Origin of the sequence: Micromonospora sp. WMMD956, from assembly GCF_029626125.1 — a bacterium.
Lineage (GTDB): Bacteria > Actinomycetota > Actinomycetes > Mycobacteriales > Micromonosporaceae > Micromonospora > Micromonospora carbonacea.
The window spans coordinates 4877649-4935319 of record NZ_JARUBI010000005.1 but is presented as its reverse complement, the minus strand read 5'-3'; the positions used below and the strand labels follow the sequence as shown (position 1 = coordinate 4935319).

The window sequence follows — 57671 nt, the reverse complement described above, 5'->3', positions numbered from 1 at the left end:
TGGTCGCCGCGCAGCGGCCCGGCACCGGCCTGGGCGAGGTGCCCGCCGATCCGGTCGACCAGCCGGCGGATCTCCACGTGCCCCCGGCTCATCGGCGAGGTCGCCTCGTCGCTGCCGAGCGGACCGGCCAGCGCCGGGTAGAGCTGCCGCTCCTCGGCGGCCTCGTGCGGCAGCACCCGCCCGGTGAGCCGCCCGTGCACCGCGCGCAGGGCCGGTAGGCAGTCGGGCGAGTCGGGGTGCGTGGCGACCAGGTCGGCGGTGTCGCGCAGGGCGGCGAGCACGTCGCGGATCGCGGCGTGCTCGCCGGCGTACCGGTCGAGCAGTTCCCGGGTGTCCGGCGGGACGTCCCGGCGGCGCAGCCCGCCGCCGAGGGCCCGCAGCGCGTTGAGGATCACCACGACGTCGATGCCCTCCTGGAGGAACGCCCCGGCCACCGGCGGCAGCCTCCCGGCGGCGGCGACCAGCATCGCCGCCACGGCCAGCGCCATCCCGACGACGGCGCTCTGGGTGGCGATGCGGCGGGCGTACCGGGCGATCTCCACGGCGTCGGCGAGCCGGTCGAGCCGGTCGACGGTGAGCACCGCGTCGGCGACGTCGGCGGAGGCGGTCGCCCCGGTCGCGCCCATCGCCACCCCGACGTCGGCCTCCGCCAGGGCGGGGGCGTCGTTCACCCCGTCGCCGACCATCACGGTCACGGCCCGGCGGGACTCCTCGCGGACCCGGGCGGTCTTCTCCTGCGGCGTGCACCGGGCCAGCACGTCGTCGACGCCGACGGCCTGCGCGACCTGGTCGGCGGTGCCGGGCCGGTCCCCGGTCACCATGACCAGCCGGGTCAGCCCCGCCTCGCGCAGCCGCCGCACGGTGCGGCGGGCGTCCGGACGCACCGGGTCCTCCAGCAGGATCGCCCCGAGCGGCTCCCGCTCGTCGCTGACCCAGACGGCCGACCGGCCGGCCAGTTCGGCGCGCTCGGCGGCCCGGGCCGCCCACTGCGGCAGTTCCCCGCCGAGCTGGCCGACCCGCACCAGCCGCCCGTCGACCCGGCCGGTGACGCCGCGCCCCGGTTCCTCGGTGACGTCGGTCGGGTCGGCCAGCGCCAGGCCCCGCTCCCGGGCCTGCCGGACCAGGGCCGCGGCCAGCACGTGCGGGGAGAGCTGCTCCACGGAGGCGGCCAGCCGCAGCACCTCGTCCCGGTCGCCGCCGGGGGCGACCACCGTCTCGGCGGCCCGGGGCCGGCCGGCGGTGAGCGTGCCGGTCTTGTCGACCAGCAGGGTCCGGGCCCGGCCCAGCGCCTCCAGCGAGCCGCCGTCGCGCACCAGCACCCCCCGCCGGGCCACCCGGGACAGCCCGGAGACGATCGCGATGGGGGTGGCCAGCAGCAGCGGACAGGGGGTGGCCACCACCAGCACCGCCACGGCCCGCACGAACTCGCCGGAGAGCCACCAGCCCAGCCCGGCCAGCACCAGCGTGAACGGCACGAACGCCGCCGCGTACCGGTCGGCCATCCGCACCATCGGGGCCTTGCGCGCGGTGGCCTCCTCGGCGAGCCGGACGATCCCCGCGTACGTGCTGGCCGCCGCGCTCCTCGTCGCCCGCAGCCCGAACCCGGCCCCGGCGTTGGCCACGCCGCTGGCCACCTGCTCGCCGGCCGCCCGCTGCACGAGCCGGGACTCGCCGGTGACGACCGACTCGTCGAGGGTGGCGGGCTCCTCGACCGTCCCGTCGACGGGCACCACGTCGCCGGGGCCGACGACGAGCCGGTCGCCGGCCGCGACCCGGTCCAGCGGGACCGTCTCGATGCCGCCGCCGGGGACCCGCCGCCGCGCGGTGCGCGGGGCCCGTTCCAGCAGGGCGCGCAGGTCGCGGGTCGCCCTGCGCTGGGCGTACGCCTCCAGCGCGCGCCCGGTGGCGAGCATCAGCGCGATCACCGCGCCGGCCAGGTACTCCCCGACGACGAGCGCGCCGGCCAGCGCGAGGACTGCGATGACGTCCACCCCGAACTGCCGCCGCCACAGTTGACGCAGCATGGACCAGGCCGCCGGGGCCAGCGCGGCCACGGTCGCCGCCGCCCACAGCCAGTCCGCCCAGGTGCGGCGGCCGGCGAGCCACAGCCCCGCCCCGGCCAGCACGGCCAGCGTCAGCGCGGCCAGCGGCGCCCACTGGAGCCCGCGCGCCCAGCGCTGCCGCACCGGCCGCCGCGGTACGCACTCCCGCGCCTCGGTGCCCACCTGCGGATCCTCTCAACGGGCGGGGTCGGCGAGGCGGCCAACGACCGAATCGCGCCCGCCACCTGTCATGATCGTTGGAGGCGAACGACCTGGGCGCGACGGGACCTGCGTACCGTGCGTCCGGGGGTGCCGGTGCCGCAGGATGGAGCGGCAACCCCGCCCGGGGCACCGCGCGGTGGGGCACGATGGGCTGAGACGAAAGGTCGTGACGATGAGCCACGAGACGCCGGCGACGGACCGCCCGCTGACCACCGCGCTCGCGGAGGCCGCCGCGACGGCCGGCCACGCGCCCTCGGTGCACAACACGCAGCCGTGGCGCTGGCGGGTGCTGCCCGACGCGTTGGAGCTGCGCGTGGTGCGGGACCGTCAGCTCGCCGCCACCGACCCGGAGGGCCGGCTGCTGGCGGTGAGCTGCGGCGCGGCGCTGCACCACGCCCGGGTGGCCCTCGCCGCCGAGGGCTGGGCGTTCGTGGTGGAGCGGCTGCCCGACCCGGGCGACGCGGAGCTGCTGGCCCGGATCGGCGACCTCAAGCGCGTCGAGGCCGACCCCGACGCCATGCGGGTGGTGCAGTGCATGCAGGTGCGGCACACCGACCGCCGGCCGGTCAGCGACGAGCCGGTGCCGACGGCCGCGCTCGGCGACATCGCCGCGGCGGTCTCCGCCGAGGGCGCGCGGCTCCAGGTGCTCAACTTCGATCAGGTGATGGAGCTGGCCGCCGCGGCCTCGCACGCCGGGTCGGTGGAGGCGGAGGATTCGCAGCTGCGCGAGGAGCTGGACTACTGGACGAGCCGGGCGGGCACCGGCACGGGCCTGCCGCCGGAGGTGCTGCCCGAGCAGGCGCAGCAGACCACCGTGCCGGGCCGGGACTTCGGCCGCCCGGGCACCCTGCCGATCGGGGCGGGCCACGACCGGGCGGCGGCCTACGGGGTGCTCTTCGGCGACGAGGACGAGCCGGACAGCTGGCTGCGGGCCGGCGAGGCGCTGTCGGCGGGGTGGCTGACGGCGACCCGGCTGGGCGTGTCGATGGTGCCGCTGTCGGGCGTCGTCGAGGTGGAGGGCACCCGGCAGACCCTGCGGCAGGTGCTCGCCGGCCTCGGGTACCCGTACCTCGTGCTGCGGATGGGGATCGCGGACCCGGAGCACGCCGGTCCGCCGCACACCCCCCGGCTGCCCGCGGAGCAGATCGTCGACACGTCGGCGGTGCGCGGGCCGGGTGCGTGACCCGGCAGCCGGGACGGGTGGGCGAGGCTGGGCCGGTGCGTCCGCCGGGCGATAACATCGCCGGGTGAACGCACCGAACCCGAGGCACGAGCCGGTCGCGCCGTCGCTGGGGTTGAGCCCGCTGTCCCGGGTCCGCCTCGACGAGCTGCTCCAGGAGATGCTGGACCGGGTCGGCGAGGTGGTCACCAGCCGGGAGCGGCTGCGGGCCCTGCTCGACGCGGTGGTCGGCATCGGCACCGACCTCGACCTGCGCAGCACGCTGCAACGGATCGTGGCGGCGGCGTGCGAGCTGGTCGGCGCGAAGTACGGCGCCCTCGGGGTGATCGGCCCCGACCGGCTGCTGCACGACTTCATCACCCACGGCATCGACGCCGAGCTGCACGCGAAGATCGGCGACCTGCCGCACGGCCGCGGCGTGCTCGGCCTGCTCATCGACGAGCCCCGCCCGGTGCGGATGCCCGACATCACCAAGCATCCCAAGTCGTACGGTTTCCCGCCGCACCACCCGCCGATGCACAGCTTCCTCGGGGTGCCGGTGCGCATCCGCGAGCAGGTCTTCGGCAACCTCTACCTGGCCGAGAAGCAGGGCGCGCCCGAGTTCACCGAGGACGACGAGGAGATCGTGGTGGCGTTGGCCGCCGCGGCCGGCGTCGCGATCGAGAACGCCCGGCTCTACGCGCTGGCCCACCGCCGGGAACGCTGGCTGGCGGCCACCGCCGAGATCACCTCGGTGCTGCTGGGCGAGGTGCGGCGCACCGACGCGCTGGCGCTGGTGGCCCGGCGGGCCCGGGAGGTCGCCGAGGCGGAGCTGGCCGTGGTGCTGCTCTACGACGAGGACGCCGGCCAGTTCACCGTCGAGGTGGTCGACGGCGTCGACGCGCCGGGCGGGGCCGACGGGTCCACCCGGGGGCTGGTCGGCGCGCTGCTGCCCGCCGGCGAGACCAGCTTCGCCGAGTCGGTCACCGACCGGCGGCACACGCTGGTGGAGAGCCTGGCCGAGGCCGCGCCGTGGCCGACGCCGGTGACCGCCGGGCCGGCGGTGGTCTCCCCGCTGGCCGCCGCCGACACGCTGCACGGGGTCCTGGTGATCGCCTACCCGCCGGACCGGGGCGGGGCCACCGACGACGACGTGGCGCTGCTGGGCAGCTTCGCCGGGCAGGCGGCGCTGGCCATGGAGCGGGCCCGGGGGCAGGAGGAGCGGGAGCTGCTGGTGGTCCTGGAGGACCGCGAGCGCATCGCCCGGGACCTGCACGACGTGGTGATCCAGCGGCTGTTCGCCACCGGCCTGCAACTACAGAGCGGCGCGATGAACGCCCGCCCCGAGGTGGCCAAGCGGATCAACGCGGCCGTCGACGACCTCGACGCCACCATCCGGGACATCCGGCGCACGATCTTCGAGCTGCGCACCCCGATGAGCGCGGCGCTGCGCACCGAGATCCGCGAGGCCGTCGACCTGGCCGCCGAGTCGCTGGGCTTCCGGCCGTCGCTGGAGCTGACCGGCCCGATCGACAGCGCCGTGCCCGAGCCGGTCCGCCCCGACCTCACGGCCGTGCTCCGCGAGGCGCTGTCCAACGCCGTACGCCACGCCGAGGCGAGCCGGGTCGCGGTGGGCGTGCGGGTGGAGGGCGGCTGGGTCACGGTCACGGTCGCCGACGACGGCCGGGGCTGCGACCCGGCCGCCGCGCGGGGCGGCCTGGTCAACCTGCGCGAGCGCGCCGAACGCCACGGCGGCGACTTCGAGGTGCGCCCGGTGACCCCGCACGGCACCGAGCTGCGCTGGACGGCCCCGCTGCGCGACGACTGACCCGGCGCGACGACCGGCCCGACGGGTGCCGGCGGCCGGTCAGTGCGCCTTGCCGAGCAGGCGGGTCGCCAGCACGGCCGCCTGGGTGCGCCGTTCCAGGCCCAGCTTGGCGAGCACGCTGGAGACGTAGTTCTTCACCGTCTTCTCGGCGAGGAACATCTTGCCGGCGATCTCCCGGTTGGTCAGGCCCTCCGCGACGTACTCCAGGATGCGCCGCTCCTGCTCGGTGAGGGTCTTCAGCTCGCGGGGCTGCTCCACGCCGCTGCGGATGCGCTCCAGCACGCGGGTCGTGATCGCCGGGTCGAGCAGGGACTGGCCGGCGGCGACCCGGCGCACCGCGTCGACCAGGTCGGTGCCCCGGATCTGCTTGAGCACGTAGCCCGACGCGCCGGCCATGATCGCCGCGAACAGCGCCTCGTCGTCCTCGTACGAGGTGAGGATCAGGCCCTTGATCGACGAGTCGACGGCGCGGATGTCGCGGCACACGTCGATGCCGTTGCCGTCGGGCAGCCGGGCGTCGAGAATCGCCACGTCGGGCCGCAGCGCGGGGATGCGGCGGGCCGCCTCCTGGGCGGAGCCCGACTCCCCCACCACCTCGATGTCGCCGCTGTTGGTGAGCAGGTCGGCAAGGCCACGACGGACGACCTCGTGGTCGTCGAGCAGGAACACCCGGATCATCCCTCGTTTCTACCCCCTCGGGCCGGTGCCCGCACGGGCCGAAGGTCCCTACCGCCCCCGCGCCGCGCCGGGCTGGGGGTCCCGGCGCAGACGGGACGTCCGGCCCTGCCCGCCGACCGCCGTGTTCACGCACCGTGGAGGTGGACCAGACGGGGCGGCACGACTGCCACGGGAGGGATCATGATGGAGACCGGATTCACCGTCGGGCAGCTCAGGGCCGCCGCAGCCGACGCCGTGCGCGCCCCGTCGCTGCACAACAGCCAGCCGTGGCGGTTCCGGCTGCGCGACGGCGGCATCGAGGTGCTGCTGGACCGCGAGCGCCGCCTGCCGGCGACCGACCCGAGCGGCTGGGGCGCCCGGCTCGCCTGCGGGGCGGCCCTGTTCAACCTGCGGCTGTCGCTGGCCGTGGCGGGCACCCCGGCGACGGTGCGGCTGCGCCCGTACCCGGCGGAGCCCGACGTGCTGGCCCGGTTGATTCCGGACGTGCCGCGCCGGCCCTCCCCGGCCGAGCAGATGCTGTACGGCGTCATCCCGCACCGGTTCAGCAACCGGGCCCCGTTCTGGCCCGACCCGGTGCCGGCCGACGTGCGGTGGCGGCTCGGCGAGGCGGCCCGCGCCGAGCAGGGCTGGCTGGAGCTAGTGATCGGGGTCAGCGCGGTCAACGCGTTCGCCGAGGTCGCCCGCAGCGCCAACCGGGTCCTGGAACGCGACCCCGCCTACCGGGCGGAGCTGGCCGAGTGGGTGCGCAGCGCGCCCGCGCCCGACGGGGTGCCGGCCGCCGCCGGCGGGCCGCTGGGCGAGCCGCAGGACCTGCTGCCCAGCCGCAGCTTCAGCGGGCGCAGCCGCGCGCCGGGGCGCGACTTCGAGCCGGAGCCGCTGGTGGCGGTGCTCGGCACCGCCGGCAACACCACCACCGATCAGGTCGTGGCCGGGCAGGCCCTGCAACGGGTGCTGCTCACCGCCACCGACGCCGGGCTGGGCGTGTCGATGATGTCCCAGCCGATCGAGGTGCCGGGGGCGCGGGAGGCCCTGCGGCTGTCCCTGGGCCGGTTCGGCACCCCGCAGATGGTGATGCGGATCGGCTACGGCCAGCCCGGCTCGCCGACCCCCCGCCGCAGCGTCGACGAGGTGCTGGACGTGCCGGTCGTCCGGGCCTGAGGCGGGGGTCGCCGGGGGCGTGCGCCGCCCGCCGGCGACCCCCACCCCCGGCTGGGCCGGCGGTGGTACGGTGCCGGCCGATGGCCAGCTTCGCGATACTCGGGCCGCTCGAGGTGACCGTGGCCGGGCGGACGGTCACCCCGCGCAGCGGCAGGCAGCGGGCGCTGCTGGCCGTCCTGCTGGTCAACGCCGGCCGGGACACCGGGCTGGCGCAGATCCTCGGCGCGCTGTGGGGCGACGCGCCGCCCGACACGGCCATCGGGCAGGTGCAGACGCTGATCTGGCGGCTGCGCCGGGTGCTCGGCGACGACGCCATCGTCACCCGCCCCGGCGGCTACCGGCTCACCGTCGCCGACGCCGACCTCGACGCACGGGTGTTCGCCGCCGGCGCGGCCGAGGCCGCCGCGCTGGCCCGGTCGGGCCGGGCGGCCGAGGCGGCCCGCCGCTACGGCGAGGCGCTGGCCCTGTGGCGCGGCCCGGTCCTGGCCGACGTGCGCCTGCCGGGCGACCCGCACGCCGCCGGGTTCCCCGCCGCCGTGGCGGAGCTCACCGAGCTGCGCCTGGCCGTGGAGCGCGACCGGGTGGACGTCGAGTTCGCCCTCGGCCGGCACGCCGAGCTCATCCCCGCCCTGCACCGGATGGTCGACGCCGAGCCGCTGCGGGAGGAGCTGCGGGAACGGCTGATGCTCGCGCTGCACCGCACCGGCCGGCGGGCCGAGGCGCTGGAGACGTACCGGCGGGGCCGGGCGGCGACCGTGGCGGAGCTGGGCCTGGAACCCGGTCGGGGGCTGCGGGAGCTGCACCGGCGCATCCTCGACGGCGACCCCCTGCTGGACGCCGCCGAACCCGCCCCGGCGCCGCCGCCGACCGCGCCCCCGGCGGCCCAGTTGCCGATGGACGCCGCCGACTTCGTCGGCCGGCACGACCTCGCGTCCCGGCTGGCCGCCCTGCTGGCCGCGCCGCCGGCCGACGGCCCCGCCGCGGACGCCGGGCAGCCGGCCGCGCCGCCCGTCGTGGTGGTGTCCGGCGCGGCCGGCAGCGGCAAGACGACCCTCGCGGTCCACGTCGCGCACCTGGTGCGGGACCGGTTCGGCGACGGGCAGCTCTTCGTCGACCTGCGCGGCGGCGGCGAGCCGCACGACCCGTCGACCGTGCTGGGCCGGTTCCTGCACGCGCTCGGCGAGGATCCCCGGGCGGTGCCGGCCGACACCGACGAGCGGGCGGCGCTGTTCCGGGCCCGCACGGCCGGGCGACGGCTGCTCGTGGTGCTGGACAACGCCGCCGGGGAGAACCAGCTCCGGCCGCTGCTGCCGGCCGAGCCGGGCTGCGCGGTGCTGGTGACCGCCCGTCGCCGGCTCACCGCGCTGCCCGGCGCGCACCACGTCGACCTCGGCGTGTTCGCCGCCGACGAGGCCGTGGACCTGCTGCGGCACGCGATCGGCGACGGCCGGGTCGCCGCCGAGCACGCCGACTGCCTGCGGGTCGCCGAACGCTGCGGATACCTGCCGCTGGCCATCCGGATCGCCGGGGCGCGGCTGGCCGCCCGGCCGCACTGGCCGGTGGCGAAGCTGGCCGGGCAGCTCGCCGACGAGCGGGCCCGCCTCGACGTGCTGCGCACCGGGGACCTGGCGGTGCGCTCCAGCCTCGCCACCAGCTACCACGAGCTGGACCCGACCGAGCGGCGGCTGCTGCGGCTGCTCGGCGGGGTGGACCTGCCCCGGGTGCCGGGCTGGGCGGCCGCCGCGCTGCTGGACCGCTCGCCGACCGAGGGCGAGGAGCTGACCGAGCGGCTCGTCGAGGCCCGCCTGGTGGACGCCGACGGCGGCGGCTACCGGCTGCACGACCTGGTCCGGGCGTACGCGCGGGAGCTGCTGGACGCCGACGGCGCGCCCGGTGAGCGGACGGCGGCGCTGGGGCGGCTCACCGGCGGGTGGCTGACGCTGGCCGACGAGGCGTACCGGCGTACCGGCGGGGGTTTCCGGCGGGGGGTGGCCGGCGCCGCCCCGCGCTGGTCGCGGTGGACGGCGGCCGAACGCGACGCCCTGCTCGGCGACCCGGTGGCCTGGTTCGAGGCGTCCCGGGGCATGCTGGTCGGGACGGTGCGGCGGGCCGCGGCCGCCGGGCTGGTCGAGCCGGCGTGGAACCTCGCCAACACCCTGGGCCGGCTGTTCGAGCTGCGCGAGCACCTCGACGACTGGGCCGGCGCGACGACGGCGGCCCTGGACGCCTGCGTGGCCGCCGACGCCGACGCGGGCCGGGCCTGGCTGCTGCGGTCCCTCGGCGAGCGGCACCTCAACCTCGACCGCCTCGACGACGCGCTGGCCTGCTTCGACGCGGCGCTGGCCCGGTTCGAGCGGCTCGGCGAGCGCAGGGGGCAGGCGCTGGCGCTGCGCGCGGCGGGCACCGCCTACCGGCTCCAGCGGCGCGACGCCGAGGCGATGGCCGCGCTGAGCCGGGCGAAGGCGATCACGGTGGAGCTCGGCGACCGGGCCGGCCAGGCGCAGGTGCTGTTCGGCGTCGGCGCGGCGCACCGGGTGGCCGGGCGGCCCGGGCCCGCGGAGGCGGCGTTCCGGCAGGCGCTGGCGATCTTCGGGGAGCTGGGCGACCGGTTCGGGGAGGCGTACACGTCGACGAGCCTGGCCCTGGTGCTCGGCGGGCGCGGCGCGGACGCCGACGCCGAGGCGCTGCTGGCGCGGGCCCTCGGGCTGTGCCGGGAGCTGGGCTACCGGCGGGGCGAGGCGATCTCCCTGGGGCACCTGGGCGAGCTGCATCTGCGTACGGGCGCGCACGAGCGGGCGGTGGCCGAGCTGACGGAGGCGGTCGCCGGGGCCCGGGAGGTCGGCGACGGCATCGGCGAGCTGATCGCGCTGCGCCGCCTCGGCGCGGCGTACCTGGCGTTGGGCCGGTTGCCGGCGGCCCGGTCGGCGCTGCGCTACTGCCTCGCCCTGTGCCGCGAGCACGGTGAGGACGGCGAACGGGAGCGGGCGCTGCGCCTGCTCGGCGAGGTGCGGGCGGGGTGAGAGCCGCCGGGCGGGGCCGGCTGCTGCTGCTCCCGCTGCTCGCAGCGCTCGTGCGAGTGGGGTGAGAGCGGGCTGAGAGGGCCGGGGACCATCCACCGGGGAGGGTGGACGGCGGGCGCGTGTCGTGCCCACCGGACCTGGGGAGGCTCCAATGACCGACCGTTCCATCCCCGCCGGGGACCGCCCGGGGCTGTCCCGGCGCGGCTTCCTCGGCGGCGTCGGGGCGTCCGCCGCCGCGCTGACCGTCGGCGGCGTCCTCGGCGACGCCCGGCCCGCCTCGGCCGCCTACTACATGAAGTGGGGTGCCGTCGTCTCGCCCGGCGACGCCAGCAACAACATCGACTTCAGCCGCAAGGTCGACATCCTGCGCCGGATGCGCCCGCAGACCGCCCGGATCTCGATGTTCTGGGGCGACCCGTACAACCGGCGGTTCAGCGACTCGCAGCTCGACGCGCTGCGCGGCACCGGGCTCACCGAGATGATCATCCAGTCGTCGGAGGACCCCGACCCGAACCTGGCCCGCCACCAGCTCAGCCTGCTGCTGCCCTACATCGACGCGCACCCGAACACCCTGTTCGTGTGGGAGCTCGGCAACGAGCCGGACTGGCACCAGCCGACCAACCCGTGGCTGGCCCGGTGGAACCGGCTGGCGACGATCCGCGACAACAAGCCGTCGCAGGACCGGGGCAACCTGCTCTGGGCGGTCAACATGCCGGCGGGCCGGTGGTCCGGCGACGGCACCGGCTTCACCGGCAGCTCCGGCGGCTACTTCGACTCGTTCGTCCGGGACACCGGCGACGGGCTGGGCGGGATGCTCTCCGGCCCGTACCAGCCGGACGTGGTGACGGTGCACTGCTACAGCTCGACGTACCTCACGCGCGGCGCGGACGGCGGCGGCGAGCGCAACCCGTACAAGATGATCGACTACGTGCGGGGCTGGAACAACCGGATCAGCATGAAGGTCACCGAGGCCGGGATCGACGGCGCGAAGTCCGACCGGGGCTACCGCTACGTGAGCTTCGGCTCGTCGGTGGCGAACGAGACCGCCGGGCAGATCGACAGCGTCTGCTTCTACGGCATCCCGCCCGCCGAGCGGCAGTACGGCATCGGCGAGGGCGAGGCCGACCAGATCGGCACCCACCCCTGACCGCCCGGACCGGGGTGCGCCGCCGGCGGCTGACGTTGCGGAGTCGGCCTGCGGCGGGCCCCGGTCCGTGGTGCGGCGGCACCCGTGGCGGGGTCACCGGGACCAGCCCCGCCCCGGGTGCGGCGGGTCGCGGCCGTCGGTGTGGGACGGCCGCGACCCGCCGACGCCCCCGGCGGCGTTCGCGCCCTAGTCGTCGAGGATCTGCTCCCGGAGGATGTCGGCGTGCCCGCAGTGCTGGGCGAGTTCGCGCAGCACGTGCAGATAGACCCACCGCAGCGGCAGCGGGCCCCGCCGGTTGCCACGCAGGATGTCGTCCAGGTCCAGGGACGACGTCGCCCGTCTGGCCGCCTCGCAGGCTTCGCGGTGCGCCTGCTGGACGCTGGCGATCGTGTCACCGTCGTCGAGGAGGAACGAGTCCTCCGAGGCCGCGGGGAGGCCGAGCTCGACGCGCGGCCGGCAGGTGATGGCCTCGTCGAACCAGACCCTCTCGACGAAGGTCGCGTGCTTCACCAGGCCCAGCAGCGTGGTCCGGGAGGGCACCAGCGATCGGCGCGCCTGTTCCTCAGTCAGCCCGTCCAGGCAGTGGTTGAGTGCACTGCGGTGCTCGTCGATGAATGCCTCGAACTGGGCACGGGCCGGCTGTGCGATGACCTGGTCGGCGAAGGTGGGCGGAAAGGAGGGCATGGCCGAAGCATTCCAGATCGTCGCGCCGCGAACGACCGGTCAGCCGACGGCGGCGAGCAGGGCGGCCTCCCGCTGCGGGTCCAGGCCCACCGGCGGGCGGGCCGGACGACCGGCGCGCGGCGGCACGCCACCGACCGCGCGCAGCCAGGCCCAGGTGTCGGCGACGGTCCCGGCCACCGGCCGGCAGGTCAGCCCCGTGGCGTGCGCCCGCTGCACCCCGCGCTCCTGCAACCAGCGGTACTCGTGCCCGACGGGGACCCAGATCGGCAGGTCGTTCCACGGTTCCACCCCGGCGGCGAGGACCGTGTCCGGGTCGGTCCAGCGCAGCCGGGCGGTCGAGCCGGTGACGGCCACACAGGCGTCGAGCAGCTCACCCATCGTCGCGTGCCCGGTCCGCGACAGCACGTTGTACGCCCCGCCGTCGCCCGCCACGCCCCGGTCCAGCAGCCACGCCGCCAGGTCGCGGACGTCGACGTATTGCAGGGGCAGGTCGACCGGGCCGGGGGCGAGCACGTCGCCGCCCCGGGCGACCCGGTGCAGCCACCAGGGCAGCCGGCCGATGTCCTCCCCGGGGCCGAGGATCAGCCCGGCGCGGGCCAGCAGCGCCCGGTCGCCGAACACCGCCGTCGCGGCCCGTTCCCCGCCGGCCTTGAACTGCGCGTAGGAGCCGTCGACGGCGTCGGGCTCCGCGGCGACGGTGGGCGCATCCTCGCCGACGCCGTGCGGGACCGGCCGGGCGTAGACGGAGCCGCTGGAGACGTACCCGAACCAGCCGGCCCGGTCGCGCAGGGCGCGGGCGGCGTCGCCGACCGCGCGGGGCGTGCCGTCCCAGGTGTCGACGACGAGGTCCCACTCGCCGCCGGCCAGCGCGGCGAGCCCGCCGGGCGCGTCCCGGTCACCCCGCAACCGGTGTACGCCCGCCGGCGGCGCGGCGCTCACCCCCCGGTTGAACACCGTCACCGACCAGCCGCGGCGCACCGCCTCGGCTACCGTCGCCCCGCCCACGAAGCCCGTCCCGCCCAGCACCAGGAGTCTCATCGCTCCACCCTGCCCCGGGCAGGGGCCCCGCCGCGACGGGTGTTCACCCGCAGCGGATCTGCCGACGGCAGAACCCGGGGCGGCCGGGCCAGCCGAAGACGTTAGGAAGGGGCCCCTGCTCTACAGAATGCGTTAACAAGGTGCCCTTCCTTTACCCCAGGGCGGCGAGGAGCTGCTCGCCGTAGCGGGCGAGCTTGGCCTCGCCGACGCCGTTGACCCGGGCCAGCTCGTCCAGCGTCGACGGCGGATCGGCGGCGATCTGCCGCAGCGTGGCGTCGTGGAACACCACGTACGCGGGCACGCCCTGCTCCTTGGCCGTGGCCGCCCGCCAGGCGCGCAGCCGCTCGAACACGGGCTCGGCCTCGGCGGACAGCTCGACGACCGCCGCCGCGCCGGGGCGGGCCTTCGCCGCCGACCGCGCCTTCGGCGGCCGGACGGTCTCGCGGCGCATCGGCACCGGCCGGCGGCGGCCCAGCACCTCGGCGCTGGCGTCGGTGAGCACGAGCGTGCCGTAGTCGCCCTCGACGGCCAGCAGGCCCTGCGCGAGGAGCTGCCGCACGACGCCCCGCCACTCGGCCTCGCTCAGCTCCTCGCCGATGCCGAACACGGTCAGCGAGTCGTGCCGGTGCTGGACGACCTTCTCGGTGCGCCGGCCGAGCAGGATGTCGATGCACTGGCCCGCGCCGAACTTCTGGTTGCGTTCGCGGTGCAGCCGCAGCACCGTCGACAGCAGCTTCTGGGCGGCGATCGTGCCGTCCCACGACTCGGGCGGCTCCAGGCAGGTGTCGCAGTTGCCGCACGGCCCGCTCGCCTGCCCGAAGTAGCTGAGCAGCCGCACCCGGCGGCACTCGACGGTCTCGCAGAGGGCGAGCATGGCGTCGAGGTGGGCGGCGAGCACCCGCCGGTGCGCCGCGTCGCCCTCCGAGGAGTCGATCATCTTGCGCTGCTGCACCACGTCCTGCAACCCGTACGCCAGCCAGGCCGTCGACGGCAGGCCGTCGCGGCCGGCGCGGCCGGTCTCCTGGTAGTAGCCCTCCACGGAGCGCGGCAGGTCGAGGTGGGCGACGAACCGCACGTCGGGCTTGTCGATGCCCATGCCGAAGGCGATGGTGGCGACCATGACCAGGCCGTCGTCGCGCAGGAACCGCTTCTGGTGGTCGGCGCGGGTCGCCGCGTCGAGCCCCGCGTGGTAGGGCAGCGCGGCGACGCCGTTGGCGACGAGGAACTCGGCGGTCTTGTCGACCGAGGCGCGGGACAGGCAGTAGACGATCCCGGCGTCGCCCGGGTGCTCGGCGCGGATCAGGTCGAGCAGTTGCTTGCGGGGCTCCCGCTTGGCCACGATCCGGTACTGGATGTTGGGCCGGTCGAAGCTGGCCACGAAGTGCCGCGCCCCGGTGAGGTCGAGCCGGGTGGCGATCTCCTTCGCGGTCTCGGAGGTGGCGGTGGCGGTCAGCGCGATGCGCGGCACGTCGGGCCAGCGCTCGTGCAGCATCGACAACGCGAGATAGTCGGGGCGGAAGTCGTGGCCCCACTGCGCCACGCAGTGCGCCTCGTCGATGGCGAACAGCGCGATGCGGCCCCGGTCGAGCAGTCGCAGCGTGCCCCCGCTGCCCAGCGCCTCGGGGGCGAGGTAGAGCAGGTCCAGCTCCCCGGCGACGAACTGCGCCTCGACGAGACGGCGGGCGTCGGGGTCGAGGGTGGAGTTGAGGAAGCCGGCGCGCGCCCCGACGGCGGTGAGCGCGTCCACCTGGTCCTGCATGAGGGCGATCAGCGGGGAGACGACCACCGCGACGCCGTCGCGCACCAGCGCGGGGATCTGGTAACACAGCGACTTGCCGCCGCCGGTGGGCATGAGGACCAGGGCGTCGCCGCCGCCGACCACGTGGTCGATGATCTCCTGCTGCTCGCCCCGGAAGGCGTCGTAGCCGAAGACCCGCCGGAGCACGCCCAGCGGAGTCTCGGCGAGCGTGTCGCTGGGGGAAGTCATCCGGCGAGTCTACGAGGGCGGCCCGACACCGTCGCCGGACCCGGCCGGCCCGCCCCGGATCGGGCGGGCCGGCCGCGTGACGCGAGGTCGGTCGACGGTCAGGGCGACGGCGTGAACGGAGCCGTCGCCCGGGTCGATCTCCAACTCGTAGGGGCCGGGGCCACCCCGGTGGTGTCCCACCGGCGCCCGGGTGTGATCGTCATCAGGGCGGACTCCGACGTCTGCACGCCGGCACCGGTTGCCGTGACGGTCACCCGCACGTGCCCGGTCCTCGCCGCGGTCAGGACTCCCGCCGGGGTGACGCTCGCACCGGCGGTGTTGGTGTCCATCGGGGCGATCTGGTAGCTGTACGTCGCCGTCGGGTCCGCCGGGAACACCCGCGCGGACAGCTGCGCCCCCGAGGACGCCTGGTCGAGCCTGACCGCCCGGTCGCCGAAGTCGACCCGCGACAGGTAGGCGTTCGGGAACGCCGAGCCGGTGGCGTCCGGTGCGCCGGAGGTCACCACGACCGGGAACGTGGTCGACCTGCTCTCCCCGTCGGCGGTGGCCCTGGCCGTGATCAGGGCGGCGCCGGTGGACACCGGCCTGACCGAGCCGCGGGCGTCGACCGCCGCGACCGACGGGTCGGAGGAGGCGTACGTCACCTTGAGCGCCCGGTCGGACAGGTCCCAGAACGTCATGTCGTGCCTGGTGACCGACAGTCGCGCGTTGATCCGGTTGTCGGGGGTGTCCAGGCTCAACTCGGTGGCGTCCGGTTGGGCCGAGACCACCTCGACGCCGGGCGTCCGGCGTCCGGTCACCCGCAGCTTCACCGACTTCAGGTCGGCGTCGGCCGAGCTCGGCCCGGCCAGGATGGTCCAGTCGCCCGTGGGAAACACCTTCCTGTGCTGCACGTCGTCCCAGAACCACAGGTCACCGGCGTCGATGGTGACCTTCACCGTCGTGGTCCTCGCAGCGATCAGGTCGCTCTTGACGAAACCCTTCAGCTGCTTGAGTGGGCGCTGGCTACCGTCGGCGCCCTGCGGGGCCCTGGCGTAGACCTCCACGACAGCCTTGCCCGGGCGATCGGCGGCCCGGTTCGACACGGGCACCGAGACCGTCACCGACTCGTCGGGAGTGATCCGCGAGGACGACAGCCTCGGGGTGCCGTAGCCGAAGGGCGAGTAGGACAGGCCCTGACCGAACACGTAGTGGGGAGCCGCGCAACCAGGACCGACCTGGTAGTAGAGGTAGGTCCGGCCGCACCTGGCGCCTTCCGCCCTGGTCATCCGGTAGTCCTCGACCGCGCGGTCCGGAGCGGCCGCCGGCCCGAGTTGCGCGTCGACGTCGGAGTACCAGGTCAGCGGCAGCTTGCCGGAGAAGTTGGCCACCGCGGTACGCCCGTCCTCCAGCGCCACCGCGTCGTTGAACAGCAACTCGGCCATCGCCCTGCCCTGGTACATGCCGTTGAAGGACGACCAGACGATCGCCCCCACGCTCGGCAGGTCCTTGAACGCGCTGACGTCGACCATGGTCTTGGCCTGGATCCACACCGCGATCTTCTTGCCGTACTTCTGTGCGAGCGGGGCGATCGAGTCCCGGATCAGCTCGGCCTGCATGCGCGGCAGGACGACCGTCGAGCGGTCCGTGCCCTCTCCGCCGTCGTTGTTCCGGTGACCGACGACGACCACGACGTTGTCGGCCTGGGAGATCTGGTATTCGGCGGTCGCCGCGTCCGCTACGGGATCGCAGGGGCTGCTGGCGCACACGGAGGTGGTGATCGCGGTGCCGTCGGCGTCGAGGACGTCGGGGAACACCGCAAGGTGGCTGGACAGGAACGGCGTGGTGGAGCCCGCGGTCACGGCCGAGGGAGCCGACCCCGTCCGCTCGGCCAACGCCTGGGCGAAGGTGGTGTCGACCGCCGTGGGCCCGGAGTAGGAGCCCGACTGGAAGTTGTTGAGGGTGTCCACGTGCCCGAGGGCGACCGTCTTGCCGGACGCCGCGCCCGCGAACGGGAGCGCCCCGCCGGCGTTCTTGAGCAGCACGGGCGCCTCGAGGGCGGACTCGTGCGCGACCGCACGGTGCGCCGGCGAGGCCAGCTTCACATCGGGGTCGCCGGCCTCCGACAGCGAGTAGGAATCGCTGTTCCACGGGACCGAGGCGACGGGATCGAACTCGCCCAGCTGGAACCGCGCGGTGAAGGCGCGCACGAGCGCGATGTCGACGTCGGCCTCGCTGACGAAGCCCTGGCTCTGAGCTGCCGGGAGTCCGCTCGCCGTCGGGTAGTCGCCGCCCGAGCAGTCGAGATCGGTGCCGGCCTTGAGCGCCCAGGCGTTGCCGAGGGTCTTGCTGATCTGCGTCTGCCCGCCGAGTTGGACGGGGTGCCACGAGTGTCCTGACGTCCCGGTTCCGTGCACGCGGGTGATCGCATCGCAGTCGGAGACCACGAAACCGTCGAAGCCGTACGACCTGCGCAGCATGGTCTCGATGGCGTACCGGCTCGCCGCGGCCGGCGTCCCGGGCGTGCCGCCGGGTGTGACGTCGTCGCGGGGGCTCCACAGGGTGGGATAGCTCGATGCGGACGGGTAGTCCGTGGTGTAGTCCTCCACCACGGAGAAGGCGTTGTAGGCGGCCATCAGCGACCGCGCGCCCGCCTCGCCGGCCGAGGCCGCGAAGGGCGGCAGGAAATACTCGTGCATCGCACGCTCGGTGATGTTCGACGTGCCGAAGTCGCGGTTCGCCTCGGAGTTGTTCGCCAGGTAGTGCTTGGGCGTGGCGACCGCCTGGATGTAGTCGGCCGCCCCGGTGGGAACCGTGTCGGGACGTGACGCGGTGTCGCCCTGTAGACCGGTCACGAAGGCGCCGGCCACCTGGCCCGCCAGGAAGGGATCCTCGGTGTAGGACTCGTCCGCCCGTCCCCACCGGGGGTCGCGGTTGAGGTTCTGGTTCGGCGACCAGTAGGTGAGGCCGTGACAGGCGCCACCGGCGGGGTCGGGGTCCGGCACGCCCGGCGGGCAGGACGTGTTGTAGGTCACGCGGGCCTCGTCGGCGATGCCGCCGGCGATCTCCCGGGTGATGCCCGGATTCCACGTCGATGCGATCGAGGTGCTCTGGGGGTACTGCGTGTAGTTGCTGTTGCCGGGGACGGTCGGGAAGTAGATCCCGTGGTTCGCCTCTGCCCAGTATCCGTACGACTTCACGCCGAGCCGGTCGATCGCCTTCGGCTTCGGACGCCAGGTCGCATGCGGCTGCATCGCTATGAGCTGGTCGTACTTCTCCTCCAGCGTCATGCGCGACACCAGGTCCGCCGCACGGACACTGAACGGCAGCGAGGTGTTCCGGTACGCCGGCGTGTCCTCGGCCGAGGCCGGAGCCGGCCGCGTGACCGCGGCGAGCCCGCTCGCCGCCACCGCACACGCCAGCCCGAACGCCAGGGACCTGCGTCCTGGACTCCTGACGCCTCTGCCGCGCACCCTTGCACGCGAGGGCGCGAAACTGGTCTTCACCATCGAGGGTCCCCTCCCCTTCATGTCGAAAAATCGCATCTATCGATGACTTCGCAGGGTCGATGCCCCATACCGTCACGGCAGGGAGCGTGGCGGGACGGCCTCAGCGCAGCGTCGACTGCCTCTGAATCAGTGCGAAGTCGACGACTATCCGCCGGGGCGCCGGCCGCTCCTCTCGCGGCACGCCGTCGAACTGGAGCTGGATCCGCTCCTCTAACAGCGCGACCGCCCGGCGTGCGATCGCGTCGCGTCCGGGATCGATGGTGCTCAGCGGAGGACGGGAGTAGTTCGCCTCGTCGATGTTGTCGAAGCCGATCAACAGGACGTCCTCGGGAACCCGTAGACCGCGGTCCTGAAGGGCGGCGAGCGCGCCCAGCGCGAGTGTGTCGGTGAACGCCACGACCGCGTCGGGTTCGACGCCGCTGTCCAGGATACGAGCGATCGTCGCGGCTCCGGTGGCGTGGAAGTAGTCGGCCACACCGATGACCGCGCGGGGGTCGACGTCCAACCCCCGCGACCGGAGGGCGTCCCGGAAGCCCTGGAACCGCAGCGTCCCGCTGCTCGGCGACGGGTCGTCCTTGACTCCCAGGGGAACCACCGTGGTCGCCCCGCGGTCCAGGACGTGCTCGGTCGCCGCACGCGCTCCCTCGACGTTGCTCATCGTGACGTGGTCGACGCCGCCATCGAACACCCGCTCCCCCAGGAGCACGAGGGGGAAGTCGACGTCGAACAGCGGGAGGTCGTGCTGGCCCAGCGCGAGCGGGGAGTAGAGCACGCCGTCGAAGCGTGACCGGTAGCTGCCGTCCAGGACCCGCAACTCGCGGTCGCGCTCGGCGTTGGTCTGCTCGATGAAGACGGTCAGGCCCCGCCTGGACGCCTCTCGCATGACGGCGTCCGCGAGTTCGGCGAAGTAGACACCGCGCAGCGCCGGCAGCACCAGAGCGATCGCCCCCGTCCGGCCTCGGCTCAGGTTCCGCGCCGACACGTTCACGTGGTAGCCCAGCTCACGGATCGCGTCGTCCACCCGCTCGCGGGTCTCCGGGCGCACGTACTGATAGCCGTTGAGGATGTTGGACACCGTCTTGATCGACACACCGGCGAGCCGGGCGACGTCGCGCATCGTCGCCGACCCGTTGGTCTTGCGTGCCACAGCCCCTCCCGCCGCTCCTCGAATCGTCGGCCGTCTGCCCCCTTCACGGCCCCGGACGCAGCGACCGACCCGCCCGGTCCGGGGCGGGCCGGCCGCGTGACGCGAGGTCAGCCGACGGTCAGGGCGATGGTGTGCACGGAGCCGCGGACCAGGTCGATCTGCAGCTCGTAGGCGCCCCGGGCGAGCCCGGTGGTGTCCCAGTCGAAGACGTACTGGTCTCTCGCGGCGCTGTAGCGTGCGGTGTTGTCCGCCCTCTCCCGGACAGGTGTCGCCGGAACCCGGTGGCCGGCCACGCCGTCGGTCTTCTTCACGAGGTAGATGCGCGGCTCCGCGTCGGTGACCGCCTCGCCGGCCGCGTCGGTCAGGGTGAACTTGACCGGCACGGCGCGTCCGGCCTCGACGACGTCGGAGCCGTCGCCGGCCAGCGGTGGCCGCACCCCGCCGAACCTGAGCTCAGGCGCGAAGAGCCGCGGCACGAAGTCGATCAGATTCGCCATCCAGGTGTCGAAGCCATGCGGCCCGACCCAGGTGCCGGCGTACTCGTATTCGATGCCCTGGGCGGTCAGCCACTTCATCGCCTCCTGCGTGAACGAGTACGTGAAGTCGACGTCGCCGGAGTACAGCCTTGCCAGCTTGGTGCTTTCGTTGACCGCCCGGGCGTCGACGGTGGGGTAGGAGAGCAGGCCCCCGGAGAAGGCGCCGATGTAGGCGAACTCGCCCGGGTGGTTGAGCCACGTGCCGAGGGTGTTCATGGCCCCCCACGACAGACCGGCGAGCGCCTGCTCATCCGAATCAGTCGAGATGTTGTACTTCTCCGCCGCGGTCGGCATCACGTGCTGGCTGAGGTCGGTCCAGAAGTCGACGCCATTCTGGTCGGGCATGACCACGACCATCGGCGTCATCGTCCCGTTGAGGTAATTGTTGTCGAGGATCTGCCTGGCACGCCCGGTCTCGATCCAGCTGCCGTAGTTCTGGCCCCCGCCGTGATACAGGTACAGCACCGGGTAGGCCGCCGCGCGGTCGGCATCGTAGCCGGGCGGCGTCCAGACGTACGCGTAGCGCTCCGCGCCCTGGCCGCCGTCGTAGGTCATCAGCGAGACCGTGCCGCCCCTGCCTTCGGGGACGTCGGCCAGCATCGCGTCGGACCTGCCCGGCACGAAGAGCTGCGACTCCATCACATGGGTGTTGACGGTGTCGGCGGGGTCCTTCTTGTCGACGCCGTCGACCACGTACCGGTAGTAGTAGTAGCCGTCGAGCGGCCCGATCGTGCTGCGCCAGCGGCCGTCGGGCTGCCTGTCCATCGGGATCCGGAACCACTGGCCGTTCGGGGCCCAGTTGCCCCAGATCGTGACGTCCCTGGCGCCGGCCCACTGGGTGCCGGTCTCGAACGTGACGATGCCGTGCGGGTCGATGTGCGGGGTCGTGATCGACCCGGCCGGAGGGGGCGCGTACGGCCGGGTCAGCGCACGGTGTCCCTTGCTGACGCCGTGGGAGACGACCTTCTGCCCGAAGAGCCGAGCGGCGAAGTCTCGCAGGTTCTCCCGCCACGCGTCCCAGGTGGCGCCGTCGTCGGGGTTGACGCCGTCGAACTCGAACTTCACTCCGGACCTCTTCAGGTCCACCAGCAGGTCGTAGTTGTCGTTGTAGGACGGGTCGAGCGTGTCGCCGACGTACACCCGGAGCAGCTCGGTGCCCTCGTTGATCGCTCTGGCCTCCGCCCTGGTGATCGCGCCGTCGACGGAGCCGGAGAAGGAGCCGACGTAGGCGAATGCGCCGGGATCGCTGCGGAGGATGCTCATCGCCTGCTCGGCACCCGTGGCGACCCCGGCCAGCGCCTGGCCCTGGGGCCGAGACGAGACGTGGTAGCCGGCCCGCGCGGCGGGGACGATCGCGTCGAGCAGCTCGGCGCGGGGGTCGGCGGAACCGGCGTCGGCCATCACGACCACCATCGGCTTGGCGTCCCTGCCGGCGACCAGGTTGTCGAGGATCTGCTTCGCCCGGCCGAGTTCCAGCCACTCACGAGCGGTCTGGCCCTCGCCGCTCAGCAGGTACAGGACCGGGTACGCCTCGGCCCGGGCGGCGTCGTAGCCGGGTGGCGTCCACACCAGGGCGGTGCGGTGCTGCGCCGCCGTCGCGCCCGGGTAGGGCAGTTCCTCCACCGTCCCGCCCGCGGCGACGTCGTCCATCCACTCGACCGACTCACCCGGCACGAAGAAGGTGTTCCAGTTCGGCTTCGACGTCACCGCCACCGGGCTGCCAGGCTGACGGAAGGACACCTTCGACCTGTCCGGCATGGTCGCGGTGTACTGGTAGTGGTACAGCCCGGGCTCCAGCGGACCGACGTTCGCGGCGTAGTCCGAGCCACTCGGGTCGAGCGCGAGCGCCGACCAGGTGCCGCTCGGGCCGATGTTCGCCTCCAGTTCGAGCGTCGCCGGTGTGCCGCCGACGATGCTGCCGACCTGCGACTGCGGCACCTTGAAGTAGTGGTAGACGTCGTCGTGCGAATGCCATGTGTCGGTCGCGGCAGCCGCCGGGGCGGCCGCGATTGCCGACGCCACCAAAGCGGCGGCTGCGACAAGGCTGGTCATTCGGGGGCCACTGCTGTGTGACATCGCGTTGCTGCTCCTCTCAGAGCGTCAAGGCCTGCCGCAGCGAAGGCACGCGCCTCACCATCGAGATCGACTATCGAGACGCTCCCGACAGCCACGACGGCCACATCCACACCAGCGGCACTTCATTTCCTACACCGGTGTAGAGCGAATGGCAAGAGATATCTATTGACGTCCGTGCATGGGATTTCTCTGCGACAATACGGTCCATGCCAATCCCACGAACCACGGGGCGACAATTTCCGCAGGTCAGCGGCCTGTCCATTGAGCAGCGTCGATGCTTGTTCGATGCATGGACGGTTGGCGACCCCGGCGCCCGGCCCCCACCCACACCGCAGACCGGTCCCCGCGGGAAGCTGAACGATCATGTGCTCCCATCCGCCCGCGACGTGAGGAGCAAGAAAACACCAAGGTCCGTTGCCGGGCATCCGGCAACGGACCAACTGCGCAGCACACGTGGATGGTGGGCGATACTGGGTTTGAACCAGTGACCTCTTCCGTGTCAAGGAAGCGCGCTCCCACTGCGCCAATCGCCCGCGCTCACCGGCCCGCGGCAGATGCCGGCCCGGTTGCGGTCGGCCCCGGAGGGCGGATCGCGAGCGGACGACGGGATTCGAACCCGCGACCCTCACCTTGGCAAGGTGATGCGCTACCAGCTGCGCTACGTCCGCGTGCCGCAGGCGTTCGCCGGCGACGGGGTGAACTGTACCCGACGGCAAGATCGCGAACAAACTCCCCTCGCGTACGCGGCGGGGGCCGCCGATTACGCAGTTCACCGGCGGGGTACTTGTCCACCTCGACAGCACACTGCATCCCCCGAAGGAGGCTGTCGTGGGTATCGGTACGAGCATCTTCCTGATCGCGGTCGGCGCGATCCTCACGTTCGCCATGGACGCCACCGTCGGCGGCGTCGACCTGGACGTCGTCGGCTGGATCCTGATGGCCGCCGGCGCGCTCGGCCTCGTCATGACCACGCTGGTGTGGGGCCGCCGTCGCGAGGTGGTCACCACCACCGAGCCGGTCGAGTACCGCCGCGTCGAGGAGCGTCGGGACGTCGCGCCGCCGCTGTAGGCGACCCCGCCGAGATCTCGTCCCCTCGGCCGCGCACGCTGCCGCACGGCGAACCGGGCGGCGGACTCGATGGCGAAACGGCCCGGCACCTGTGCGGTGCCGGGCCGTTACCCGTGGTGGGCGATACTGGGTTTGAACCAGTGACCTCTTCCGTGTCAAGGAAGCGCGCTCCCACTGCGCCAATCGCCCTCGTCAACTGCCGAGGTGGAGACGGGATTTGAACCCGTGTACACGGCTTTGCAGGCCGTTGCCTCGCCTCTCGGCCACTCCACCGAGGTTGCCCCCGACATGCGTGGCGGCAGATCCGAGCGGACGACGGGATTCGAACCCGCGACCCTCACCTTGGCAAGGTGATGCGCTACCAGCTGCGCTACGTCCGCACGCCCCCGGCGTTTCCCGGTGACGGATGAGAACTTTAGCCGAGCCCGCGAGCGGTTGCCAAATCGGGGGTCCGCCCGGCGCGTCCGCCGAGGCCGCAGCCCCCGCCCGCCCTGCCCCGCCCCGCCGCACCGCGTCGCCGGCATGGGGCCTTCCCCACCCCGCGACACCACCATGTCGCCGGCATGGCGGCGCGGCCCCGACCCATCCCCGCCCGACTCCAACCCAGCCCGACCCCGGCCCCGACCGGGCTCCGTGGCGCCACGCCCGCGCGACCCCGGCGCGCGGCGCCCCCATCCGCCCCCTGACGCAGGCCCCGGCACACCGCGTAGGCATCCTAGGAGACTGGACAGGACTGCCCACCACACGGGGGACATGGCCGACAATGACGGGGAAATTGTCTTACTTCCGACTCTGGGGGGCCGAATCCGCCGGAGCGGTAACTGTTTGTGCACGAACGGATAGGTTACGGTAGCGACGTGACGAGACGTGCCGCCGAGATCCGCCTGGATGCCCTCTTGCGCACGGCCTGTGACGTGATCGCGGAACGGGGCTTGGCAAACACCCGCACGGCCGACGTGGCGCAGGCCGCGGGGGTCAGCCAGGCGCTGGTCTTCTACCACTTCGCCACCAAGGAGCGACTCCTCTCCCAGGCCTTCGCCTACGCGGTGGAGCAGGACCTCGCCCGGCTCGACGCCGTGGTCCGGTCCGCCGCCTCGCCCCTGGTCAAGCTCCGCCGGATGCTCAAGCTCTACGCGCCGACCGGCCGGCCGACCTCGTGGTCCATGTGGATCGACGGATGGTCGGAGTCGCTGCGCGTCCCGGAGCTGGAGAAGGTCTCCCGCCGGCTCGACCTGCGCTGGCGGGAGGATCTCGCCGCGGTGATCGCCGACGGGGTCCGCGAGGGGGTCTTCGAGTGCGCCGACCCGGCGGGGGCGGCGTGGCGGATCAACGCCATGATGGACGGCCTCGCCGTGCAGTTCGCCGTGCACGAACGGGTGATCTCGCGCCGCCAGTTCGCCGAGTGGATCCGCCTGACCGCCGCCCGCGAGCTCGGCCTGGAGCCGGCCCAACTCGACTGGTCCGCCCCGGCACAGGACCGCTCGCGCCGCGCCGCACAGCCCGAGCCACAGCCCGACGCGGTGAGCTGACCGCTCTTCCCACGGCCCGCCAGCCCCGCCCCAGCGGCCCGGCCCCGTCAGCCGGCCAGTCGGCGCAGCCGGGCCCGCGCCGGCGGGTGGACGTTCGCCGCCTCCAGGTCGCCGCCGTAGTGGGCGAGCACCCGGTGGTCCATCACCCGCCGCCACACGGGCGGCACGAGGGCCGCCACGACCATCGTGGCGTACCCGGCGGGCAGTTGCGGTGAGCAGTCGAAGCTGCGCAGCGTCTGATAGCGGCGCAGGGGGTTGGCGTGGTGGTCGCTGTGCCGCTGGAGCTGGAACAGGAAGACGTTGGTGACCGTCCGGTCGCTGTTCCAGCTGTGCCGGGCGTCCACCTTCTCGTACCGGCCGGCGGGGGTGCGCCGCCGCGCCAGGCCGTAGTGCTCCAGGTAGTTGACCACCTCCAGCAGGGAGAAGCCGAACACGGCCTGGAGCAGCAGGAACGGCAGCACCCCCGGCCCGTACGCGACGGCCAGGGCGGCGAACAGCGCCACCGTCATCGCCCAGGCGGTGAGGATCTCGTTGCGGAACGTCCACGGGCTGCGCCCCCGGACGCGGAACCGGCCGGCCTCCAGCCGCCACGCCGAGCGCAGGCTGCCGACGACGGTGCGCGGCCAGAAGGCGTAGAAGCTCTCCCCGAGCCGGGAGCTGGCCGGGTCGGCCGGGGTGGCGACCCGGACGTGGTGGCCCCGGTTGTGCTCGACGTGGAAGTGCCCGTAACCGGTCGGGGCGAGGGCCACCTTCGACAGCCAGCGTTCCAGCCGCTCCCGCTTGTGTCCCAGCTCGTGTGCCGTGTTGATGGCGATGCCGTCGACCACGGCGAGCGTGGCGACCAGCCCGGCCGCGCCGAGCGGGCGCAGCCCGCCCGAGGCCCACACGGCGCAGCCGAGCACCAGGCCGGCGTACTGGGCGGGCAGGTAGAGGTAGGTCAGCCAGCGGTAGTAGCCGTCGCGGGCCAGGCGCGGCACCGCCTCCTCCGGTGGGTTGCGCCGGTCGTCGCCGACGAGCAGGTCGACCACCGGGATCACCCCGAAGACCACCGCCGGGGCGAGCCACCACGCCCACGAGCCGGCGCCGCCCCGCCAGGCCAGCCAGGAGGCGAAGGGCAGCGCCGGCACCAGCAGGGCGAGCGGCCAGAGCGCCCGGCGCGGGTCGCGCCAGGCGGCGGGCGGGGCGGTCGCGGGCGCGTCAGCGGTCATCGCCGGTCTCCGATCTCCCGGGTACGCCCTGACTGTGGCACGCGTCACGGCGTTTTACAAGAGATGGAGTTTTGTAAAGCGCAGCGGCGGTGCGGCGTCAGCGGCGGAGCAGCCCCCACCCCCGCTGCGGCGGGGCGGCCCGCTCGAAGTCCAGCCCCACGGCCGGCTCGCCCTCGTCGGCCGCCTTCGTGAGGTGCCGCAGCCGCAGCAGCAGCCCCACCCCGAGCGACAACAGCAGCGCGCCGAGCAGGAACGCCGCCTGCACCACCCCGAAGCCGCCCGACGACGACACCGGACGCCCGCCCGACGCGGCCGGCGGCACCTCGGCCACCACCTCCTCGCTCGGCTCGACCTCCTCGTCCACCCCGGCCGGCTCCAGCGGCTCGTCCGTCGGGTCCGCCGACGGCTCAACCGTCGGTGCCGCGGCGGTCGGGGGCGCCTCGGCCTCCGTCCCGATCACCTCCCGGGTCGCCGCCTGCCGGGCCAGCAGCCGCGACTGCGCGTCGTACGCCTCGGCGGCCAGCGTCACCCGCCCCCGGGTGACGTCCTCGGCGAAGGCCACCCGGTAGCGGGCGGTCACCGTGCGGCCTGGGCAGAGCGTGCCCGGGTCGAGCTGCCGGTCGGTCAGCCGGGCCGTGCTGCCCTGCGTGCGGATCTCCAGGGGAAACAGCCCGGTCTCCTCGATCCGGTCCATCTTCACCTGGTCCAGCCGCAGCCCCTGCACGGTGAGCACCATCGACCAGCGGACCTTCACGCAGCCGCCGTCGCGGCGCGACACCACCGCCGAGACCGTCTGCACCCCGTCGCCCGCCGTGAACTCCGTCGGCAGGCCGCTCAACTCGGTGGCGAACCCGGCCGCCGCCGCCCGAGCCGGCGCGGCGACGCCGACCCCCGCTCCGGACAGGCAGGCCAGCACCACCCCGACCCTTAGCGCGTACCGCACCACCGTCACCACCGCCCTCGCCTCCCGTCGGATCCATCCATCCGGCAACGCTATGGGCGAACCGGACAACCGGGTAGACGGGCGTGTTCGCACGGACCGCGAACCCCGGGGGGTCATCTCACCGACGGTGGTGAACCGGTGACCGCCCACCCGCGACACGCCCGGGATCGCGGGGCAGGGACAATCGGTGGCGTGTCCGATCTCTCCGCGGCCTTCGTGAGGCTGCACGCGCGGCTCGCCCCGGTGGCCTTCGTCCCCGAGGTCCGGCTGCACCAGGCCGACGAGCCGATCGGGCTGTGGGAGCTCACCGAGGGCGAGTTCCGCAGCTCCCAGCCGCCGCCGTTCTGGGCGTTCGCCTGGGCCGGCGGGCAGGCGCTCGCCCGCTACGTCACCGACCACCCCGAGGTCGTCGCCGGCCGCCGGGTGCTCGACCTCGCCTCCGGCTCCGGCCTGGTCGCCGTCGCCGCCGCCCGCGCGGGCGCGGCGGCCGTGCGGGCCGCCGAGATCGACGAGCGGGCCGTGGCCGCCGTCGCGCTCAACGCCGAGGCCAACGGGGTACGCGTCGACGCCGCGCTCGGCGACGTCCTCGACGGCGACGCCGGCGACGCCGAGGTGGTGCTCGCCGGGGACGTCTTCTACAGCGAGGCGATGGCCCGGCGGATGCTGCGCTTCCTGCTGCGGGCCGCCCGCTCCGGCGCGCGGGTGCTGGTCGGCGACCCGGGCCGGGCGTTCCTGCCCCGCGAGCGGTTCCGCGAGCTGGCCGCCTACGACGTGCCGGTGCCCGAGGCCCTGGAGAGCGTCCGGGTGAAGCACACCACCGTGTGGGAACTGGACCCCGCGCCGCCCGGGGCCGCCCGCTAGGTTGACCCGGTGCTGTTCCGGGGTTGGGGCGATGCCGTCGACGGGCCGTGGCCCGACATCGCGACCGTGACCGACCACGTGGGCGCGGCGCACCTGGTGGTGACCCGGCACGCGCTGGTGCGGCGGGTGCTCGCCGACCCGGTGACCTTCCGGCCCGACAACGCCCTCGACGCGGTCACCCCGATCCCGGTGGCCGCCCTGCGGGTGCTCGCCGGGCACCGGTTCCGGCTGCCGCCGACCCTGGCCAACAACGGCGGGGCCAGCCACCCGCAGATCCGGGGCATCGTCGCCGATGCCCTGCACCCGACCCGGGTCGCCGCCCAGCGGCCCTGGCTCACCGACCTCGTCCGCGACCGGGTCGCCCGGCTGCGGGCGCAGCTGGACGCGGGCGTACCCGTCGATCTGTACGCCGGCCTGGCCGCGGACCTGCCGCTGCTCGTGCTGGCCCGGCTCGTCGAGCTGCCCGACGCGCCGGTCGGCGCGGTGAAGGAGTTCGCCCGCGCGGCCCTGGAGCTGTTCTGGGCCCCGGTCGACGCCAACCGGCAGGCCGCCCTCGCCGCCGAGGTGGGCCGGTTCCACCGGGTGCTGCGGGCGTTCGCCGCCACCGGCGGCGGGCTCGCGGCCCGGCTGCGCGCCGCCGGGCACTCCCCCGACGTGGTCGTCGGCGCGCTGTTCTTCCTGCTCGTCGCCGGCCAGGAGACCACCTCGCAGTTCCTCACCCTGCTGCTGCACCGGCTCACCGCCGAGCCAGCCGTACGCGCCGGGCTGCGCGCCGGCACGATCGACGTCGCCGACGTGGTCGAGGAGGGGCTGCGGCTGGAACCGCCGATCGTCACCTGGCGGCGCGTCGCCGCCGCCGACACCACGCTCGGCGGCACGCCCGTCGCGGCGGGCGCCAGCGTCGTGCTGTGGCTGGCCCGCGCCGGCCGCGACCCGCAGGTCGTGGCCGCCCCCGACGAGTTCCGCCCCGGGCAGCCCGGCTCACGCCGGCACCTCGCGTTCGGGGCGGGCGCGCACCGCTGTGTCGGCGCGCAGCTCGCCCGGCTGGAGGCCGCCGTGGTCGTCGCCGAGGCCGCGCCGCTGCTCGACGGCGTACGCGTGCTCCGGCCGCCGTGGTGCCCGGACAACCTCACCTTCCGGATGCCCGACGCCTTCGTGGTCGCCCGGTAAGGAAGGGCGGTCAGCCGGCGTCCTCGGCCCAGGATCGCCAGTCGTCGAGCACCCCGTAGAGGGCGGGGGTGAGCCAGCCCGACGCGGACCGGCGGAACACCCCCGGGTCCATCGCCCCGGCGCCCGCCGGCAGCGCGCCGATCAGGTGCGGCACCAGCTCGGTCAGGTTGGCCCAGTGCACCAGCTCCGGCTCCACCGGCCACGCGCCGATCACCACGCCGGCCGGCACGGCGCGCCGGTCGAGGGCCTCCAGGGTGAGCGCGGTGTGGTTGAGAGTGCCCAGGCCGGCGCGGGCCACCACCACGGCGGGCGCGCCGAGCGACACCGCCAGGTCGGCCAGCGTCCACGCCTCGCCGGAGGGGCGCAGCCCCATCGGCACGAGCAGCCCGCCGGCCCCCTCGACCAGCACGAGGTCGTGCTTGTCGGCCTCCTCGCGGATCGCGTCGACGGCGGCGTACAGCTCCAACGGCTCCAGCTGGGCCACCCGGGCCGCCGCCAGCGGGGCCAGCGGGTCGGGATAGCTGGCCAGGGTGCGGCCGGTGAGCGGGGCGGCCAGCCGGGTCACCGTGTCGACGTCGCCCGGGTCGCCGGTGGCCGTGCCGGTCTGGCCGGGCTTGACCACGGCGACCCGCAGCCCGGCCGCCTGGGCGGCGGCGGTCACCGCCGCGGTCACCACCGTCTTGCCGACCCCCGTGTCGGTGCCGGTGATCAGCACCGGCCCGGTCCACGCCGCGCCCACGGCGTCACCTCCGCCCGTCCACCCGCGCGCGCCGCCGGTCACGGCGCCCATTCCACGATCACGTCGAGGGCCCGCTCGAAGTCCGCCCGGCCGACCCCGGCGTTGACGGTCAGCCGCAGCCGGGACCGGCTGTCCGGCGTCGACGGCGGCCGGAAGCAGCCCACGGCCACCCCCCGGTCGGCGCAGTCGGCGGCCCAGGCCGTCGCCGCCTCGGGGCCCGGCGCGGTCACCGAGACCACGGCGGCGTCGGGCGCGGAGACCTCCAGCCCGGCGGCGCGCAGTCGGCGGACGGCCAGCGCGGTCCGCCCGGCCAGCTCGGCGCGCAGGTCGTCGCCGGCGCGGGCCAGGTCGAGCGCGGCACGCACCCCGGCGGCGACGGCGGGCGGCAGGGCGGTGTCGAAGATGAAGGTCCGGCCCGTCTCGACCAGGTGCCGGACGAACTCGGCCGGGCCGGCGACCACGCCCCCCGCGCCCCCGAGCGCCTTGGAGAGGGTGGCGGTGACCACCACGTCCGGCTCGCCGGCCAGCCCGGCGGCGGCCACCCCGCCCGCGCCGGCGGGCCCCAGCACGCCGAGCGCGTGCGCGTCGTCGACGAGCAGCAGCGCGCCGTGCCGGCGGGCGACCGCGTGCAGCTCGGCCAGCGGCGCGAGGTCGCCGTCGACGGAGAAGACCGACTCGGTGACCACCACCGCCGGCCGGCCCGGCGCGGCGGCCAGCGCGGCGGCCACCGCCGCCGGGTCGGCGTGCGGGGTCACCACGGTCTCCGCGCCGGAGATGCGGCAGCCGTCGATCAGCGAGGCGTGGTTGTGGGCGTCGGAGACGAGCAGCGTACGCGGCCGCGTCAGCGCCCGGACCGCGCCGAGGTTGGCCAGGTAGCCGGAGGAGAAGACGAGGCTGCCGTCGACGCCGAGCCAGTCGGCGAGGGCCGCCTCCAGCCCGTGGTGGGCGTCGGTGGAGCCGCGCACCAGCCGGGAACCCGTCGCGCCCAGCCCGTACGCCGAGAGGGCCCGCCCGGCCGCGGCCGTGACCTCGGGGTGGGCGGCCAGGCCGAGGTAGTCGTTGCCGGCCAGGTCGACCACGGCGTCGCCCGCGGCGCGGGGGCGCAGCCGGCGGGTCAGCCCCGCCTTCGCCCGCAGCTCGGCGCGGCGGTGCAGCGCCGCCAGCCAGTCCGCCACCGCCACGCTCCCCTCCCCCTCCGTCTCCGCCGGGCGAAGTTACCACCAGTCGGCCGCGCCGCGGCGTGGCGCGGGCCGGCGCGCGACGCCGCCGCCGGTCGGACGCGGGGGTCGGGCCGCGCCCGGGCGCGGGTGGCCCGGCCGCGCGCTCGGGCGTTTCTTCGGCGCCGGGCGCCTTGTAGGGTACGAGCCATGCCAGAGATCCTCGACCAGGCCCGCAAGCAGGTGCTGGAGAACGGCGTCGGCCTCGACCAGGCCGGAGTTCTCGCGGTGCTGAACCTGCCCGACGAGCACCTCCCGGCCGCCCTCCAGCTGGCCCACGAGGTGCGGATGCGCTGGTGCGGGCCCGAGGTCGAGGTCGAGGGCATCGTGTCGCTGAAGACCGGCGGCTGCCCGGAGGACTGCCACTTCTGCTCGCAGTCCGGGCTGTTCGCCTCGCCGGTCCGCTCGGTCTGGCTGGACATCCCCTCGCTGGTCGAGGCGGCCAAGCAGACGGCGGCGACCGGGGCGACCGAGTTCTGCATCGTGGCCGCCGTGCGCGGCCCCGACGCCCGGCTGATGACGCAGATGCGCGAGGGCGTCGCCGCGATCCGGGCCGAGGTCGACATCCAGGTCGCCGCGTCGCTCGGCATGCTCAGCCAGGAGCAGGTCGACGAGCTGGTCGACATGGGCGTGCACCGCTACAACCACAACCTGGAGACCTGCCGCTCCTACTTCCCCAACGTGGTCACCACGCACTCGTGGGAGGAGCGCTGGGAGACGCTGCGGATGGTCCGCGAGTCCGGCATGGAGGTCTGCTGCGGCGGCATCCTCGGCCTCGGCGAGACCGTGGAGCAGCGGGCCGAGTTCGCCGCGCAACTGGCCGAGCTGGACCCGCACGAGGTGCCGCTGAACTTCCTCAACCCCCGGCCGGGCACCCCGCTGGGCGACCGCCCGGTGGTCGAGGGCAAGGACGCGCTGCGGGCCATCGCCGCGTTCCGGCTGGCCATGCCGCGCACCATCCTCCGGTACGCCGGGGGCCGGGAGATCACCCTCGGCGACCTGGGCACCCGCGACGGCCTGCTCGGTGGCATCAACGCGGTCATCGTCGGCAACTACCTGACCACGCTGGGCCGGCCGGCGACCGACGACCTGGCGCTGCTGACCGAGTTGAAGATGCCGGTCAAGGCGCTCTCCGCGACGCTGTGACGGGGACGGGGACGGCTCCCTCGGGGACGCCGGCGACTTCCGGCGGCTCCGCGGCACCGGCGGCGGCCGGCGCTTCGGGGGCTCTGGCGGCTTCGGCGGCTTCCGGGGCGTGGTGCGACCGGTGCGGTGAACCTGCCGACGGCGGCGGCCACGCGGCGTGCCGGGCGGCGCGCGAGCTGGAGCCGCCCCGGTTCTGCGCGCGCTGCCGACGCCGGATGAAGGTGCAGGTGCTGCCGGTGGGCTGGGCGGCGGTCTGCGTCGAGCACGGCGAGCTGCGGGGCTGAGGCCGGTGCGGGTGCTGCGGGGCAGGGCGGTCACGCTGCGACCGGTGACGGCCGACGACGTGCCGGCCCTCGCGGCGATCCGGGCCACGCCGGAGGTGCGCCGCTGGTGGCGCGGCGGCGACGACCTGACCGAGGCCGTCCGCGCCGACCTCGGCGACGACGACCTCACGGTGTACGCCGTCGAGCACGACGGCCGGGTCGTCGGGGCCATCCAGTGGTACGCCGAGACCGACCCGGACTACCGCCACGCCAGCCTGGACGTCTTCCTCGACCCGGCGGTACGCGGCGTCGGGCTGGGCGGGGACGCGATCCGCACGCTGGCCCGGCACCTGATCGACGAGTACGGCCATCACCGGTTCACCATCGACCCGGCGGCGGCGAACACGGCGGCCATCCGGGCGTACGCCAAGGTGGGGTTCCGTCCGGTGGGCATCATGCGCCGCTACGAGCGTGGCGCGGACGGGAGCTGGCACGACGCGCTGCTGATGGACCTGCTCGCGGAGGACCTGTCCGGCTGAGTCGGCCGGCCCGCAGCAGGTTGCCGCCGGGCCGCCGCCCGCCGCCGGGCTCGGGCAGGGTCCGTCGACAGGCGTGCCCGGCACCGTGGGGTGCCGGGCACGCTGCGGTTCTGCGCGAGTGCGGTGCTGCCTAGCGCTGGAGGGTCAGCACACCCGGCCGCCACGGCAGCAGGTTGTAGTCGGTGTTCGCGTTGGGGTCCTTGCCCTGGTACAGCAACTGCAGGTTGCAGGCGTCGACGGTCTTGGTCTGGTCGGGGTTGGTGCGGACCAGGTCACCGTGGCTGATGTCGTTGGTCCACGTCGCGCCGCTGTTGGCCTTGCCGGCGAAGGGGTTGCTCTCGCTGGCGGCCTGCGGGGTCCACGAGCCGCTCAGGCTGTTGGACGTGAACGACCGGAAGTAGCGCTGCCCCTGGCTCCCGATCGCCTCGACGATCATGAGGTACTGGTTCTGTCCGGCCACCTTGTAGACCTCGACGCCCTCGAACAGGTTGTTCGTCGAGTCGGTCATGATCGTCGTGTAGCTGGAGCCGAAGCTGCCCGGGAAGTTCCCGAGCGGCATGATCTGGCGGTAGATCTTGCCGTTGTCCCCGGCGAAGAACAGGTACATGTTCTGGTCGTCGCCGATGAGGGTCTGGTCGATCACGCCGTACGGGGCGTCCGGGAGGGTGGCGGTGGACAGCGTCTGCGCGGAGGACCAGCCGTTGGCGTTCGTCGGGTCGCTCGACGTCTTGTAGCTGAACGAGGTCGGTCCCCACTGGTACGCCAGCACCCAGATGTTCTTCGGGGCGAAGTACAGCAGCGTGGGCGCCACGGTGCCCTGGCTCATCCCGTTCTGGCTGGCCGAGGCCATGTCGGACCAGTTGGTGAACGTGCTGAAGTTCATCGAGCTGTACTGGCCGCTGCTGTTGACGTACGAGCCGTAGACCAGGTGCTTGCCGTTGTAGACGACGTTGGTGAAGTCCTTGAGCGAGACCCAGCCGTTCTTCGGGCTCGTCAGCGCGCCGGTCGACGACCACCGATAGGTCGACGGGAGCGCGCAGCCGCCCGTCGGCGGCGGCGTGGTGGTCGGCGGGGTCGACGTGGGCGGCGTGCCACCACCGAAGTCGGTCCGCCACTGCTGGTTGGCCTGCCCGTGGCAGTCGTAGAGCTGGACCTGCTGGCCGTTGCCGGTGCCCCACACGTCGAGGCAGCGGCCGGACTGGACGCCGGAGATGGTGCCGTTGGAGTTGACGTTCCACTGCTGGTTCGGCCCGCTGTTGCAGTCCCAGATGATGATCCCGGTGCCGTTCGCGGTGGCCGCGCCGTTGGCGTCCAGGCACTTGGTGCCGTAGACCATCAACTGCTTGCTCGCGGTGTACGTCCACTGCTGGTTGGTCTGGCCGTGGCAGTCGTAGAGCTGCACCCGGGTGCCGTTGGTCTGGGTGGAGTTCGGCACGTCGATGCACCGGCCCGACTGCACGCCGACGATCCGGCCGGCGCCGCCGCTCGGCGGCGGGGTCGTGGTGGGCGGGGGCGTGGTGGGCGGGCCCGTGGTCGGCCCGGAGGTCGGGGGCGCCGCGTTGAGGGCGTTGAGGACCGAGGTGTACGCGGCCTTCTTGTTGCCCCCGCCGTCGAACAGCAGCGGGTTCTCGCCTGAGCGCCAGGAGTCGCTGTCGCGGACGCCCCAGACGGTGATGCCGATGCAGCGGGGCACGTTCAGGCACGCCTGGGTGAGCCCGGCGTACTGGGTGGTCGAGGCGTTGGTGACGTCGACCTCGGTCAACGCCACGTCCACGCCCAGCGCCGCGAAGCTCGACAACGTGGTCTGGAAGTTGCTCGGCAGCGAGCTGCCGCCGGTGAAGTGGGTCTGCAAACCGACGCAGTCGATCGGCACACCCCGGGACTTGAAGTCCTGGATCATCCGGTAGACACCCTGCGTCTTGCCGTAGCTCCAGTTCTCGATGTTGTAGTCGTTGTAGCACAGCTTCACCGACGGATCGGCCGCCCGGGCGGTGCGGAACGCCACCTCGATCCAGTCGTTGCCGGTGCCCTGGAGGTTCGACTGCCGGCGGCTGCCGTCCTCGTTGAACGCCTCGTTGACCACGTCCCACGCGGCGAGCTTGCCCTTGTAGTGGGCCATCACACCGTTGATGTGGTTGATCATGGCGGAGCGCAGCGCGCTGCCGCTCATCCGCTCCATCCACGACGGCTGCTGAGCGTGCCAGGCCAGGGTGTGCCCCCGGACCTTCAGCCCACGCTGGGTCGCCCAGTTGTAGATCTGGTCCCCGGCCGAGAAGTTGAACTGGCCCTGACTGGGCTCCGTCGCGTCCGGCTTCATCTCGTTCTCGGCCGTGATCATGTTGAACTCACGCCCCGCGATCGTGCTGTACGTGGAGTCGTTCAACCGGCCCCCGGCGATAGCCGTGCCGAAGTAGCGACCCGACTGCGCCGCGGCCGCGCCGAGCGTGGACGCGGCGGCGTTCGCCGCCGGCATCACCACCGCGACGGCGGCCACCGTCACGGCGCTGAGCGCACCGGCGAGCAGCGCTCGGACGGCGGGCGATCGCCGTCGCCGACTCCCGCCGCGATAGAGGGATGGGCTCGTTGCCATCGTGGCCTCCTTACTGGCCAACACCCAGGCCGTCAGGGCGCGACGACTGGGCGTCCACGTCTAAATATTCAACCCTGTCGATGCTTCCATTACTCGCCGGTTCAGACAATGGTGTTTCAGAAACATTTCGGAAAAGTTCTGGCCGGGCGGGACGTGGCCGGTCACCGGGTGCGGTGCCGGCCACGTCCCGCCCGGCGGTCAGGAGACGGTGCAGGCGGAACCGTTCAGGGTGAAGGCGACCGGCTTCGCGGTGCTGCCGGTGTGGGTGCCGTTGAAGCCGAAGCTCGTCGCCGCCCCCGCCGCGATCGTCCCGTTGTAGGACAGGTTCGAGGCGGTCACCGCGGTGCCGGTCTGGGTCACGTTCGCCGACCACGCCTGCCCGACCTTCTGCCCGGCGCTCGGGAACGCGAACGCCAGCGTCCAGCCGTTGATCGCCGTGGTGCCGGTGTTGGTGACAGTGATGTTCGCGGTGAACCCGGTGTCCCAGGTGTTCGCCGTCCAGGTCACCGCGCAGCCGCCACCGGCCGGCGGGGCCGTGGTGGTCACCGTGACGCCGGGCGAGGCGGGCGAGACGTTGCCGGCCGCGTCCACCGCGACCACCGTGAAGGTGTAGGTGGTGGAGGCGGTCAGCCCGGTCACCGCCAGCGTGGTGCCGGCGGTGGAGCCGACCAGGACGTTGCCGCCCCGGTAGACGCGGTAGCTGACGACCCCGACGGCGTCGGTGGCCGGGCCCCAGGTCAGGGACAGGCCGGTCGCGCCGACCGCGGAGGCGGTGGGCGTGCCGGGTGCGGTCGGCGGGGTGGTGTCCGGTGCCGGGCCGGCCGGCGTGGTGACGGTCAGCGCCGCCGACGCCGCCGAGCGGTTGCCCGCGCCGTCGAGCGCCCGCACGGTGAACTGGTACGTCCGCTCCGGGGCCAGCCCGGTCACGGCCAGGGTGGTCCCCGTCGAGGCGGTGACGACCGGGTCGGCGCCGGCCGAGGTGCGGGTCACCTCGTACCCGGCCAGGCCGCTGCCGCCGGTGTCGGTGGAGGCGGCCCAGGTGAGCGTGAGCCCGCTCGACGTGACGGCGGACGCGACAGGCGTGCCGGGCACGCTCGGCGCGGCGGTGTCCGGGGTGGCCGGTCCCGGCTCCTCGCCCCACACGCGCACACCGCCGGAGTAGAGCGGCACCTTCTTGTTCGGCCCGGCCGTGGCCTGGTACGACGGGTCGTTGGTCGGGTCCCAGGTGCCGCCCTCCGGCACGCCGATCTTGAACTGCACCTCCATCCGGTGCTGCGACTGCCCGGCGGGGGCGATGGTGTAACCGGTGCAGTCGACCTCGACGTACCAGATGTCGCCGCTGAGCTGCTTGGCCGCCGACGGCGACGGGCAGCCCTGGGTGTAGCCGGGGGTGACCTGGACGGCGGTGCTGCCCTCGGGACGGAAGTAGTAGCGGAACTTCCCGTCGGTCAGCGCGCGGGCCGGGAACGCGGACTTGTTGTAGACGATGGCCTTGAGGCCGGTGGCGCGGGTCTCGGCCTGCATCACCGTGGTCTCCACGGTGAGCTCGTCGATGTCCGGCGTCTCGGTGCCCGGGAAGCCGGCGAGCGGGGTACCGCCGTACTCGGCGGAGAGCCGGGCCAGGGCGGAGGTGAAGCCGGCGTTGTAGTCGGTGGCGACCTCGTTCATCACGTAGTCGGACCGGCTGTCGGTGTAGGCGTCGTTGGCCGCCGACGGGCCGCCGACGAGCGCGCCGTAGAGCACGTGCCGGGTCTCGGTGGGCACGGTCTGGCTGTCCCACCAGGAGCCGTGCGCCGTGCGGTGGTGCGGGTTCTTCGGCGCGTTGGCCCCGAAGCCGATCTGGTAGCTGGACTTGCGCGGGTTGTCGCCGAGCGCGTAGTTGATCTGCCGGACGGCGAAGTCGTGGTAGCGGGTCTTGCGGGTGGCGTCGGTGGTCTTGTCGCTGTAGACCAGCGCGGCGAACGCGGTGTTGGACGCGTAGCGCAGCGCGCCCCACGAGTCGAGCACCGCCATCCCGCCCGGCGAGTAGGTCACCTTCGCGCCGTTGACGCCCACGGTCCAGTAGTCGAGCCACCGGTTGGCGTCGTCGACGTACTTCTGCTTGCCGGTCAGGTTGGCCAGCAGCACGTACGCGCCGAACTGCTTGTTGTCCCAGGCGATCGTCCACTTGTAGGACCGGGTGGTGGACTGCGGCTCGGTGCCGAGCTTGTCGTACTCGCTCTCGGCCTTGGTGAGGTAGGCGGCGTCGCCGGTGGCGCGGTAGAGCCAGATCGCGCCCCAGACCAGCTCGTCCTGCCACCCGCTCCACGACTTGTAGAAGCTCGTCGCGTCGGTGATGCACTCGTGGTAGCTCTTGCGCACCGTGTCGGCGAACGTGTAGAGCTGCTTGGCGTGGGTCAGCAGCTTGTCGGCGTACGTGGCGTCGGTGGGCCGGAACACCATCGACGACGCGGCCATCGCCGCCGCCGTCTCCCCCGCCAGGTCCGCGCCGCCACAGCTTGAATCGATCTTGTACGCGGGACGCGCCATCGGCATCACCTCGGCCGGGCCCCACCACTTGTGGTCGTCGTCGCCCTTGCCGACCTGTCCGTAGAGGACGTTCGGGGCGGGGTGCGCCTTGACGAAGTAGTCGTTGACGAAGCGCAGGTTGTTGAGCAGGTGGGTGAGCTGCCCGGAGGCGACGTACCCGTCGCGGTACTCGACCGCGCCCCAGGCGAGCATGGTGGCGCTGAACGCCATCGGGAAGCCGAACTTGACGTGGTCGCCGGCGTCGTACCAGCCGCCGGTGAGGTCCACCCCGACGTCGGAGCCGTCGGTGAGCGCCGAGTCCCCGCGCCAGGAGACCCGGTTCCAGGCCGGCTTCTTGCCGGACTGCTGCGCCTCGTAGAAGAACAGCGACTTCTGCAACGCCTCGGCGTAGTTGAAGGCGGGCGCGGCGGCGACTGGCGCGGCCTGCGGCGCGACGACGCCCATGGCGAGGCCGCCGGCCAGGGCGGCGCCGGCGGCGAGCAGGCGGCGCAGCCAGGGGCGGCCGCGCGACGGCCGGTTCGGGTGACGCATCTGCGAGCTCCTGACGGATGGCGCCCGGCGGCCCCGACCGGACGCGGGACGGCGTCTGAGGGGTCGGGGCCGGCGGAGGCGGGTGGTGGGGGTCTCCGAGGAGGCGCGGGAGCGCTCCCATGGATGCCCGACAATGTATCCAGCGGATTGCACACTTGGGAAGACCCCGCTACCGCGAGCCTGCGCCCGACCGCCCGCCGGATCCGGGCGTCGCGCCGCCCGCAACCGTTACGTCGACACGCCGCCCGCCGGCGGTAATCCCCTCCCGGAAGGGGGATTTGGCGCGGAGTCCGCCCAGCTCAGGCCGTTCATCCGATGCCCCGCCGGAATGCGCCGAGGCGATCATGTGGCGTCCCCTCGACTCCCCCTCGGAGGAAACCTCATGTCACAGCGTCGGCGCGTGGCGCGCGCGGCCTTCTCCGCGACCGCCGCCACCGCCTGCCTCGCCCTCGCCACCCCGGCGTGGGCGTCGTCCACCATCGGCCTCAAGTCGGCCCACCATGGCAAGAAGGCGGGCTACTTCACCCAGCAGTGCGACGACGAGCGCTTCGCGAACCTGCCGGACGACCACGACGGCTGGCACTTCGTCCTGCCCGGCAAGAACAGCGGCAGCTTCGAGACCCTGACGCTGACCTTCTCCGACGGCACGAACGACGTCACGGTGAACATCCCGGACGGCACGGACGCGTACCCGGACTCCTTCTACTCCACCGGAGGCAAGGACCCCCGGCAGATCCACGCCTACCTGTTCACCCCGGCCGGGTGGAAGCTGGTCGACGGGTCCGCCACGATCAGCGGGACCGGCGACGACTTCAACGTGAGCCACACCTGCAAGGGCACGGTCCCCAAGCCCACCCCCACCCCCACCCCGACGCCGTCGGTCTCCGAGTCGCCGGAACCGTCGGAGTCCCCGTCGGCGTCGGAGTCCCCGGAGCCCTCGGAGTCGCCGTCGGCCTCGGAGTCCCCGTCGACCTCCGAGTCGCCCACCCCGTCGGACTCGGCGTCGCCGACGACCTCACCGTCGGGCGGGACCGGCGGGGGCAGTGACCTGCCGCTGACCGGCGTGGCCGCCACCGGCATGGCGCTCACCGGCGTCGCGCTGATCGGCGGCGGCGTCGCCCTGATGACGCTGCGCCGTCGCCGGGACCGCATCACCTTCACGGGCTAACCCCGAGCGGGCCCGCCCGCACCCCCTCGGGCAGGCGCCCGCGACCGGCCGCCGGACCTCCGTCCGGCGGCCGGTCTGCGGGGTAAGGAAGGGCCCCCTGTTAACGCATTCGGTAGAGCAGGGGCCCCCTGTTAACACCCGGCACGGCGGTACGGTCACCGGAACTCCCTGGGCTACGTACGCCGGCCGACCGCGCGCCCGCTGATCAGCCGCCGGCCGGACTCGGGGCAGTTGCGGCACGGGGTCAGCGGCGGCGCAGCTGGGCCGGCACCACCCCGGCCGGGGCTCCGGTCACCGCGAGGCTGACGGTGACCAGGGTGCCGTCCCGCTCCGTCACCGTCGGCCGGGCCAGCCGGCGCACGGTACGCAGCATCGGCGTGTTCTCCGCCTGGACGTGCAGCACCAGCGCCGCCAGCCCGGCCCGCTCGGCGTGCCGGACCAGCCGGCGCAGCAGGGCCGTGCCGATCCCCCGCCGCTGCCAGTCGTCGCGCACCAGCAGCGCCACCTCGGCCTCGTCGCCCTCGACGAGCAGGTTCGCCATCGCGACGACCGGTTCCGCCGCCCCGCCGGAACCGACCGCCGCACCGCCCGGACCCGCCGCACCGCCGAGGCCGGCAACCGCCCCGGCCGAACCATCCAGCGCCCCGGCGAAACCGTCCACCGCCCCGCCGGCGCCGGCAACCGCCCCGGCGAAGCCGTCCAGCGCCCCGCCCGGAGCCGACGTCGGCCAACCCGGACCGGCCACCGCCGCGCCCGCCGGATCGGCCACCGCCGCGACGAGGGTCAGGCCCTGGGCCGGCTCCAGCAGCCGGCCGAGCCGGGCCGCCGCGGGCTGCGCCGCCCCGCCGAGGTAGCGGCGGTGCAGGGTGCCCGCCGAGCAGGCCCGGTGCAGGTCCACCACGGCGGTGAGGTCGCCGGCGGTCGCCGGGCGGACGACCGCCTCCGCGCCGTCGGGCAGGACGAGGGTGACCTGGTCTGCCTCCCGCCGGCCCACGGTCGCCGCCAGCTCGGCGAGCGCCTGGGCGCGAGCGTATTCGGCCGGGGTGAAGCTCGGCGCGGTCCGGCGCAGCTCGTACGACCCGCCGGTGGGGTCGGGCAGGGTCATCGTCGTGCCGGTGATGCCCCCCGCGACGGCGGCGGGCCGCCAGGTGACCTCGTCGGCGCCGAGCAGCGTGCGCAGCGCCTCCCCCGCCGCGTCGGGGTCGCGGACCAGCCGGGTGGCCAGGCCGAGCACCCGGGTGGGCTGGTCGGCGAGGCCGCGCGCCTCGCTGCGCGCCACCCAGCAGTCCCGGCCCCGGCCCCGTTCCACGGCCGCGATCAGCTCCGCCTCGTCGAGGGTGTCCGGCGCGTCGACGAGGAAGTCGTCGACCGCGCCGACCTCGGTGGTGTGCACCTGCACGGTGAGGATGTTGACCCCGCGCAACGCAAGGCTCGCCGTGAGGACCGACAGGTAGCCCGGCCGGTCGTCCACGGTGGCTCGGATCCGCCACAGCGCCATGGTTGTCTCCCTTCACCCGCCTACGACGATGCCGGCCGGCTGTTGCGGGCCCGTTGCCCGGTGGTGACGGCGCGGGAACCGTGCGCATGACCATCACCACAGGTGGTGACCCTGGCCACGCCCTGTCGGCACCGGGCGGGCGAACGGCAGTGCGGGCCCGGCCGCATCGGCCGGGCCCGCACTGGTGCCGCCGGGCGGGCCCCGCACCGGGGCCCGACTCCGGCCGACGGGCCCCGCACCGGGGCCCGACAGTCTCAGCCGCCGGCCACCACCGGCGGCGCGCCCACCAGGTCCAGCCGGTCACCGAGGATCACCGCGCTGGCCCGGACCAGCTGGGCGAGCCGGTCCACCTCGGTGGAGTGGAACGCGGCGGGGCTCAGCGCCTCGGTCTGGTCGCGGGACACCACCAGCACCAGGCCGGCCCGGCCGAACGGCGCGATCGCGTAGTGGGTGCCGTCGGCCCCGGTCAGCGCGCGGGCCCGCAACGGGGTGATCTCGGGCAGGCTGGGCGGGACCGGCACCCGCCAGCTCGCCTGCGCCACCGTGGCCTCGCCGCCCCCGCCGCCGGTGCGCGAGGCCCAGTCCAGCGGGACCACCGCCGCCACCGCCCAGTCCGCGGCGAGCAGCCCCGGCACCGCGTCGACCAGCGTGGCCAGGCCGTCGGCCGGGTTGCCGGCGACCTGGGCGAGCAGCTCGGCGTCCTGCCCGGTGGTCGTCGGCGCGCCGATCGCCCGCCACACGCCGTCGACCCGCACGCCGGGGATGGCGGCCAGGCCGGCCAGCAGCCGCTCGACCCGGGAGGCGCCCGGCCACACCACGGTGAAGTCGTCGACCGCCCGCCCGCCGAGCCGTTCCAGGACGACGACCTGGACGATGTCGGCACCGGAGACGCCGAGTGTGCGGGCCACCTGGCCGAGGGTGCCGGGACGGTCCGGCAGGGTCACCCGAACTCTCAGCAACATGATCGTCCCTCCGCTCGGCAGGCCGGCGCAGGGCGGCCGGCAGGCTGGGCACCAGCCTGCCCGTTGACCATTTCGTCCCTGTTGCCGCGCCGTGTCCCAGGGGAAAATCCCACCTTGACAAGGTGCGTGAGCTGCCATCAACTAGTCGGATGACCGATCCGGCCGTCGTCGACCCGCGCACCGGCCCCGGTGCGGACGCGGACGCCCCGAAAGGTCTGGATCTCGACCGGCTCGCCGCCCACCTGGCCGTGCACCGCCCCGAGCTGGCCGCCCCGCCGCTGCGGGCCCGGCTCATCGCCGGCGGCAAGTCCAACCTGACGTACGCCCTGCGGGCCGGCACCGGGGCGACCCGGCGGGAGGTCGTGCTGCGCCGGCCGCCGTTGGGCCACGTGCTCGCCACCGCGCACGACATGGCCCGGGAGCACCGGGTCATCTCGGCGCTCGCCCCGACCGCGGTGCCGGTCCCGGCGGCGCTGCTGCTCTGCCCGGACACCGACGTGATCGGCGCGCCGTTCTACCTGATGGAGAAGGTCGACGGCGAGGTGTTCCGCAGCCGGTCGCAGACCGACGCGCTGACCGCCGGGCAGCGCCGCGGCCTGGCCATGGCGATGATGGACACCCTCGCCGACCTGCACGCGGTCGACCCGGCCGCCGTCGGGCTGACCGACTTCGGCCGCCCCGAGGGCTTCCTGGGCCGGCAGGTGCGGCGCTGGGCCGGCCAGCTCGACCAGTCCCGCAGCCGCCCGCTGCCCGGCATCGACGAGCTGCGCGACGCGCTCGCCGGCTCGGTGCCCGAGGGGGCGAACGCCGGCCGGATCGTGCACGGCGACTACCGGCTGGACAACCTGCTCGCCACGGTCGACGCCGACCCCGCCACCGTCGCCAGCCCCGGCAGTCCCGCCAGCCCCGGCAGTCCCGCCGACAGCGGCGGCCCGGTGGTGGTGCGGGCGGTGCTGGACTGGGAGATGGCCACCCTCGGCGATCCGCTGGCCGACCTCGGGCTCCTGCTGACGTACTGGGACGTGCTCGGCGACAGCGACGTCGCCGCCGGCAACCCCGTCGCCGACGGGCTCGGCCCGCGCGCCGGCTTCCCCGCCGGGCGCGAGCTGATCGAGCGGTACGCCGGGCGCGGCGACGTCGACGTCGGCCCGCTGCACTGGCATATCGCCCTCGGCTGCTTCAAGCTCGCGGTGATCTGCGAGGGGATCCACTACCGGCACACCCTCGGGCAGACGCTCGGCGGGGGCTTCGACCGGATCGGCGACATGGTCGCGCCGCTTGTCGAGCACGGTCTGCGCGCAGTCAGGGAGCAGTGATGGACTTCCAGTTCGACGCCCGCACCGAGAAGCTGCGCGCGCGCCTCGGCACGTTCCTGCAGGAGTGCGTCCACCCGGCGGAGGCGGTGCACGCCGAGCAGGTCGCGGCGGCCGGCGACCCGTGGGCCCGCTCCCCCGTGCTGGAGGAGCTGAAGGCCGAGGCGCGGCGGCGCGGCCTGTGGAACCTCTTCCTGCCCGACCCCCGCTACGGGGCGGGCCTGACCAACCTCCAGTACGCGCCGCTGGCGGAGCTGACCGGGCGCAGCCCGCACCTGGCCCCGGAGGCGGTCAACTGCGCCGCACCGGACACCGGCAACATGGAGCTGCTCGCCGAGTTCGGCTCCGAGGCGCAGCGGGACCGCTGGCTCAAGCCGCTGTTGGAGGGGGAGATCCGCTCGGCGTTCTGCATGACCGAGCCGGAGGTCGCCTCCTCCGACGCCACCAACATCGCCACCCGGATCGTCCGCGACGGCGACTCCTACGTCATCGACGGGCGGAAGTGGTGGTCGTCCGGGGCGATGGACCCGCGCTGCGAGATCTTCATCGTGATGGGCAAGACCGACCCCGGGGCCGACCGGCACCGCCAGCAGAGCATGGTCCTGGTGCCCCGGGACACGCCGGGCGTGACGGTGCGGCGCGGCCTGACGGTCTTCGGCTACAGCGACGCCCCGCACGGCGGTCACGCGGAGATCGACTTCACGGGCGTCCGGGTGCCGGCGGAGAACCTGGTCGGCGCGGAGGGGGCGGGCTTCGCCATCGCCCAGGCCCGCCTCGGCCCGGGGCGCATCCACCACTGCATGCGGCTGGTGGGCATGGCCGAGCGGGCCCTGGAACTGCTCTGCCGCCGGGCCAACCAGCGGATCGCGTTCGGCCGCCCCCTCGCCGAGCAGGGCGTGGTGCGGGAGTGGATCGCCGAGTCCCGGGTCCGCATCGAGCAGGCCCGGCTGCTGGTGCTCAAGACCGCCTGGCTGATGGACACCGTCGGCAACAAGGGCGCGCACACCGAGATCCAGGCCATCAAGATCGCCACCCCGGCGATGGCGGAGTGGGTGATCGACAAGGCCATCCAGGGGTACGGCGGCGCGGGCGTCAGCCAGGACACCCCGCTCGCCGGGCTCTGGGCCCAGGCCCGCACCCTGCGCCTCGCCGACGGCCCGGACGAGGTCCACCGGTCGTCGCTGGCCAAGCGGGAGCTGCGCCGCTGGGCCTGACCGGGCCGCCCCCCAGGCCCGCCCGGCAGGGCCGGCCCCAGCGAGGAAGACCCGGCAGGCGCGCCCCGGCGGGACGGTCCGTCGGGTCAAACCGACATGAGGTCGAGCATGGCGATGTTGTTGTTGTACCGCACGTTGATCGCGATGTCGGTGGTCATGACCAGCAGCGGGTCGGTCAGCGAATCCCAGACGGCCAGCAGGGAGAAGTGCCCCGGGCCGGGCACCGCGGGCCACTCGACCCGCACCGTCGTCACGCCCGCAGGGACGATGAGGACCCGCGAGGTGACCGGCACCCAGCCCAGCGGCCAGGACAGGCTGCCACCCGGGCTCGTCCGGTAGAACCGCAGCGTCCCGCTGTCGATGCCCGACCCGTACGGACCGGGGTTGCGCAGCTTGACGAAGATGTAGCTGGTCGAGCCAGCGACGACCGGGAACATGCTGGTCGCGCACTCCACCGTCGTCGGGCAGACCTTGATGTCCGGGCTGGCCCAGATGGGATCGGTGCTGTGCGGCTGGAGCCCGACGTCGCTGACGGTGTCCCGCATCCAGGTGTCGGTAACGGTCATGACCCGATGCGGCTTCGCGGCCGGCACGGCGGCAGCGGCGGTCGCGGTGGTGGCCAGCAGGCCGGCGAGGACTGGGCCGGCGCACAGGGCCAGGGCCAGGCGGCGGACGCGGCTTCCGAGGGTTGCCATGGCGGGGTCTCCCATCGACGGTGACGCCGACACGGAGCCTCCCCGCGCCGGCATGGTCCTGCTGACAGGAGCCGGCGCGGGGCGCGGTGATACCGGCCGACGAACCGGGAACTCCCAGATGACGCCAGGCCGGATCAATCAGACAACGCGCCCGTCGCCGGAACGCGGGACGCGCTCAGGCGGAGGCGCGGCGGACCATGTGGGTGTCGAGGAGGATGTGGTTGGTCGGGATGTCCTCGCCCCGGATGCGGGACACCAGCAGGTGGGCCATCTGCCGGCCCATCTCCTCGACCGGCTGGAAGATGGTGGTCAGCGGCGGCTCGGCCTGCCGGGCCACCGGCGCGTCGTCGAAGCCGATCACCGCCACGTCGTCCGGCACCCGCCGGCCGGCCTCGCGCAGCGTCCGCAGCGCGCCGAAGGCCATCAGGTCGGAGGCGACGAAGACCGCGTCGAGATCCGGGCAGACCTCCAGCAGCCGGCGCATGCAGGCCGCCCCGCTGCCCTCGCTGAAGTCGCCGTACGCGATGAGGTCGGGGTTGAGGCCGGCCCCGGTGGCCTGGACGGCCTCCCGGTAGCCGGTCAACCGGGCCAGGCCGGCGCCCATGTCCTGGGTCCCGGCGATGGTGGCGATGCGCCGCCGCCCCCGGGCGAACAGGTATTCCACCGCGTGCCGGGCGCCGCCGACGTTGTCGACGTCGACGTAGTACGCGGGCTGCGCGCCCGGCTGGAGCATCCGGGCCGGCCGGCCGCCCAGCACGGTCGGCAGGCCCCGCTCCTCCAGCAGGGTGGGCAGCGGATCGGAGTCGTGCAGCGACAGCAGCAGGACGCCGTCGACGTGCTGGTTGGTGAGGTGGTGCTCGACGCGTTCCCGCTCCACCGGCGACTGGGCCATGGCCAGCCAGAGCTGCATCGGGGTCTCCAGCAGGCCCGAGCTGATCCCCCGGACGATGCCGGCGAAGAACGGCTCGGTGAAGACCCGGTCCCCGGACTCGGAGACGACCAGCGCCACCGAGTCGGTCCGCTGAGTCACCAGGGCCCGGGCGGCGCGGTTCGGCACGTACCCCAGCTCGGCGATGGCCTGTTGCACGGCCGCCCGCGCCTCCGGGCTCACCTGGGGTGAGCCGTTGACCACCCGGGAAACGGTGCCGCGCCCGACGCCGGCGCGCGCGGCGACCGCGTCAAGGGTCGGGCGCCCGAGCGACCGGGTGCGCTGCGTTGTCATCGTCTGCTCCTCCGACATTGGTGGCCCGGTGCGCCCCCGGGTTGGGGGACGGGCACCGGGACCACCCGTCACTCGCTGGCCGTGTGCCCTATTGTGCGGCCAGACCGTTGCGTCGGATCACCTCGGCGTACCACCTGGCGCTGGACTTGGGGATGCGGACCTGGCTGTCGTAGTCGACGTACACCATGCCGAAACGCTTGGTGTAACCCCAGGCCCACTCGAAATTATCCATCAGCGACCACGCGAAGTAGCCCCGCAGGGGCACCCCTGCACCGATCGCCGCGTGTGCCGCCCGCAGGTGCGAGTCGAAGTAGGCCAACCGGTCGGTGTCGTCGACCTGACCGTCGACCACGGCGTCGACGAAAGCGGAACCGTTTTCGGTCACGTAGAGCGGAAGGTCCGTGTAGTCGCGGTGGACCCGCTCCAGGGTCTCGACGAGCCCGGGGGCGTCGATCTCCCAGTCCATGTCGGTCACCGGGACACCCCGGGTGACGAACCGGACGTCCTCGCTGCCCGGCCAGCACGTCGGCGCCCGCCAGTACGCCTCCGGCTGCTCGCCCTCGACCGGGGCGGCCACCACGTGCCGGCTGTAGTAGTTGATCCCGACCAGGTCCAGCGGCGTCGAGATGATCTTCAGGTCGCCGTCGCGCACGTGCCCGAAGTCCGTCACCGACGCCAGGTCGGCGCGGAGGTCCGCCGGGTACGACCCGCGCAGCACCGGGTCGAGGAAGAACCGGTTGGCCAGCGCGTCGATCCGCCGGGCGGCGTCCGCGTCGGCCGGCGAGCCGGTGGCCGGGCTCACCGGGTACAGGTTGACGGTGATGCCGAGCTGGGCGTCGGGCCGGGACGCCCGCAGCGCCTGGACCGCCAGGCCGTGCCCGAGCATCAGGTGGTGCCCGGCCCGGACCGCGTCCGCCCCGTCGGTACGCCCCGGCGCGTGCGCGCCCGAGCCGTACCCCAGGAACGCCGAGCACCACGGCTCGTTCAGCGTCGTCCAGTAGCGCACCCGGTCGCCGAGCGCGTCCACGACGAGCTGGGCGTAGTCGGCGAACCGGCCGGCGGTGTCCCGGGCCGGCCAGCCGCCGGCGTCCTCCAGCGGCTGCGGCAGGTCCCAGTGGTAGAGGGTCAGCCACGGCTCGATGCCGTGGCCCAGCAGCTCGTCGACCAGCCGCCGGTAGAAGTCCAGGCCCTCGACGTTGGCCGCGCCCGACCCGCCCGGCTGCACGCGCGGCCAGGACACCGAGAACCGGTAGGACTTCAGGCCCAGCTCCGCCATGAGGCGCACGTCGTCGGGCATCCGGTGGAAGTGGTCGCAGGCCACGTCGCCGGTGTGCCCGCCGACGGTCCGCCCCTCCGTGTGGCTGAAGGTGTCCCAGATCGAGGGGGTGCGGCCGCCCGCCGTGGCCGCGCCCTCGATCTGGTACGCCGCGGTCGCCGCGCCCCACAGGAAGCCCGGCGGGAAGGTGAGGGCCGCGCCCTGGTCGAGGACGCCGACGGCGGGTGAACGGGTCGGATCGCTCACGACTTGACGGCACCTTCCATGATCCCGCCGATGATCTGGCGGCCGAACAGGACGAACACGACGAACAGCGGCAACGTGGCGACCAGGGTGCCCGCGAAGATCTGCGAGTTGTCGGCGAAGTAGGCCGTGTTGAGGCTGCGCAGCGAGATCTGCACGGTCGGGTTGGCCGGGTCGGCGAGCACCACGAAGGGCCAGAAGAACTGGTTCCACTGCTCCATGAAGGTGAGCAGGCCCAGCACCGCCGCCGCCGGCCGCAGCGCGGGAACGACGACGTGCCAGTAGACGCGCCAGGTGGAACAGCCGTCCACCCGGGCCGCCTCGATCAGCTCGTTGGGCACGGCCTGCTCGGCGTACTGGCGCATCATGAAGATGCCGAAGCCGCCGATGAGGAACGGCACGGTGACCGACGGCATGGTGTTCAGCCACTCGAGCTTGGCCATCAGGATGTAGAGCGGCAGCACGCCGAGCTGGATCGGGACCATCATCGAGGCGAGGATGATCAGCAGCATCGCGTTCTTGCCGCGGAAGCGCAGCTTGGCGAACGCGAAACCGGCCAGCGAGCCGAAGAAGACGGTGGCGACGGTGATCGTCCCGGAGACCAGGAACGAGTTCATCAGCCCCTTGACGATGTTGGCGTCGCCGTTCTCCAGCACCCGCTGGATGTTCTCGCCGAGCTTGCCACCCGGCAGGAACGGCGGCGGCCAGGAGTTGGCCGCGTCGTTCGTCCGGGACGCGATGACGATCATCCAGTAGAACGGGAACAGCGAGAGGATCACGCCGAGGACCAGGCCGACCCAGGTCAGCGGGGTCGCCTTCCAGATCCGGTCGGCCTTGTGCGCGTCACGCGGCGGCCTGCCGGCCGGGCGCGCGGGTGGGCGGAGCGTCGTGGTCGTCATCTGGGCGCAACCCTCACTTGTCGGAACTGATGCGGCGGGCGAGCAGGTAGTTCACCAGCGACACCAGCGCGATGAGCAGGAACAGCACGAGGGCGACCGCACCGGCGTACCCCCAGCGGAACCGGGTGTTCATCACGTCGAGCAGGTACATGGTGATGGTCTGGAACTGCCCCTCCGAGCCGCCGGAGAGCGCCCCCGCGCCGCTGGTGAACATCAGCGGCTCGGTGAAGAGCTGGAGCCCGCCGATGGTCGAGACGATCAGCGTGAAGATGATCGTCGGACGGAGCTGCGGGATGGTGATCGACCAGAACTGCCGACGCCGCGACGCGCCGTCCAGCGCCGCCGCCTCGTACATGTCCTTGCTGATCGACTGCATGGCGGCCAGGTAGATCAGGGCGTTGTAGCCCACCCAGCGCCAGTCGACCATGGTGGAGATGGCGAACCAGGAGGCGAAGCGGTTCGCCCGCCAGTCGATCGGCTCCATGCCGACCAGGTCGAGCAGCCAGTTGGCGAGGCCGAACTCCTTGGCGTAGATCATCGAGAAGATCAGCGCCACCACGGCGGTGGAGGTGATGATCGGCATCGCGATGGCCATCCGGAAAAAGGTCTGCGCCCGCAGCTTCCGGTTCAGCGCGTTGGCCAGCACCAGCGCCAGCATCAGCTGCGGCACGGTGGAGAGCAGGAAGATGCCGAACGTGTTGACGACCGCGTTCCAGAACTGCGGGTCGTTGGTCAGCAGCTCGACGAAGTTGTCCAGGCCGACGAAGCTGATGGTGGCGTTCAGCGGCGACCGGTCGGTGAGCGCGATCCAGACCGTGTAGACGATCGGGTACGCGCTGAAGACCGCGAAGATCACGAAGAACGGCAGGACGTACAGGTACGGGGAGAACTTCAGGTCCAGCTTGGTGAAAGAGGCCGGGCGGCGGTGCGCGGCACGGGCGGGGCGGTCGGGTTCACCGCCCCCACCGGGGGGCGCTGCGGTGTGGAGGTCCAGGCTCATCGACGGTCCTTCTCGTCGGTCGGCGCGACCCGTCCGCGCGGGCGGCGCCGGGGGGTTACCGGCCCTCCGCGCGGGCGGCCGGGGAGTTGCCGGCCTTCCGCGCGGGCGGCGCCGGAGGGTTGCCGGCCCGGCCACGCGGGCGCACCGGGCTTACCGGGCACCGCGGGTGGCGCCGACAGTCGCCTGTCGACGCCACCCGTGGTCGGTCCGGCCGGTCACTTACCGGCGGCCTGACCGTTCTTCAGCGCTGCTTCCCACTGCTCGGCGGCGGGCTTGCCCTGCTCGACGGCGCGCAGGGTGTTCTCCACGGCGGTACGGACGGCCTGGTTCTTCGGGCCGAGGTAGACCGGCTTCAGCTCGCTCGCACCGGCGGCGAAGATCTTGCCGACCGGGGCGTTGGTGAAGTACTCGTTGGTCGAGTCGGCGACGGCCGGGTCGGCCAGGGCCTGCGGCGACGACGGCAGGTTGCCGACCTTCTTGAACGCCTCGATCTGGCCCTTGGCGCTGGTCAGGAACTTCACCAGCTCGGCGGCCTCCTTGGCGTGCTTGCTGGACTTCGGCACGGCCAGGAAGGAACCGCCCCAGTTGCCGCCGTTGCCGGGCGCCTTCGCGACGTCCCACTTGCCGGCGGCGGAGTCACCGGCCTGGCCCTTGATGACACCGGTCATCCAGGCGGGGCAGGCGATGGTGGCGAAGGTGCCGTTCTTGAAGCCGGCGTTCCACTCGTTCGAGAACGACTGGAGGTTGTTCGACAGGCCCGCGGCGATCATCTTGGTGGAGAGGTCGTACGCGGTCTTCACGTCCGGGTTCTCGCCGATGACCAGCTTGTTGCTCTTGTCGTAGTAGGTGTAGCCGGAGCCGTTGCCCGCGGTCTGCATCAGCACGACGTTGTAGAAGTTGGTCGCCGAGTCGACGAACTTGTGCTTCTTGTCGGCGGCGACGAACTTCTGGCCGGTGGCGATGAACTGGTCCCAGGTCGGCCAGAGGGCCCCGACCTCTTCGCGGTCGGTCGGCAGGCCGGCGGCCTTGAACAGGTCGCTGCGGTAGCACAGCGCCATCGAGCCGACGTCGGTGCCGAGGCCGAGGACGGTGCCGTCCGGGGTGGTGCCCTGCTCCCACTTCCACGGCAGGTAGTTGGACTTGAGGTCGTTCGCGCCGTGGTCGGCCAGGTTCACGAACTTGCCGGCCTGGGCGTAGAACTGGACGATCGTGCCCTCTTCGAGGGCCACCACGTCGCCGGCGCCGGCGCCAGCGGTGATCTGCTGGGTGAGGCGGGTGTTGTAGTCGCCGAGGCCGAGGCCCTTGCCCCGCTGCTCGATCTTGACGTTCGGGTGCTCCGCCTCGTACTGCTTGTAGAGCTCGTCGTAGCCGAAGCCCTGGTCGCCGAAGACGTCGACGACGAGCTTGATCGGGTCGTTGCTGCTGCCCGAGCCCTCGTCGTCGCTGCCGCAGGCGGAAGTGGTGGCGATCATCGCGACGGACGCGAGCGCGATGGCCGCGAGCCGCCGGCGACGGATTGGGACGCTCATCCGAGACCCCTCTTTCGGTGGTGAGGCTGTGTCATGTGGTGGGGGGTGCTGTGCAGGCGCTCGCGGCCGACGGCCGGAGCCCACGGTCGATGCCCGGCGCCGTTACGGAGAGATCCGCAACACAGCCCCGGGAGCGCTCCCATGAGACTGGAGGAGAGTCCCCAAGGTGTCAATAAGCCGTTGGGAGCGTTCCCAGATCGTTACCGCCGTGTGTCGGAACTATCGCTACGGCGCGTCCGAGGCGGCGCGACCCGCCTAGCGCACTGCCACCTCCCCGGAACGTCATGCCGGGGAGATGACGGCATCCGGCGCCGTTGACACCGCCACCTGCCCGACATCCCGTCACCCCTCCCCCGGAACGGGCGGATTGCCCGACCCAGCGGGGTGGGGTTCGATGCGGGCCCGGCGACGAGACGAGGCAGGCGATCCGGGTCGGGCCAGGCCGAGGCGGACACGGCCGGCTTGATCAACTTCATGTCGGGCAGGTGGGGGTATCCCGGCCCGTTGATACCCCCACCTGCCCGACATCCCGTCACCCGCTCGCCGAAATGGGTGGATTGTCCGGCGCTGGCCGGGGCGGGGGCGGGGGCGGGGACGGGACGGGGCGGGGACGGGACGGGGCGGGGACGGGGACGGGACGGGGCGGGGGCGGGGCGGGGACGGGGCGGGGCGAGGTGGGGCGACCGGCGGGACCAGACCCGGAATGGCGACCGGGCCGGGCGGGCCGGTCTGAGTCGGGCGGGCCGACCTGCGCCGGGGCGGGGCGCAGACGAGCCGGGGCGGGGCAACCAGGGCAGGCCAATCTGGGCCGGGGCGGGGCGCAGGCGGGCCGATCTACTCGGGGGCGGGGCGGCGCGCAGGCGGGCCGAGGCGGGCGTGGCTGGGTTGATCGACTTCATGTCGGGCAGGTGGCGGTATCAACCGCGCGGGATACCCCCACCTGCCCGACATCCCGTTCGCCCCTCTACCCGAATGGGAGGATTGTCCGACCCTGGCCGGGGATGGGTTCGGTGTGGGGCGACGAGGCGGGCCGACCGCGTGCCGATCGACCGCGATGCCAGCAAACCGCCCGGGCGCGGGGTGACCGGCGGCACTCCCGGACCGGAATCCCGCCAAGGCCGGGGGTGTTACACCTGACGGACGACCGAAGCACCACCCAGGCTCCCCCGATCCAGCAGACCCCCCGGCCCCGGCCTCCGCAGGCCGCCCGCGTGCCGGCTCAGCCGCCGACCCCACCAGCCCCGCAATCGCCCCGGGTGACTGGCCGGCGCCCCGGGTGACCGGCCGGCCGCCTCGGCGCCACACTCGCCAAGGCGGGGCAGCCGCCGGGAATGGGGACGGGCCACCGGTCGTTACACCCGGACCCGGCCCGGCACCACATGTGGCAGCCGCCCCGGAGATCCTCCCCCTCGCCGGGCCTTCTTCCTCCCCAGCTTCTTGCTTCGTTGTTCGGGCGCCTCGACGTGGTGCTCGCACACCCCCACACCACCCCCGTTCGGGGCGTGAGGGTGTGCCGACCCCCCGATTGGAGTCACCCCTGATGAACACGACCATCCTGCGCAAGAGCGTCCTGGGCATCGCTGGACTCGCCTTCGCCGGTGGCCTCGCCGCCGGCCCCCTGAACCACACCACCACCGACACTGTCGACGCGCGGCCCGTCGCCGCCGTCCAGGCCGACAAGGCCGACAAGACCGCTGGCGTGGACACCGGGAAGCTCATCCCCCACGGCGTGCAGGGCGCCCAGTCCCGCATCGACCTCGACCCGGAGCAGACCGCCAACGTCAAGGCCATCATCGCCGCCACCAAGAAGGCCGGCCTCGACGAGCGCGCCGCGGTCATCTCCATCGGCACCGCGTTGCAGGAGTCGAAGCTGCAGAACCTGGGCCACCTCGGCGACCGCAACGACCACGACTCCCTCGGCCTGTTCCAACAGCGCCCCTCCAGCGGCTGGGGCACCCCCGAACAGATCACCGACCCCGAGTACGCGACGACAGCATTCCTCAAGGGCCTGCGACAGGTCGACGGCTGGCAGGACATGGCCCTGACCGACGCCGCCCAGACCGTCCAGGTCTCCGCCTACCCCGACGCCTACGCCCAGTGGGAACAGCAGGCCGCCGACCTCGTCACCCAACACTGGAACAACAGCTGACACCAGCACGAACGCCACCGGCCGGGCCCCCGAACACCAGGGGCCCGGCCGGTGGCATCCCCGCCCCCAAAACAGCCGAGGAACGTTAAGAAGGGGCCCCTCCACTACAGAAAGCGTTAACAAGGGGCCCTTCCTTGCGCCTCAGCAGAGGTGGCGGAGGAGGGTGGCGGCGCGGGCCGGGTCGAAGGCGTCCGGGTCGTACGACTCGCCGGCCCAGTCGCGCAGCCGCTCGTGCTCGGGGTGGGCGGGGTCGGCGAGCGCCGCCAGCAGCACCTGGTGCCCGGCGGGGCCGCCGACGTCCTCCGGTGGGCAGGCCCGCTCGCCGGCCAGGCAGGTCGGGTACCGCTCGTCCGGGTCGGCGGTGACGGCGTCCTCGACGACGATGTCGTGCTCCCACCAGTCGCCGAAGTCGTAGGTGTAGTGGAGGCGGCTGCCCTTGCCGACGACCGCGTCCAGCCGGACGTCCAGCTCGTCGCGCACGGCCAGTTCCCCGTCCGGGTCGGGCTCGGCGTACTGCGTGCCGTCGATCTCGAAGGAGTGCAGGTGGCAGTCGCGCCAGCCCATCGCGTGCTGCACGACCCGGTGCAGCCGGTCCAGCGTGTATCCGGCGGGGACCAGCACCCGCCGCCAGACGAGGGGGTGGACTCCGACGAGGGACACCTTCAGCTGGAATATCTGACGTGGCATGTGCTGGCCCCTTCCTTCACGACATAGGCTGCCGGCATGATCTGCCGAGCCTGCCGGGAACGGCGGCACGACGAATGCCCGGGCCGGAAGTGGTGCGACTGCCAGCACCGTACCCCCGAACCCACCCCTCCGGTCACGGGTCCGGCCGGCGAATGAGCGCCGGAGCCGCGATTTCCCGCCTCTGGCCGGCCCCGTCGGCGGGCGGCCTGGACGACGCGGAGCTGGCCGCGCTGTACGGCCGGGCGGACCGTCCCCACCTGCGGGTCAACTTCGTGACCAGCGTCGACGGCGCGGTCTCGCTCGACGGTTACTCGGCGGGGCTGTCCGGCGCACCGGACAAGCGGGTCTTCGGCCTGCTGCGGATGCTCTGCGACGGGCTGCTGGTGGCGGCCGGGACGCTGCGGCACGAGGGGTACGGCGCGGTGCGGCTCGACGCGGCGCGCCGGGCCTGGCGGCGCGCGCACGGGCTGGCCGAGTATCCGACCCTGGTGGTGGTCTCCGGCTCGCTGGACCTGGACCCGGCGCAGGCCGCCTTCGCCGACGCGCCGGTGCGCCCGGTGGTGCTCACCCGCGCCGCCGCCGAGGCCCCGCCGGGCCTGGCCGGGGTGGCCGACCTGGTGCGCTGCGGGGACGACAGGGTGGATCTCGCCGCCGGGCTCGCCGCGCTGCGCCGGCGCGGGCTCGGGCAGGTGCTCTGCGAGGGCGGCCCGCACCTGTTCGGCGCGCTCACCGCCGCCGACCTGGTCGATGAGGTCTGCCTCACGGTCGCGCCGCTGCTCGCCGGGGCGGGGCCGGGGCGGATCACCGCCGGTCCCGCCGGCGGGCACCGGGAGCTGCCGCTGCGGCACGTGCTGGCCGCCGCCGACGGCGTGCTGATGCTCCGCTACGCCCGCGAAGCCGAAGCCGAAGCCGACGCCGCCGAAGCCCAAGCCGACGCCGACAGCGAGGCCAACGCCGACAGCGACAGCGACAGCGAGGCCAACGCCAACACCGACACAGCGCCGGCCCCGGCCGCCGCTCCGTAGGCGGGGCGGGGGCGCGGGGCCGGGGCGGTGCCGGCACGGCGGGGACGTCGCCGCCCCCGCCGTGCTCCGGTCAGGTCAGGCGACCTTCACCGCCGTCCAGGCGGCGGCGACGGTCCGGTACTCGACGCTGCTGGCGCCGTACAGGTCGGCGGCGGCCGACAGGGTGGCGGTGCGGGCCCCCGAGTAGTTGGTCCGCGAGGTCATGTAGGTGGTCAGCGCGCGGTACCAGATCGCGCCGGCCTTGGCGTTGCCGATGCCGGTGATGGTGCTGCCGTCGCAGGTGGGGCTGTTGCCGTACGAGGACGAGCCGCTGCCGACGGCGAGCAGGTAGAAGAAGTGGTTGGCCACGCCGGAGGAGTAGTGCACGTCCTTGAAGCGCAGGGTGGTCGACCAGCAGTCGGCCGAGGAGCCGTCCTTCGAGGGCTTGTCCATGTAGCGCAGCGGCGTGCTGCGCAGCTTCTCGCCGATGAGGTAGTCGCCGGGGTCGCTGGCGTTGGCGGCGGAGAACTCCACGAGGGTGCCGAAGATGTCGCTGGTGGCCTCGTTGAGGCCGCCGGACTCACCGCTGTAGACCAGGCCGGCGGTGTTGCTGGTGACGCCGTGGGTCATCTCGTGGCCGGCGACGTCCAGGGAGGTCAGCGGGGCGAAGCCGGAGCCGCCGTCGCCGTACGTCATGCAGAAGCAGGAGTCGCTCCAGAACGCGTTGGCGTAGTTGGTGCTGTAGTGCACCCGGCTGTAGGCGGCCACGCCGTCGTTGCGGATGCCGTTGCGGCCGAACGTGTTCTTGTAGTAGTCCCAGGTGACGGCCGCGCCGTAGTGGGCGTCGGCGGCGGCGGTCTGCCGGTTGGAGGTGGTGCCGTTGCCGAAGACGTTGGTGGCGCTGGCAACGAGGGTGCCGGTGCCGCTGGTGGAGCCGTTCAGGTCGTACGTCTTGTGGCCGCCGCGGGCGCCGTCGGTGAGCTGGTAGGTGCCGCCGGAGGCGGTGGTGCCCAGCGGCACGGTGCCGGAGTGCAGGGTGTTGCCGGTGCCCTCGCGCTGCACGCCCTCCCAGGAGCTGCGGACCCCGCCGGTGGCGGCGTCGACGAGCACGTGCAACTCGCTGGGGGTGCCGTCGGCGTACACGCCGCCGACGACCACCTCGTAGGCGAGGGCGGTGCGCGCGCCGTCGGCGTCGTACACGAGCTGGGTGCCGTCGACGCGGCGGGCGGTGGCGGTGGAGGCGGCGAGGGCGGCGCGGCCGGCGGCGGCCTCGCCGACGGCGGGCCGGGCGGCGCGGTCGGCGCGGCGCGGGGCGGCCGTCAGGGTCTGGCTGGCGCCGCGCCAGGCGCCGCCCTTGCCGAGGTGCACGACCAGGTCGCCGCCGAGCACGGGCAGCCCGTCGAGGTAACGGTGCAGCCGGACGTGCTCGGTGCCGTCGGCGTCGGTCGCGACGTTCTTCAGCGTGAAGCTCTGCCCGTCGCCGGCGAGGGCGTCAGCGGCGTGGGACTTCAGCTGGGTGACGGCGCGGGTGAACGCGTCGGCGGAGGGGGCGGCGGCCGGGGCGGCGACGGCCGCGCCGGGCACGGCGGTGGCCAGCAGCGCGGCCGAGGCCAGGCCCGCCAGGACAGTGGTACGACGCATGAGGCTCCTGCCTTCGATCGACAGCCGGTCGGAAGGGGGTGCCGACCGGCGGTGACCCGGCGGTGGTGGCCGCCGGGCCGGCCCACGGCCCGCAGGTGGCGGGCCGCAGGGGCACCCCGAAACATCGACGTAACGAAGATCCTCGATGGGTGCCGGTGTCATTGTTGCGCCGAGCAACCGGTTCGTGTCACCTCTGCGGCAAGAAATTTTGCGACACCGTGCGCGTTCGGAGGAATGCGACGAGTGATCGCGTACCGGACGAGAGGTGGCGTCCGCCGCGTCGCGTGGCAAGCTGTCACATCCCTGCGGCAGGATGCTCCACGTGTGCCGTGACCGAGACGACCAGCTGACGGGAGCGGGCCGATGACCGAGAGCCTGCCGATCACCGACGACGGGTCCGCCGGCCCCGGCGAGGGGGTCGGCCGCGTGCTCGGCACCGCCGACGCGACCCCGCTGACGTTCTGGACGGCCGTGGCCCCGGGCAGCTACCTCCAGCTCGACGACGTGGTGGTGACCCGCCGCGAGATGCCCGACCGCGAGCCGGTGACCATCGCCGGGGTGGTGACCCAGGTGCGGGCGCGGCACGAGGGCGCCCAGTTCGACTCGGACGTGTTCGCCATCGCCGACG

41 protein-coding genes, 5 tRNA genes and 2 pseudogenes (2 of these 48 cut by a window edge) are annotated in these 57671 nt (G+C 73.7%); 19 read left to right on the top strand and 29 right to left on the bottom strand.

The annotated features are described in order from the left end of the window. Positions 1–2225, bottom strand: partial view of a heavy metal translocating P-type ATPase gene (locus O7628_RS22285; RefSeq protein WP_278133327.1) — the 5' portion only. Its footprint begins 97 nt before the window's first position; 2225 of the gene's 2322 nt are visible here — the first part of the coding sequence; the start codon lies at positions 2223–2225; its stop codon lies beyond the left edge, outside the window. 142 nt (positions 2226–2367) lie between these two features. Here O7628_RS22285 and O7628_RS22280 point away from each other — a divergent pair, with 142 nt between their 5' ends. Then, complete coding sequence (locus O7628_RS22280; RefSeq protein ID WP_278133325.1) at positions 2368–3447, top strand: nitroreductase; 1080 nt, start codon at positions 2368–2370, stop codon at positions 3445–3447. 112 nt (positions 3448–3559) lie between these two features. Continuing rightward, on the top strand, positions 3560–5251 hold the full coding sequence (locus O7628_RS22275) for a GAF domain-containing sensor histidine kinase (protein WP_278136383.1): 1692 nt from the start codon (positions 3560–3562) through the stop codon (positions 5249–5251). A 39-nt stretch (positions 5252–5290) separates the two neighbouring features. Here the strand turns inward: O7628_RS22275 and O7628_RS22270 are convergent, their stop codons facing one another. Then, entirely contained in the window at positions 5291–5929 is a 639-nt protein-coding gene (locus O7628_RS22270; RefSeq protein ID WP_043962597.1) for a response regulator transcription factor, read from the bottom strand. A 183-nt stretch (positions 5930–6112) separates the two neighbouring features. On the opposite strand from O7628_RS22270, the gene O7628_RS22265 reads away from it, so the two are divergent. From O7628_RS22265 to O7628_RS22255, 3 genes are all read left to right on the top strand, one after another. Continuing rightward, on the top strand, positions 6113–7087 hold the full coding sequence (locus O7628_RS22265; protein ID WP_278136382.1) for a nitroreductase family protein: 975 nt from the start codon (positions 6113–6115) through the stop codon (positions 7085–7087). Between the two features lie 80 nt (positions 7088–7167). Further along, positions 7168–10107: an AfsR/SARP family transcriptional regulator gene (locus tag O7628_RS22260; RefSeq protein WP_278133324.1), complete on the top strand. Its 2940-nt coding sequence runs from the start codon at positions 7168–7170 to the stop codon at positions 10105–10107. Positions 10108–10258: 151 nt separating this feature from the next. Next, complete coding sequence (locus tag O7628_RS22255; RefSeq protein WP_278133322.1) at positions 10259–11254, top strand: twin-arginine translocation signal domain-containing protein; 996 nt, start codon at positions 10259–10261, stop codon at positions 11252–11254. A 186-nt stretch (positions 11255–11440) separates the two neighbouring features. On the opposite strand, the gene O7628_RS22250 is transcribed toward O7628_RS22255, so the two are convergent. From O7628_RS22250 to O7628_RS22235, 4 genes are all read right to left on the bottom strand, one after another. Continuing rightward, complete coding sequence (locus tag O7628_RS22250; protein ID WP_278133320.1) at positions 11441–11938, bottom strand: DinB family protein; 498 nt, start codon at positions 11936–11938, stop codon at positions 11441–11443. Between the two features lie 39 nt (positions 11939–11977). Continuing rightward, on the bottom strand, positions 11978–12976 hold the full coding sequence (locus O7628_RS22245; RefSeq protein ID WP_278133319.1) for an NAD-dependent epimerase/dehydratase family protein: 999 nt from the start codon (positions 12974–12976) through the stop codon (positions 11978–11980). Positions 12977–13127: 151 nt separating this feature from the next. Next, positions 13128–14963, bottom strand: a complete 1836-nt coding sequence (recQ, locus tag O7628_RS22240) for a DNA helicase RecQ (RefSeq protein WP_278133318.1) — start codon at positions 14961–14963, stop codon at positions 13128–13130. A gap of 98 nt (positions 14964–15061) precedes the next feature. Then, positions 15062–18232, bottom strand: a complete 3171-nt coding sequence (locus O7628_RS22235; RefSeq protein ID WP_278133317.1) for a glycoside hydrolase family 3 C-terminal domain-containing protein — start codon at positions 18230–18232, stop codon at positions 15062–15064. Here O7628_RS22235 and O7628_RS22230 point away from each other — a divergent pair. After that, the gene (locus O7628_RS22230) at positions 18231–18497 is read left to right on the top strand and encodes a hypothetical protein (RefSeq protein ID WP_278133314.1); all 267 of its coding nucleotides are present in this window, start codon (positions 18231–18233) and stop codon (positions 18495–18497) included. The genes O7628_RS22235 and O7628_RS22230 overlap by 2 nt on opposite strands. Before the next feature lie 54 nt (positions 18498–18551). Here O7628_RS22230 and O7628_RS22225 read toward each other — a convergent pair whose 3' ends face one another. The 4 genes from O7628_RS22225 to O7628_RS22210 form a co-directional block, all read right to left on the bottom strand. Further along, positions 18552–19568, bottom strand: coding sequence for a LacI family DNA-binding transcriptional regulator (locus tag O7628_RS22225; RefSeq protein ID WP_278133312.1), 1017 nt, complete (start codon positions 19566–19568; stop codon positions 18552–18554). Between the two features lie 137 nt (positions 19569–19705). Next, entirely contained in the window at positions 19706–22156 is a 2451-nt protein-coding gene (locus tag O7628_RS22220) for an alpha/beta hydrolase-fold protein (RefSeq protein ID WP_278133311.1), read from the bottom strand. 512 nt (positions 22157–22668) lie between these two features. Beyond that, positions 22669–22743 (bottom strand) — tRNA-Val (locus O7628_RS22215). Between the two features lie 62 nt (positions 22744–22805). Next, a tRNA-Gly gene (locus O7628_RS22210) sits at positions 22806–22878 on the bottom strand. A 160-nt stretch (positions 22879–23038) separates the two neighbouring features. Between O7628_RS22210 and O7628_RS22205 the strand changes: the two genes are divergently transcribed. Further along, positions 23039–23278, top strand: coding sequence for a DUF6458 family protein (locus tag O7628_RS22205; RefSeq protein ID WP_043962588.1), 240 nt, complete (start codon positions 23039–23041; stop codon positions 23276–23278). 114 nt (positions 23279–23392) lie between these two features. Here O7628_RS22205 and O7628_RS22200 read toward each other — a convergent pair. The 3 genes from O7628_RS22200 to O7628_RS22190 form a co-directional block, all read right to left on the bottom strand. Further along, positions 23393–23467: transfer RNA gene (locus tag O7628_RS22200), tRNA-Val, on the bottom strand. Between the two features lie 13 nt (positions 23468–23480). Further along, a tRNA-Cys gene (locus tag O7628_RS22195) sits at positions 23481–23551 on the bottom strand. A gap of 34 nt (positions 23552–23585) precedes the next feature. Beyond that, a tRNA-Gly gene (locus O7628_RS22190) sits at positions 23586–23658 on the bottom strand. 477 nt (positions 23659–24135) lie between these two features. Between O7628_RS22190 and O7628_RS22185 the strand changes: the two are divergent. Further along, positions 24136–24735, top strand: a pseudogene (locus O7628_RS22185) (TetR/AcrR family transcriptional regulator); the annotation flags it as partial. A 119-nt stretch (positions 24736–24854) separates the two neighbouring features. On the opposite strand, the gene O7628_RS22180 reads toward O7628_RS22185, so the two are convergent. Together O7628_RS22180 and O7628_RS22175 are read right to left on the bottom strand one after the other, a co-directional pair. Continuing rightward, a complete protein-coding gene (locus O7628_RS22180; RefSeq protein ID WP_278133309.1) occupies positions 24855–26015 on the bottom strand; it encodes an alkane 1-monooxygenase in 1161 nt (386 codons plus the stop codon). 97 nt (positions 26016–26112) lie between these two features. Then, on the bottom strand, positions 26113–26958 hold the full coding sequence (locus tag O7628_RS22175) for a hypothetical protein (RefSeq protein ID WP_278133307.1): 846 nt from the start codon (positions 26956–26958) through the stop codon (positions 26113–26115). A 192-nt stretch (positions 26959–27150) separates the two neighbouring features. On the opposite strand from O7628_RS22175, the gene O7628_RS22170 reads away from it, so the two are divergent. Both O7628_RS22170 and O7628_RS22165 read left to right on the top strand, forming a co-directional pair. Next, the gene (locus O7628_RS22170; RefSeq protein WP_074479147.1) at positions 27151–27819 is read left to right on the top strand and encodes a 50S ribosomal protein L11 methyltransferase; all 669 of its coding nucleotides are present in this window, start codon (positions 27151–27153) and stop codon (positions 27817–27819) included. Between the two features lie 57 nt (positions 27820–27876). Further along, a complete protein-coding gene (locus tag O7628_RS22165) occupies positions 27877–28989 on the top strand; it encodes a cytochrome P450 (protein WP_278136381.1) in 1113 nt (370 codons plus the stop codon). A 10-nt stretch (positions 28990–28999) separates the two neighbouring features. On the opposite strand, the gene bioD is transcribed toward O7628_RS22165, so the two are convergent. Together bioD and O7628_RS22155 are read right to left on the bottom strand one after the other, a co-directional pair. Continuing rightward, positions 29000–29704, bottom strand: coding sequence for a dethiobiotin synthase (gene bioD, locus O7628_RS22160; RefSeq protein ID WP_278136380.1), 705 nt, complete (start codon positions 29702–29704; stop codon positions 29000–29002). A 62-nt stretch (positions 29705–29766) separates the two neighbouring features. After that, a complete protein-coding gene (locus tag O7628_RS22155) occupies positions 29767–30903 on the bottom strand; it encodes an 8-amino-7-oxononanoate synthase (RefSeq protein WP_278136379.1) in 1137 nt (378 codons plus the stop codon). A 192-nt stretch (positions 30904–31095) separates the two neighbouring features. Here O7628_RS22155 and bioB point away from each other — a divergent pair, with 192 nt between their 5' ends. From bioB to O7628_RS22140, 3 genes are all read left to right on the top strand, one after another. Next, positions 31096–32091 carry a biotin synthase BioB gene (gene bioB, locus O7628_RS22150; protein ID WP_278133304.1) on the top strand — a complete coding sequence of 332 codons (996 nt, stop codon included), beginning with the start codon at positions 31096–31098 and terminating at the stop codon, positions 32089–32091. A gap of 83 nt (positions 32092–32174) precedes the next feature. Beyond that, positions 32175–32375 (top strand): hypothetical protein, encoded by a 201-nt coding sequence (locus tag O7628_RS22145; RefSeq protein ID WP_278136378.1) that lies wholly within the window; start codon positions 32175–32177, stop codon positions 32373–32375. An 11-nt stretch (positions 32376–32386) separates the two neighbouring features. After that, the gene (locus O7628_RS22140) at positions 32387–32893 is read left to right on the top strand and encodes a GNAT family protein (protein ID WP_229404563.1); all 507 of its coding nucleotides are present in this window, start codon (positions 32387–32389) and stop codon (positions 32891–32893) included. 130 nt (positions 32894–33023) lie between these two features. On the opposite strand, the gene O7628_RS22135 is transcribed toward O7628_RS22140, so the two are convergent. Then, a complete protein-coding gene (locus tag O7628_RS22135) occupies positions 33024–35483 on the bottom strand; it encodes a non-reducing end alpha-L-arabinofuranosidase family hydrolase (RefSeq protein ID WP_278133302.1) in 2460 nt (819 codons plus the stop codon). A gap of 198 nt (positions 35484–35681) precedes the next feature. Then, positions 35682–38543 (bottom strand): glycoside hydrolase family 9 protein, encoded by a 2862-nt coding sequence (locus O7628_RS22130; RefSeq protein WP_278133300.1) that lies wholly within the window; start codon positions 38541–38543, stop codon positions 35682–35684. Between the two features lie 382 nt (positions 38544–38925). Between O7628_RS22130 and O7628_RS22125 the strand changes: the two genes are divergently transcribed. Then, positions 38926–39711 carry an LPXTG cell wall anchor domain-containing protein gene (locus O7628_RS22125; protein WP_278133299.1) on the top strand — a complete coding sequence of 262 codons (786 nt, stop codon included), beginning with the start codon at positions 38926–38928 and terminating at the stop codon, positions 39709–39711. Between the two features lie 244 nt (positions 39712–39955). On the opposite strand, the gene O7628_RS22120 is transcribed toward O7628_RS22125, so the two are convergent. Continuing rightward, positions 39956–41209, bottom strand: a complete 1254-nt coding sequence (locus tag O7628_RS22120; RefSeq protein WP_278133297.1) for a GNAT family N-acetyltransferase — start codon at positions 41207–41209, stop codon at positions 39956–39958. 254 nt (positions 41210–41463) lie between these two features. Beyond that, the gene (locus O7628_RS22115; RefSeq protein ID WP_278133296.1) at positions 41464–42171 is read right to left on the bottom strand and encodes an amino acid-binding protein; all 708 of its coding nucleotides are present in this window, start codon (positions 42169–42171) and stop codon (positions 41464–41466) included. A 149-nt stretch (positions 42172–42320) separates the two neighbouring features. Between O7628_RS22115 and O7628_RS22110 the strand changes: the two genes are divergently transcribed. Continuing rightward, a complete protein-coding gene (locus O7628_RS22110; protein ID WP_278133295.1) occupies positions 42321–43487 on the top strand; it encodes a phosphotransferase family protein in 1167 nt (388 codons plus the stop codon). Continuing rightward, positions 43487–44698, top strand: a complete 1212-nt coding sequence (locus tag O7628_RS22105; RefSeq protein ID WP_278133293.1) for an acyl-CoA dehydrogenase family protein — start codon at positions 43487–43489, stop codon at positions 44696–44698. The genes O7628_RS22110 and O7628_RS22105 overlap by 1 nt, the downstream gene beginning before the upstream one ends. An 86-nt stretch (positions 44699–44784) precedes the next feature. On the opposite strand, the gene O7628_RS22100 is transcribed toward O7628_RS22105, so the two are convergent. The 6 genes from O7628_RS22100 to O7628_RS22075 form a co-directional block, all read right to left on the bottom strand. Continuing rightward, positions 44785–45393, bottom strand: a complete 609-nt coding sequence (locus O7628_RS22100) for a hypothetical protein (protein WP_278133291.1) — start codon at positions 45391–45393, stop codon at positions 44785–44787. A 175-nt stretch (positions 45394–45568) separates the two neighbouring features. Then, complete coding sequence (locus O7628_RS22095) at positions 45569–46615, bottom strand: LacI family DNA-binding transcriptional regulator (protein WP_074479427.1); 1047 nt, start codon at positions 46613–46615, stop codon at positions 45569–45571. A gap of 88 nt (positions 46616–46703) precedes the next feature. After that, the gene (locus O7628_RS22090; protein WP_278133288.1) at positions 46704–48137 is read right to left on the bottom strand and encodes a GH1 family beta-glucosidase; all 1434 of its coding nucleotides are present in this window, start codon (positions 48135–48137) and stop codon (positions 46704–46706) included. After that, a complete protein-coding gene (locus O7628_RS22085; RefSeq protein WP_278133286.1) occupies positions 48134–49033 on the bottom strand; it encodes a carbohydrate ABC transporter permease in 900 nt (299 codons plus the stop codon). The genes O7628_RS22090 and O7628_RS22085 overlap by 4 nt, the downstream gene beginning before the upstream one ends. A 13-nt stretch (positions 49034–49046) precedes the next feature. Beyond that, positions 49047–50033, bottom strand: coding sequence for a sugar ABC transporter permease (locus tag O7628_RS22080; RefSeq protein WP_278133284.1), 987 nt, complete (start codon positions 50031–50033; stop codon positions 49047–49049). Positions 50034–50248: 215 nt separating this feature from the next. Beyond that, positions 50249–51562 (bottom strand): extracellular solute-binding protein, encoded by a 1314-nt coding sequence (locus O7628_RS22075; protein WP_278133282.1) that lies wholly within the window; start codon positions 51560–51562, stop codon positions 50249–50251. 1540 nt (positions 51563–53102) lie between these two features. On the opposite strand from O7628_RS22075, the gene O7628_RS22070 reads away from it, so the two are divergent. Then, positions 53103–53711 (top strand): hypothetical protein, encoded by a 609-nt coding sequence (locus tag O7628_RS22070; RefSeq protein WP_278133280.1) that lies wholly within the window; start codon positions 53103–53105, stop codon positions 53709–53711. Positions 53712–53852: 141 nt separating this feature from the next. Here the strand turns inward: O7628_RS22070 and O7628_RS22065 are convergent, their stop codons facing one another. Next, a complete protein-coding gene (locus tag O7628_RS22065) occupies positions 53853–54398 on the bottom strand; it encodes a plasmid pRiA4b ORF-3 family protein (RefSeq protein ID WP_074479406.1) in 546 nt (181 codons plus the stop codon). Positions 54399–54550: 152 nt separating this feature from the next. Here O7628_RS22065 and O7628_RS22060 point away from each other — a divergent pair. Next, positions 54551–55294: pseudogene (locus O7628_RS22060) on the top strand (pyrimidine reductase family protein); the annotation flags it as partial. A 204-nt stretch (positions 55295–55498) separates the two neighbouring features. Here O7628_RS22060 and O7628_RS22055 read toward each other — a convergent pair. After that, positions 55499–57043 carry a M4 family metallopeptidase gene (locus O7628_RS22055; protein ID WP_278133278.1) on the bottom strand — a complete coding sequence of 515 codons (1545 nt, stop codon included), beginning with the start codon at positions 57041–57043 and terminating at the stop codon, positions 55499–55501. Positions 57044–57424: 381 nt separating this feature from the next. Between O7628_RS22055 and O7628_RS22050 the strand changes: the two genes are divergently transcribed. Then, positions 57425–57671, top strand: the beginning of a protein-coding gene (locus O7628_RS22050; RefSeq protein WP_074479420.1) for an ATP-binding protein. 1508 nt of this gene lie beyond the right edge of the window; only the first 247 of its 1755 coding nucleotides appear in the window; the start codon lies at positions 57425–57427; the stop codon falls past the right edge of the window.

What these genes read in the sequence shown, in the direction of transcription:
- O7628_RS22070 (WP_278133280.1), top strand. Translation starts at nt 53,103, where the DNA reads ATGAACACGACCATCCTGCGCAAGAGCGTCCTGGGCATCGCTGGACTC.
- O7628_RS22130 (WP_278133300.1), bottom strand. Translation starts at nt 38,543, where the DNA reads ATGCGTCACCCGAACCGGCCGTCGCGCGGCCGCCCCTGGCTGCGCCGC.
- O7628_RS22105 (WP_278133293.1), top strand. Translation starts at nt 43,487, where the DNA reads ATGGACTTCCAGTTCGACGCCCGCACCGAGAAGCTGCGCGCGCGCCTC.
- O7628_RS22115 (WP_278133296.1), bottom strand. Translation starts at nt 42,171, where the DNA reads ATGTTGCTGAGAGTTCGGGTGACCCTGCCGGACCGTCCCGGCACCCTC.
- O7628_RS22125 (WP_278133299.1), top strand. Translation starts at nt 38,926, where the DNA reads ATGTCACAGCGTCGGCGCGTGGCGCGCGCGGCCTTCTCCGCGACCGCC.
- O7628_RS22055 (WP_278133278.1), bottom strand. Translation starts at nt 57,043, where the DNA reads ATGCGTCGTACCACTGTCCTGGCGGGCCTGGCCTCGGCCGCGCTGCTG.
- O7628_RS22180 (WP_278133309.1), bottom strand. Translation starts at nt 26,015, where the DNA reads ATGACCGCTGACGCGCCCGCGACCGCCCCGCCCGCCGCCTGGCGCGAC.
- O7628_RS22110 (WP_278133295.1), top strand. Translation starts at nt 42,321, where the DNA reads ATGACCGATCCGGCCGTCGTCGACCCGCGCACCGGCCCCGGTGCGGAC.
- O7628_RS22245 (WP_278133319.1), bottom strand. Translation starts at nt 12,976, where the DNA reads ATGAGACTCCTGGTGCTGGGCGGGACGGGCTTCGTGGGCGGGGCGACG.
- O7628_RS22095 (WP_074479427.1), bottom strand. Translation starts at nt 46,615, where the DNA reads ATGACAACGCAGCGCACCCGGTCGCTCGGGCGCCCGACCCTTGACGCG.
- O7628_RS22280 (WP_278133325.1), top strand. Translation starts at nt 2,368, where the DNA reads ATGGAGCGGCAACCCCGCCCGGGGCACCGCGCGGTGGGGCACGATGGG.
- O7628_RS22135 (WP_278133302.1), bottom strand. Translation starts at nt 35,483, where the DNA reads ATGGCAACGAGCCCATCCCTCTATCGCGGCGGGAGTCGGCGACGGCGA.
- O7628_RS22085 (WP_278133286.1), bottom strand. Translation starts at nt 49,033, where the DNA reads ATGACGACCACGACGCTCCGCCCACCCGCGCGCCCGGCCGGCAGGCCG.
- recQ (WP_278133318.1), bottom strand. Translation starts at nt 14,963, where the DNA reads ATGACTTCCCCCAGCGACACGCTCGCCGAGACTCCGCTGGGCGTGCTC.
- O7628_RS22225 (WP_278133312.1), bottom strand. Translation starts at nt 19,568, where the DNA reads ATGCGCGACGTCGCCCGGCTCGCCGGTGTGTCGATCAAGACGGTGTCC.
- bioB (WP_278133304.1), top strand. Translation starts at nt 31,096, where the DNA reads ATGCCAGAGATCCTCGACCAGGCCCGCAAGCAGGTGCTGGAGAACGGC.
- O7628_RS22230 (WP_278133314.1), top strand. Translation starts at nt 18,231, where the DNA reads ATGCGCGACACCAGGTCCGCCGCACGGACACTGAACGGCAGCGAGGTG.
- O7628_RS22255 (WP_278133322.1), top strand. Translation starts at nt 10,259, where the DNA reads ATGACCGACCGTTCCATCCCCGCCGGGGACCGCCCGGGGCTGTCCCGG.
- O7628_RS22260 (WP_278133324.1), top strand. Translation starts at nt 7,168, where the DNA reads ATGGCCAGCTTCGCGATACTCGGGCCGCTCGAGGTGACCGTGGCCGGG.
- O7628_RS22265 (WP_278136382.1), top strand. Translation starts at nt 6,113, where the DNA reads ATGGAGACCGGATTCACCGTCGGGCAGCTCAGGGCCGCCGCAGCCGAC.
- O7628_RS22270 (WP_043962597.1), bottom strand. Translation starts at nt 5,929, where the DNA reads ATGATCCGGGTGTTCCTGCTCGACGACCACGAGGTCGTCCGTCGTGGC.
- O7628_RS22075 (WP_278133282.1), bottom strand. Translation starts at nt 51,562, where the DNA reads ATGAGCGTCCCAATCCGTCGCCGGCGGCTCGCGGCCATCGCGCTCGCG.
- O7628_RS22065 (WP_074479406.1), bottom strand. Translation starts at nt 54,398, where the DNA reads ATGCCACGTCAGATATTCCAGCTGAAGGTGTCCCTCGTCGGAGTCCAC.
- O7628_RS22100 (WP_278133291.1), bottom strand. Translation starts at nt 45,393, where the DNA reads ATGGCAACCCTCGGAAGCCGCGTCCGCCGCCTGGCCCTGGCCCTGTGC.
- O7628_RS22080 (WP_278133284.1), bottom strand. Translation starts at nt 50,033, where the DNA reads ATGAGCCTGGACCTCCACACCGCAGCGCCCCCCGGTGGGGGCGGTGAA.
- O7628_RS22250 (WP_278133320.1), bottom strand. Translation starts at nt 11,938, where the DNA reads ATGCCCTCCTTTCCGCCCACCTTCGCCGACCAGGTCATCGCACAGCCG.
- O7628_RS22235 (WP_278133317.1), bottom strand. Translation starts at nt 18,232, where the DNA reads ATGACGCTGGAGGAGAAGTACGACCAGCTCATAGCGATGCAGCCGCAT.
- O7628_RS22120 (WP_278133297.1), bottom strand. Translation starts at nt 41,209, where the DNA reads ATGGCGCTGTGGCGGATCCGAGCCACCGTGGACGACCGGCCGGGCTAC.